This is a genomic window from Mesorhizobium kamtschaticum (genome assembly GCF_056174585.1).
This window is the reverse complement of the sequence record NZ_CM149691.1, coordinates 3,069,940-3,126,837: the sequence shown is the minus strand read 5'-3', so window position 1 is coordinate 3,126,837 and position 56,898 is coordinate 3,069,940. Positions and strand designations below refer to the sequence as shown.

Annotated in this window: 53 protein-coding genes and 3 pseudogenes (2 of these 56 cut by a window edge); 24 read left to right on the top strand and 32 right to left on the bottom strand. The window is 60.3% G+C overall.

Annotated elements, in window-relative coordinates:
* Together AC0V7N_RS15260 and AC0V7N_RS15255 are read right to left on the bottom strand one after the other, a co-directional pair.
* Positions 1–147 carry the 5' end (the start) of a histidine kinase gene (locus AC0V7N_RS15260; RefSeq protein ID WP_496627936.1) on the bottom strand. The gene continues 339 nt to the left of window position 1, outside the view, so the window shows 147 of its 486 coding nt (coding positions 1–147); it begins with the start codon at positions 145–147; its stop codon lies beyond the left edge, outside the window.
* Positions 148–764: 617 nt separating this feature from the next.
* Entirely contained in the window at positions 765–1,085 is a 321-nt protein-coding gene (locus AC0V7N_RS15255; RefSeq protein WP_475458837.1) for a YMGG-like glycine zipper-containing protein, read from the bottom strand.
* Between the two features lie 228 nt (positions 1,086–1,313).
* Here AC0V7N_RS15255 and AC0V7N_RS15250 point away from each other — a divergent pair, with 228 nt between their 5' ends.
* Both AC0V7N_RS15250 and AC0V7N_RS15245 read left to right on the top strand, forming a co-directional pair.
* Positions 1,314–2,882 carry a recombinase family protein gene (locus tag AC0V7N_RS15250; protein ID WP_475458835.1) on the top strand — a complete coding sequence of 523 codons (1,569 nt, stop codon included), beginning with the start codon at positions 1,314–1,316 and terminating at the stop codon, positions 2,880–2,882.
* Positions 2,879–3,712: a plasmid partitioning protein RepB C-terminal domain-containing protein gene (locus tag AC0V7N_RS15245; protein WP_475458832.1), complete on the top strand. Its 834-nt coding sequence runs from the start codon at positions 2,879–2,881 to the stop codon at positions 3,710–3,712. The genes AC0V7N_RS15250 and AC0V7N_RS15245 overlap by 4 nt, the downstream gene beginning before the upstream one ends.
* 26 nt (positions 3,713–3,738) lie before the next feature.
* Here AC0V7N_RS15245 and AC0V7N_RS15240 read toward each other — a convergent pair whose 3' ends face one another.
* Positions 3,739–4,203: a hypothetical protein gene (locus AC0V7N_RS15240; RefSeq protein WP_475458830.1), complete on the bottom strand. Its 465-nt coding sequence runs from the start codon at positions 4,201–4,203 to the stop codon at positions 3,739–3,741.
* Positions 4,204–4,544: 341 nt separating this feature from the next.
* On the opposite strand from AC0V7N_RS15240, the gene AC0V7N_RS15235 reads away from it, so the two are divergent.
* Genes AC0V7N_RS15235 through AC0V7N_RS15225 form a run of 3 tightly spaced genes read left to right on the top strand, consistent with a single transcriptional unit; the run spans position 4,545 to position 5,694 of the window.
* A complete protein-coding gene (locus AC0V7N_RS15235; RefSeq protein ID WP_475458828.1) occupies positions 4,545–5,237 on the top strand; it encodes an SOS response-associated peptidase in 693 nt (230 codons plus the stop codon).
* Complete coding sequence (locus tag AC0V7N_RS15230) at positions 5,234–5,422, top strand: hypothetical protein (protein WP_475458826.1); 189 nt, start codon at positions 5,234–5,236, stop codon at positions 5,420–5,422. The genes AC0V7N_RS15235 and AC0V7N_RS15230 overlap by 4 nt, the downstream gene beginning before the upstream one ends.
* Before the next feature lie 8 nt (positions 5,423–5,430).
* Positions 5,431–5,694: a hypothetical protein gene (locus AC0V7N_RS15225; protein ID WP_475458824.1), complete on the top strand. Its 264-nt coding sequence runs from the start codon at positions 5,431–5,433 to the stop codon at positions 5,692–5,694.
* Here the strand turns inward: AC0V7N_RS15225 and AC0V7N_RS15220 are convergent, their stop codons facing one another.
* The 4 genes from AC0V7N_RS15220 to AC0V7N_RS15205 all read right to left on the bottom strand — a co-directional run bounded on the left by AC0V7N_RS15220 (position 5,695) and on the right by AC0V7N_RS15205 (position 9,463).
* Complete coding sequence (locus AC0V7N_RS15220; protein ID WP_475458822.1) at positions 5,695–5,916, bottom strand: DUF768 domain-containing protein; 222 nt, start codon at positions 5,914–5,916, stop codon at positions 5,695–5,697.
* Between the two features lie 142 nt (positions 5,917–6,058).
* A complete protein-coding gene (locus AC0V7N_RS15215; RefSeq protein WP_475458820.1) occupies positions 6,059–8,119 on the bottom strand; it encodes an acyltransferase family protein in 2,061 nt (686 codons plus the stop codon).
* Between the two features lie 269 nt (positions 8,120–8,388).
* Entirely contained in the window at positions 8,389–8,598 is a 210-nt protein-coding gene (locus AC0V7N_RS15210) for a hypothetical protein (RefSeq protein ID WP_475458818.1), read from the bottom strand.
* Positions 8,573–9,463, bottom strand: coding sequence for an ATP-dependent DNA ligase (locus AC0V7N_RS15205; protein ID WP_475458815.1), 891 nt, complete (start codon positions 9,461–9,463; stop codon positions 8,573–8,575). Before AC0V7N_RS15205 ends, AC0V7N_RS15210 begins: the two co-directional genes overlap by 26 nt.
* An 84-nt stretch (positions 9,464–9,547) precedes the next feature.
* Between AC0V7N_RS15205 and AC0V7N_RS15200 the strand changes: the two genes are divergently transcribed.
* The 5 genes from AC0V7N_RS15200 (at position 9,548) to AC0V7N_RS15180 (ending at position 12,323) form a co-directional block, all read left to right on the top strand.
* The gene (locus tag AC0V7N_RS15200; RefSeq protein ID WP_496627935.1) at positions 9,548–9,763 is read left to right on the top strand and encodes a hypothetical protein; all 216 of its coding nucleotides are present in this window, start codon (positions 9,548–9,550) and stop codon (positions 9,761–9,763) included.
* A gap of 126 nt (positions 9,764–9,889) precedes the next feature.
* Positions 9,890–10,360 carry a YajG family lipoprotein gene (locus AC0V7N_RS15195; protein ID WP_475458812.1) on the top strand — a complete coding sequence of 157 codons (471 nt, stop codon included), beginning with the start codon at positions 9,890–9,892 and terminating at the stop codon, positions 10,358–10,360.
* Between the two features lie 8 nt (positions 10,361–10,368).
* Positions 10,369–11,202, top strand: a complete 834-nt coding sequence (locus AC0V7N_RS15190; RefSeq protein ID WP_475458810.1) for a thermonuclease family protein — start codon at positions 10,369–10,371, stop codon at positions 11,200–11,202.
* 19 nt (positions 11,203–11,221) lie between these two features.
* Positions 11,222–11,440, top strand: a complete 219-nt coding sequence (locus tag AC0V7N_RS15185) for a hypothetical protein (protein WP_475458808.1) — start codon at positions 11,222–11,224, stop codon at positions 11,438–11,440.
* Between the two features lie 49 nt (positions 11,441–11,489).
* Entirely contained in the window at positions 11,490–12,323 is an 834-nt protein-coding gene (locus AC0V7N_RS15180; protein WP_475458806.1) for a DUF8758 domain-containing protein, read from the top strand.
* Here the strand turns inward: AC0V7N_RS15180 and AC0V7N_RS15175 are convergent.
* From AC0V7N_RS15175 to AC0V7N_RS15100, 16 genes are all read right to left on the bottom strand, one after another.
* Entirely contained in the window at positions 12,274–12,753 is a 480-nt protein-coding gene (locus AC0V7N_RS15175) for a DUF488 domain-containing protein (protein ID WP_475458804.1), read from the bottom strand. The two genes, AC0V7N_RS15180 and AC0V7N_RS15175, sit on opposite strands and share 50 nt — an antisense overlap.
* 274 nt (positions 12,754–13,027) lie before the next feature.
* The gene (locus AC0V7N_RS15170) at positions 13,028–13,759 is read right to left on the bottom strand and encodes a hypothetical protein (RefSeq protein WP_475458802.1); all 732 of its coding nucleotides are present in this window, start codon (positions 13,757–13,759) and stop codon (positions 13,028–13,030) included.
* Positions 13,760–14,297: 538 nt separating this feature from the next.
* A complete protein-coding gene (locus AC0V7N_RS15165) occupies positions 14,298–15,503 on the bottom strand; it encodes a hypothetical protein (protein WP_475458800.1) in 1,206 nt (401 codons plus the stop codon).
* A 344-nt stretch (positions 15,504–15,847) separates the two neighbouring features.
* Entirely contained in the window at positions 15,848–16,186 is a 339-nt protein-coding gene (locus AC0V7N_RS15160) for a hypothetical protein (protein WP_496627934.1), read from the bottom strand.
* Positions 16,187–16,334: 148 nt separating this feature from the next.
* Positions 16,335–16,613, bottom strand: coding sequence for a hypothetical protein (locus AC0V7N_RS15155; RefSeq protein ID WP_475458797.1), 279 nt, complete (start codon positions 16,611–16,613; stop codon positions 16,335–16,337).
* A gap of 266 nt (positions 16,614–16,879) precedes the next feature.
* Positions 16,880–17,098: a hypothetical protein gene (locus AC0V7N_RS15150; RefSeq protein WP_475458795.1), complete on the bottom strand. Its 219-nt coding sequence runs from the start codon at positions 17,096–17,098 to the stop codon at positions 16,880–16,882.
* Between the two features lie 100 nt (positions 17,099–17,198).
* Positions 17,199–17,690: a hypothetical protein gene (locus AC0V7N_RS15145; RefSeq protein WP_475458793.1), complete on the bottom strand. Its 492-nt coding sequence runs from the start codon at positions 17,688–17,690 to the stop codon at positions 17,199–17,201.
* 1,445 nt (positions 17,691–19,135) lie between these two features.
* Positions 19,136–20,269 (bottom strand): substrate-binding protein, encoded by a 1,134-nt coding sequence (locus AC0V7N_RS15140; RefSeq protein WP_475458791.1) that lies wholly within the window; start codon positions 20,267–20,269, stop codon positions 19,136–19,138.
* Positions 20,270–20,334: 65 nt separating this feature from the next.
* Complete coding sequence (locus tag AC0V7N_RS15135; RefSeq protein WP_475458789.1) at positions 20,335–20,607, bottom strand: hypothetical protein; 273 nt, start codon at positions 20,605–20,607, stop codon at positions 20,335–20,337.
* 90 nt (positions 20,608–20,697) lie between these two features.
* A complete protein-coding gene (locus tag AC0V7N_RS15130) occupies positions 20,698–22,275 on the bottom strand; it encodes an HD domain-containing phosphohydrolase (RefSeq protein ID WP_475458786.1) in 1,578 nt (525 codons plus the stop codon).
* 351 nt (positions 22,276–22,626) lie between these two features.
* Positions 22,627–23,058: an XRE family transcriptional regulator gene (locus AC0V7N_RS15125; protein WP_475458784.1), complete on the bottom strand. Its 432-nt coding sequence runs from the start codon at positions 23,056–23,058 to the stop codon at positions 22,627–22,629.
* Between the two features lie 515 nt (positions 23,059–23,573).
* Complete coding sequence (locus AC0V7N_RS15120; RefSeq protein WP_379105863.1) at positions 23,574–24,596, bottom strand: IS110 family RNA-guided transposase; 1,023 nt, start codon at positions 24,594–24,596, stop codon at positions 23,574–23,576.
* A 150-nt stretch (positions 24,597–24,746) separates the two neighbouring features.
* A complete protein-coding gene (locus tag AC0V7N_RS15115; RefSeq protein WP_496627933.1) occupies positions 24,747–26,723 on the bottom strand; it encodes a UvrD-helicase domain-containing protein in 1,977 nt (658 codons plus the stop codon).
* 4 nt (positions 26,724–26,727) lie between these two features.
* Positions 26,728–28,686: an ATP-dependent nuclease gene (locus AC0V7N_RS15110; protein ID WP_475458780.1), complete on the bottom strand. Its 1,959-nt coding sequence runs from the start codon at positions 28,684–28,686 to the stop codon at positions 26,728–26,730.
* 96 nt (positions 28,687–28,782) lie between these two features.
* Entirely contained in the window at positions 28,783–29,940 is a 1,158-nt protein-coding gene (locus AC0V7N_RS15105; protein ID WP_475458777.1) for a reverse transcriptase family protein, read from the bottom strand.
* Between the two features lie 191 nt (positions 29,941–30,131).
* Positions 30,132–30,935 carry a phosphoribosyltransferase-like protein gene (locus tag AC0V7N_RS15100; RefSeq protein WP_475458775.1) on the bottom strand — a complete coding sequence of 268 codons (804 nt, stop codon included), beginning with the start codon at positions 30,933–30,935 and terminating at the stop codon, positions 30,132–30,134.
* 1,016 nt (positions 30,936–31,951) lie between these two features.
* On the opposite strand from AC0V7N_RS15100, the gene AC0V7N_RS15095 reads away from it, so the two are divergent.
* From AC0V7N_RS15095 to AC0V7N_RS15080, 4 genes are all read left to right on the top strand, one after another.
* The gene (locus AC0V7N_RS15095) at positions 31,952–34,585 is read left to right on the top strand and encodes a PD-(D/E)XK nuclease family protein (RefSeq protein ID WP_475458773.1); all 2,634 of its coding nucleotides are present in this window, start codon (positions 31,952–31,954) and stop codon (positions 34,583–34,585) included.
* Complete coding sequence (locus AC0V7N_RS15090) at positions 34,585–37,887, top strand: UvrD-helicase domain-containing protein (protein ID WP_496627932.1); 3,303 nt, start codon at positions 34,585–34,587, stop codon at positions 37,885–37,887. Before AC0V7N_RS15095 ends, AC0V7N_RS15090 begins: the two co-directional genes overlap by 1 nt.
* A gap of 465 nt (positions 37,888–38,352) precedes the next feature.
* A complete protein-coding gene (locus AC0V7N_RS15085; protein WP_475458768.1) occupies positions 38,353–39,768 on the top strand; it encodes an ATP-binding protein in 1,416 nt (471 codons plus the stop codon).
* A gap of 247 nt (positions 39,769–40,015) precedes the next feature.
* Positions 40,016–41,038 carry a glycosyltransferase family 4 protein gene (locus tag AC0V7N_RS15080; RefSeq protein ID WP_475458766.1) on the top strand — a complete coding sequence of 341 codons (1,023 nt, stop codon included), beginning with the start codon at positions 40,016–40,018 and terminating at the stop codon, positions 41,036–41,038.
* A gap of 217 nt (positions 41,039–41,255) precedes the next feature.
* Here AC0V7N_RS15080 and AC0V7N_RS15075 read toward each other — a convergent pair whose 3' ends face one another.
* The 5 genes from AC0V7N_RS15075 to AC0V7N_RS15055 form a co-directional block, all read right to left on the bottom strand.
* Positions 41,256–41,615, bottom strand: coding sequence for a tRNA-binding protein (locus AC0V7N_RS15075; RefSeq protein ID WP_475458764.1), 360 nt, complete (start codon positions 41,613–41,615; stop codon positions 41,256–41,258).
* 11 nt (positions 41,616–41,626) lie between these two features.
* A complete protein-coding gene (locus AC0V7N_RS15070) occupies positions 41,627–41,953 on the bottom strand; it encodes a hypothetical protein (protein ID WP_475451542.1) in 327 nt (108 codons plus the stop codon).
* The gene (locus AC0V7N_RS15065) at positions 41,950–43,056 is read right to left on the bottom strand and encodes an IS5 family transposase (RefSeq protein WP_475450046.1); all 1,107 of its coding nucleotides are present in this window, start codon (positions 43,054–43,056) and stop codon (positions 41,950–41,952) included. The genes AC0V7N_RS15070 and AC0V7N_RS15065 overlap by 4 nt, the downstream gene beginning before the upstream one ends.
* A 190-nt stretch (positions 43,057–43,246) precedes the next feature.
* The gene (locus AC0V7N_RS15060; RefSeq protein WP_027030631.1) at positions 43,247–43,747 is read right to left on the bottom strand and encodes a type III secretion system chaperone family protein; all 501 of its coding nucleotides are present in this window, start codon (positions 43,745–43,747) and stop codon (positions 43,247–43,249) included.
* Positions 43,748–44,085: 338 nt separating this feature from the next.
* Complete coding sequence (locus AC0V7N_RS15055; RefSeq protein WP_475458761.1) at positions 44,086–44,388, bottom strand: accessory factor UbiK family protein; 303 nt, start codon at positions 44,386–44,388, stop codon at positions 44,086–44,088.
* A 157-nt stretch (positions 44,389–44,545) separates the two neighbouring features.
* On the opposite strand from AC0V7N_RS15055, the gene AC0V7N_RS15050 reads away from it, so the two are divergent.
* The 9 genes from AC0V7N_RS15050 to AC0V7N_RS15010 all read left to right on the top strand — a co-directional run bounded on the left by AC0V7N_RS15050 (position 44,546) and on the right by AC0V7N_RS15010 (position 51,431).
* Positions 44,546–44,806, top strand: a complete 261-nt coding sequence (locus AC0V7N_RS15050) for a type II toxin-antitoxin system ParD family antitoxin (protein ID WP_475458759.1) — start codon at positions 44,546–44,548, stop codon at positions 44,804–44,806.
* Positions 44,803–45,105: a type II toxin-antitoxin system RelE/ParE family toxin gene (locus AC0V7N_RS15045; RefSeq protein WP_475458757.1), complete on the top strand. Its 303-nt coding sequence runs from the start codon at positions 44,803–44,805 to the stop codon at positions 45,103–45,105. The genes AC0V7N_RS15050 and AC0V7N_RS15045 overlap by 4 nt, the downstream gene beginning before the upstream one ends.
* Before the next feature lie 190 nt (positions 45,106–45,295).
* Positions 45,296–45,529 carry a BrnA antitoxin family protein gene (locus tag AC0V7N_RS15040; protein ID WP_475458754.1) on the top strand — a complete coding sequence of 78 codons (234 nt, stop codon included), beginning with the start codon at positions 45,296–45,298 and terminating at the stop codon, positions 45,527–45,529.
* A 136-nt stretch (positions 45,530–45,665) separates the two neighbouring features.
* A complete protein-coding gene (lgt, locus tag AC0V7N_RS15035) occupies positions 45,666–46,526 on the top strand; it encodes a prolipoprotein diacylglyceryl transferase (protein ID WP_475458752.1) in 861 nt (286 codons plus the stop codon).
* Positions 46,523–47,611, top strand: a complete 1,089-nt coding sequence (locus AC0V7N_RS15030; RefSeq protein ID WP_475458750.1) for a class I SAM-dependent methyltransferase — start codon at positions 46,523–46,525, stop codon at positions 47,609–47,611. Before lgt ends, AC0V7N_RS15030 begins: the two co-directional genes overlap by 4 nt.
* Before the next feature lie 116 nt (positions 47,612–47,727).
* Positions 47,728–48,522 (top strand): peptidoglycan editing factor PgeF, encoded by a 795-nt coding sequence (gene pgeF, locus AC0V7N_RS15025; protein ID WP_475458748.1) that lies wholly within the window; start codon positions 47,728–47,730, stop codon positions 48,520–48,522.
* Positions 48,522–49,673 carry a M24 family metallopeptidase gene (locus tag AC0V7N_RS15020; RefSeq protein ID WP_475458746.1) on the top strand — a complete coding sequence of 384 codons (1,152 nt, stop codon included), beginning with the start codon at positions 48,522–48,524 and terminating at the stop codon, positions 49,671–49,673. The genes pgeF and AC0V7N_RS15020 overlap by 1 nt, the downstream gene beginning before the upstream one ends.
* 43 nt (positions 49,674–49,716) lie before the next feature.
* Entirely contained in the window at positions 49,717–50,340 is a 624-nt protein-coding gene (locus AC0V7N_RS15015) for a hypothetical protein (protein ID WP_475458744.1), read from the top strand.
* A gap of 155 nt (positions 50,341–50,495) precedes the next feature.
* Positions 50,496–51,431, top strand: coding sequence for a ribose-phosphate pyrophosphokinase (locus AC0V7N_RS15010; protein ID WP_019860650.1), 936 nt, complete (start codon positions 50,496–50,498; stop codon positions 51,429–51,431).
* Positions 51,432–51,529: 98 nt separating this feature from the next.
* Here AC0V7N_RS15010 and AC0V7N_RS15005 read toward each other — a convergent pair whose 3' ends face one another.
* From AC0V7N_RS15005 to AC0V7N_RS14990, 4 genes and pseudogenes are all read right to left on the bottom strand, one after another.
* Positions 51,530–54,487 carry an autotransporter outer membrane beta-barrel domain-containing protein gene (locus AC0V7N_RS15005; RefSeq protein ID WP_475458742.1) on the bottom strand — a complete coding sequence of 986 codons (2,958 nt, stop codon included), beginning with the start codon at positions 54,485–54,487 and terminating at the stop codon, positions 51,530–51,532.
* Between the two features lie 152 nt (positions 54,488–54,639).
* Positions 54,640–54,762: pseudogene (locus tag AC0V7N_RS15000) on the bottom strand (IS5/IS1182 family transposase); the annotation flags it as partial.
* Positions 54,763–54,832: 70 nt separating this feature from the next.
* Positions 54,833–54,984 (bottom strand): annotated as a pseudogene (locus tag AC0V7N_RS14995) (MucR family transcriptional regulator); the annotation flags it as partial.
* Between the two features lie 133 nt (positions 54,985–55,117).
* Positions 55,118–56,003: pseudogene (locus tag AC0V7N_RS14990) on the bottom strand (AraC family transcriptional regulator).
* Between the two features lie 144 nt (positions 56,004–56,147).
* Here AC0V7N_RS14990 and AC0V7N_RS14985 point away from each other — a divergent pair.
* Positions 56,148–56,898 carry the 5' portion of an MFS transporter gene (locus tag AC0V7N_RS14985; RefSeq protein WP_475458738.1) on the top strand. Its footprint extends 473 nt past the window's final position, so only the first 751 of its 1,224 coding nucleotides appear in the window; the start codon lies at positions 56,148–56,150; the stop codon falls past the right edge of the window.

Here is a 56,898-nt window from a genome sequence, read left to right as displayed (position 1 = left end):
ATCCCCACCCGCTGCCCCCGCAGCAGTGACTGTGATGCACTGATCTATCCACCAAGCGAGCGTTAGCATCACGATCGAAACGATAGCGACAAGCAGGAAAACATGCCGAGCCAGGCGAATCTTTTGTCCAATAATATTCTCAGGCATGTCTTTCCTCACACGGACCATCCAACCGAGCGCAACTCTTCTACGTATGCTCCCAAGTAGCAACGCTGATGGTTTAGATCACCGCCGAACCGACGGAGGTCCTTATGACAAAGGCCAACTCAATCGATTGGGCAAATAAAAAAGTTCTAGCCGGCCCAGCGATGCGGCGTGCACGGGGTAGTCCAGCTAGTCGCTTCCTAAAACCAATTCATGGATCGGGTAGGCGTCGCTGACCATTAGCGTTTGGTCGTCAATTCGCCGGCTATCTTCTTTTTTGGAAGTCAGGTGCTAGCGCTACCATGATATTCGATTAGAGTTATGTCCGCCTTCGGTATCGCAGATTGCGTTCTGAACGGGCTAGATGAGGCGCTTAGCCGCCATTCGGTCGTGAACTCGTCTGCGTCGGGTCAGGTCACGACGATGCCCAGCCGGCCTAAATGTCGCCGAGCCAGCAAGCCGTCCCACGATGGGAACGGTTTGCGCTTTTACTGACATGCTAGAAGCGGCAAAAGGTGTGCTTCGTGTTCTGAGGCGTCGCATGCCGGAACACGCAGGATGAGCGCCAAAGAATATCCGCTGGCGGTGTGGGCGTTCGCGAGAAGGCGTGAACGAAAGGCTCAATAGTTGCCGTTGTAGTAGCGGTCGTCGCAGGGCGCGGTGTAGATGCGGCCGTAGCGGTCCTGGTAGCGGCACAGTTGTTCGCCGCGAGGCTGCTGCGGAGTGGTGGCGGAGCCGACGACTGCGCCGAGCAGGGCGCCGCTGGCCGCGCCGATGACCGTGCTCTTGGTGTTGCCGCCGATCGCCTGGCCGACAAGGGCGCCGCCGGCGCCGCCGATCAGGGCACCGGTGGTGGCCCGCTGCTGGCCTTCGGTCTGCGACTGGCAGCCGGCAAGTGCCGCGGTGATCAGCACGGCGGATATGGCTTTGTGAAAGGTCATGGAGGTCTCCCTTAGAAGTCTGAAATCCCTATCGATCGTGCCGTGCGGCCGCATTGCGGCGGAACGGGGGCACGCGCTCTCACGAAGTGAGTCAGCTTTTACCGACAGTTGAAAAGGCTATGGTTTCCAGCCAGAAGAGCCGGGCATTCGACATAAACTGGAGAGGTATTTTGAACCAAACCTCAGGCCGATGATCGTTAGCATGTCCGATTGGCAGGAGCGCAAGCGATGGACGAGGTTGTAACGACCCCAAAAGCTCCTTCAGGCAGGCGCGTAGTGCGTGCGGCCCAGTATCTGCGCATGTCGACCGAGCACCAGACTTACTCGATCGACAACCAGAGGGATGCCATCCGCGACTATGCCGATATCATGGGATACGACGTTGTCGCCACTTACGAGGACGCTGGTCGCAGTGGCCTTAAGTTGGGTGGGCGCCGTGGCCTTCAACGTTTGCTCGCCGATGTGGAGAGCGGGCGTGCCGATTTCGAAACCATCGTTGTCTATGATGTTAGCCGCTGGGGGCGCTTTCAGAACATAGATGAAAGCGCCTCCTACGAATACCGTTGCCATATGGCCGGCGTGCGGATCGAATTCTGCGCCGAGCAGTTCGCGAACGACGGCAGCGTCGGCTCCGATATTCTTAAGGCGATCAAACGCAGCATGGCGGCTGAGCACAGTCGCATGCTCTCGCAAAAGACATTCGTCGGCCAGGCAAGGCTGGTCCGGCTGGGGTTTCGCCAGGGTGGTAAGCCTGGGCTCGGCTTAAGACGCCAGTTGCTGGACCATTCGGGACGTCCCAAATCTATCCTCTCCGAGCGCGAACAAAAGAGCTTGCACACAGACAGAATGATCTTGGTACCCGGGCCGCCAGAAGAGATTGCAACGGTGCGGTGGATCTTCAAGCACTTCGTCAAAACGCACAAGACCGATCTTGAGATGGCAAGGCAGTTGAACAAGCTCGGCGTGTTGACGGACCTTGGGCGACCATGGAAGCAGGAAACAGTGCGCGGAGTCCTGACCAATGAAAAATACATTGGCACCAATGTCTGGAACAGGCGCTCCCGCAAGCTCAAAGAAAAGGCAGTGCATAATCCTCCTGAACAGTGGGTGCGAGCGGAAGGCGCGTTTGAGCCCATCGTTGACCGCAAGCTGTTCGAACGGGCGCAAGTCATCCACAGTGCGCTCTATTTGCATATAAGCGTGAGCAACGAAGAGATGCTGGATGCATTGAAAAAGGTGTTGGCGCGCCGAGGCGCCCTGTCTACCTCGATCATCGACACCGAGCCCGATTGCCCCGCAGCTAGCCTGTATCACCATCGCTTCGGCAGCCTTCTGAAGTCCTACGAATTGATTGGATATCAGCCGCCCAAGAACTGGCAGTTTGTTACCTCGAAAAAGCAACTGACGTCAGTGCGTACACAGGCGATAGAGGATCTACTGGCCGCGATCGCGAGGGCAGGCGGAAAGGCGACTTACGACAGAGAGAATGGCCTCTTCCAGATCAATGAGGAGTTCACGGTTGCGATAGAAATCGCACGTTGCTGCGCTTCCGACCACGGATATCCCTTCTGGTCTCTGGACACACAGCGCCAGTCGCTGGCCGATATTTTCACGTTGATCAGGATGAGCCCGGGTGACCTTGTCATTCGAGATTATCTGATTGCCCCAGCGTCCAAAATCGTCGGAAAATCGGCGTTGCGCGCTAACAATGGAGCGCAGCTGGACGCCTACCTTTTTTCCACTCTCAATCCGCTTATCGGGCTGGCAGGGCGAACAAGTGTGGAGAACATATTGTGAGTTCGAAGTATCGTATTACCCGTGAAGCCGCTCACAAAGTTTTGCGCCAGAGCGACCAGAGGCACTCCCGGAGCATTGTTGCTGATCAACCAGGGTCAAAAGAAAAGCTCTACGCGCCCAAGCTCTTTGCGACCTACGAGGTGGAGTGCAGGCGCAAGCGCGATTCCATAAGGGAAGCAGCGGAACTAGAACAACGCTTGGGGCGTCTGGTCGAAGCGCTTCGCCTGATATTGAGTGACAAAAGGTTTCAGTCATTGCTGGTGTCCGAGGGGTTTGCGACCATGCCAAAATCCTTAGCCCAAAGGTTGCAAGGCACAACGTTCGGACCAGGAGGAGCAACGCATGTCAGCGAGCCTCCTAGCAGGGACGCAGGCCGTCAACCTGTCAGCGGGATTTGCCCGGATGTCCTCGATTTCCTGCAAGACTGCCCCGTGAGGGTGAAAATCTTCGGCTTGCTGCGGCATGTGCTCCCCGCCAGGCAATTGGAAATTGCCCGACTGATGGTTGCTATGGAGCGGGTCACGTTCACGTACGCAAAGATCCTTGTCGCTTTTACGCCGCGTCCGCTGCTGGCCGAGGGTTTCGATCCGTCGATGATTGCTAACGTGTCTGTAGATCAACTGGGCACGATGACGCCTGAACTTTGCGGGCTAAGCCGTGAGTTTTTGAGCGCTGTCGAGCGTCGTGGCTCCGTGAGCCTGGAAATGTTGGCGGCCGGTCGCTATTTTGCCCGGTTGATGGATAATTCCAGGGTGGTGCGATATCTGGCGCACAATTTTCCTCGCCATTTTGAAGAGTTTCACAGTTTGTCGGTGCCCTTCTTCAAATAGTTGGGATCGATACAATAGCCAGCCACTCAATTTCTCGGCAGGCTGTGGACCTCAAGCCGAACCGGCCCGCAGCGATCGCAGCTCCTGCAGACAAGCGCCCGCTCGACCGAGCTGAACAAGCCATACTTCCCGTAGCGTTTGATAAGCCCTTCAGGCTTCACCTCGGCATGATGCGAGCATTTTGTGCACCAGGCCCGAAGGGTGTGCCAGCTGCGCAGGTCGCCCAGCGCGACGTCAAGGCCTGCGTGAACACTGCCGTCGATGATGGTCTGCGGCGGAATCTTTGCCTCGCCTGGCGTGATGATCTTTTCCATGACGTGGCAGCTATTGTAGTGGATCAACAGCATTCCGGGCCGACGGCGTATTGAAGCCTGCCAGGCAGCCATGCTGACGGCGAAATCCGAAGACTTGCTGATGATCTCAAGAAGCGTCTTTTCCTCCTCGCTGTCCCAAACCTCGATCCGGTAGTTGTCATCACGGTTGGCGCTCATATTGGCCGCGCCCTGTGCCAGCCCCGAGAAAAGCCATTCGAGACCGCAGCGCGCGACAGGGCAAGCTCGCGTTCGAGCGCGGAATTCCTTGCGAGCACGTTGAGCAAGGCTACCACTGCGTCGCCACCGGCGGCAGCAATGGCTTGCTGCGCCGCCAACTCCAATTCCGACATAGCTGCGCCGGCCGGCGCGTTTTGGCGCTTTCCCATAGCCCATACCTACTCAGATGCCCATTGGAATAAGGAACATAGTCCTGTCAGGTCAAGAGGTATTGACTCTCATGTTCCTATTTTGTTCACTGTCGGCATGATAGCCACAGGAGGCGCAACCAGGAGCAACACATGTGCGGCCGCTACACCCGGTATCTGACATGGTCAGAAATCCACAGGCTCTATCGCCTGACCGCGCCGGCGGAGACCGGCCGCAACGACGCACCGCGCTACAACATCGCTCCGACGCAGGACGTGCCTTTCGTTACCGCCGGCGATGACGGCAATCACCGTTTGCGCGAGGGTCGCTGGTGGCTCGTACCGTTCTGGGCAAAAGAGATGCCCAAAGCGGCCATGTTCAACGCCAGGATAGAAGGCGTCGACACAGCGCCCGCCTTTCGGGACGCCTTCAAGTCGAAGCGTTGCCTGATCCCGGCTGACGGCTTCTTCGAATGGACGATCTCGCCGGCCGACGGCAACAAGGATCCCTGGCACATCTACCTGCCCGGTCACGCGCCATTCTCATTCGCCGGGCTCTGGGCGCACAACTCCAATCTCGACATCACCAGCTGTACCATCATCACGGAGCCCGCCGGCGACCCGATGAAGAATTTGCACGACCGGCAGCCGGTCATTCTCGACCAGGCCTACTATGACGCATGGCTCGACCCGGCCACGCCAAAGGACTACCTGAAGGACATTCTCGCCCAAGACATTGACGGGCAGCTTCAGTTCAACCGTGTTGGACGCGAGGTCAATTCGACGGTCATCAACAAGCAACCGAACGACCACCCTGCCCTGGTCGGCCCGATCAATCCGCTATGAGCGACGAACCGATGAAGCTGGCCGAAGGCATGACCGCAGAGCCGCGCGACCGCGCCAAGGTTCTCGGCCACAGTTGCGAGCACAGGGATTGCGGCAAGATCGCCGGTTGGGGTTTTGCCCGACCGCGGGCTGTATCGCATTGGTTTTGCTTCGAGCATCGCACCGAGGGCGATCGGTATCTTTAGGAGCGCAAATGTCAGACCATATCTTGCCAGGTCAAAAGAAACCGAAACTGATTGTGGTCGTAGCGTTCGACCGCGGTGAAGACGGGGAGTTGTTCACGGCATATGGGCCGACTGACCAGCAGAGCGAAGAGCGCGCCACCCGCACCGCCAAGGGACTGTCAGGGCAACATGTCGGCGTCCTTGCCTGGAGCCGGGACGCCGATCGCCTCCTAGGCGATTACGGACCGCCAACAGTACTATTTGCCAGCGGCGAAGTGCCGGATATGGAGTAGCTACTCCGGCAATCCCGGATCATAGTGCACGATGGCGTCGAGGATCGTGCGGTAGAGACTATCAACCTCTTCATCGATCTCGCCGCGCTTGATGCCAAGCGCGTTCGCGTCGGCGATCAATTTGTGCGTGAGTTCATCAACAGAGATGATATCCGCCTTCGCCGTCTCGGGGACGTTGTTGGCCAGCCATCGGTCCAGGAAGTTGATTCCGCGGGTGCTCATAAGGCGATAAGCTCGACCACAAACTTAGGTTCCGGGCTCGCCTCACGCCTTGATAAGGTGCTCCTACCGGCAGAAAGGTCTTCGGGTTTCAGTTCGCGGACCGTATGCGCAGACGCAAGTCGGCCGGCGGGCAGGTTATATCCTACAAGCGAGCCGCTTGGTCTTTAGAAATTGTGGCCTCGATCTCTGACACGAAGTCCTCCACCAGAAGCGAATTGGCATAGGCCGTCACATGATCGCCGTCGAAGAACAACGGGTGTCCATTCCTGAATGCAGAACATGTAACTTGCGGGCAGAGGGTAGGCAAAGGGTCCCAGACGTGAATGTTCGGCAGAGCCGCTGATATCTCGGCGTAGCCATGCAAAATTGGTGATCGAAGTTTTTCTATCAACTTTCGATCGATGTCGAATCCGTTGGCACAGGACGGGTTCATTGAATTGAACCAATCACTGCATCGAAAGGCCGCGGCCCTGAAGATTGGCTTTGGGCCTTCGAAAACAATCGACAGTCCCGCCTTGGAGAGGTGGGTAAGTTGTTCGATAGCGTTCTTGACGGTCTTTTCCCTCTGCTGCTCGCTGCTCTCAGCGCTGCTGTCGGGGCCTGCAGCCTCCTGAAAACTAAGTCGGGCCAGCCGGAGCGAGGGCAGGAACAGCAGGTCGCGAGGCTTGGCAATCTTAGCTACGTAGGCCGCGCTGGCAGTCGTGGCATGAGCGCACGTTGGCTCAGTGTCTTGGGCGAGATTGAAGCTGATAAACGGGCAACCGGCGGTCCACACCACCACGGTTCGGATCCCGGTTTCGAGCGTGAAGCGCTCCAGCATAGGAATGTAGGCTCCCGCGTGAGAATCGCCCAGCACGAACAAGGTCTCGCTGCGCCCTTCGCCCGGGCAGCCACGTTTGGTGAAGAACCGCGCTTCTTCCACAGTCTCCGTGATGACGGCGCAACCAGGAGATTGGGGAGAGGTGTCTGGTGAAGTCGCATACCATTCGCCTCGATTCCTCATGACTGTGCTCAAGGCGATGTCATATCGATGGTCGCGCATCAGTTTGAAACCGCAAAACACAACAGCGATGGCAGCCAAAGAGAAGGCAACAACGGCTATGTCGGGGACGGTTCTGAGAAGCCGCAATCGACGCGTCGGTGTTTCGATCCAGAAATACGAGCCGAGGCTGAACGCCACCGCGATCAGCAACGCTGCCAATTTTGTGGCGGTGGATTCGATGCCTATCGTCCATCTTGCGATCACGAAGACAGGCCAATGCCACAGGTAGAGCGAATATGAGATCCACCCGACGAACCTGACCGGCCTTGTTTCCAACACCGCAAAGTGTGGCGCACGGTCGCTTCCCAGGTGGTAGAGGCATCCGATCAAGATAGTTGTGCAGGCAACTGCAGCGATATTCTCAAGCCCATGGGAACCCTTGCCAAAGTCGAGCGCGAATGTTGCCACGAGGCCTATCAGGGCGATCGTGGCAGCAAGATTGCAATGCCTCTCGAGGCCCGTCCGTTCTCCTATTCGGCTGACAAGTTGAAAGCACAATATGCCGCATGCCAACTGCCAAAAGCGGGCATAGGGCATGTAGAAGGCGTGGAGCGGATTTGCAGCCAGAAGATGAAGCCATATCCCCACCGACACGACGGCGAGCGCACCATAAACAAACACCGAGAATCGCTTCCCGCCCGGGCCTATAACCCAAGGGAAAAACAGCAGCGGGAAAACAACGTAGAATTGTTCCTCAACCCCGAGAGACCACGTGTGAGCGAATGGGTTAAACTCGGTCACGGGTGAAAAATAGTCGGTTCCCTTGGCCAGGGAGATGTTGCTCAGGCCGACGAAGGCGGAAGAGGCGGTTTTGCTGATTGATGTGCTGAGCCAGGCGTCCGGAACGAACAGAAAGGTGGCGAGCGCACTGAACAGCAAGCACAGTAATAGGGCCGGCATGATTCTTGTGAATCGACGCGCATAGAATTCCAATACAAAATGAAAAGCGGACTGGCCGCGATAGCGGCCCGACACGGTATAGCTGACGACGAATCCAGAAATGACGAAGAAGACATCGACCCCCAAAAAACCATTGGGGAGGCGGTCGCCGTACAGATGGTAGAATACTACTGAAAGGATCGCGATCGCCCGGAGCCCGTCAAGGGAAGCTAGGTAGTCCTTCGGCGAACGTTCCGAAGTCGAACCAAAATCATCGGCCATTGGACAAAACACGCGTTCTTGTAGCTAAAAAATTCAATCAGACAACGTTCTGGTTCAGGCCAGTCCAGCCTCCAGTTAACGCCCATCAGCCTTTAACCTGCGGGCAATTACAGTATGTACCGATCATCGGAAAGGCCGGACACAGGATTTGTTTCGGTCGAGGGCGCTGTGAGGCCGAACCACGGCTCTCGGCTGCAACCGAATGTCGCAAGCGAGGACATTCGACTTGCTCGTAAGCCTCCGAAGTGCGCCGCAACCGCTCAGCCGCTTTACCTGCCCAACGGCTGCTTGGACAACAAAACCAGTTCAGCCTCGTCTTTGATGCCGGCCATGTAGTTGGCGATGATCCTGGAGGCGATGGCGTCTCGCGCCTCTGACGACTGGTCATGAAGCTTCAAGTGCTCATAGACCCTGCCGAGCAAAGCCAATTCTGATGGATCGAAAATGCCGGCCTCATTCGCCTTGGTGCGTATTGGCATCGATATCCTCCCGGAAGTCTTGCAACGAAGCGTGCCGCAAATCCTCTTCGCCGCGCAAGTGCTTCACACGGCCGATTAGACCAGGCTTCACCCATTGCGTCGCCGGTCGCTTCATGCCCTTCGGCGCCGTCCCTGCGTGGTCCTGGACCCGCTTCCAGAGCCGTTCTCGCATTTCCCGGTTCAAGGTAATGAACGCCGACCCGACATAGCGCCCTGTGCCGCGGTCAGCCATCAGGGCAAAGGCTGGCTTGCCGGCTTCGCGCTGCACGCCGATAATGTCCATTTCCTTTTCGGCATAGCACTTGATCTTGCGCCAGTTCATCGTCGGCCCGCTAAGATAGGTGCTGTCCTTGCGCTTCGAGACCATGCCCTCCAGCCCCGCTTTGTCGACCAGGCGATAGGCGGCGTCGCCGGTGCCAGGCATCGCCTTGCTAAACTGGATGCGGCCGACGAACGGGATCATCTCCTGTAGGATCTTGCGACGGTCGCCCACCGGCACGTTGCGCAAATCATGCCCGTTCAGGTGCAGGATATCGAATGCTACCAGATACAGGTCGCGCGACGGCTTACGCATGGTTATGGCTGATTGCAGGGCGTGGAAGTCGGACAGGCCTGCCTCGTTGATGGTGATAGCCTCGCCATCGATGATGAAGCTTTGAGCCTCGATCGCCTCCGCTTCTTCGGCAAGATGGATATATCGGCCCGTCCAATCATAGCCGTTCTTGGTGATCAGCCGAATGCCATCTTCATCCTTGATAAGCTGGGTGCGGTAGCCATCGAACTTGATCTCATGCAGCCATTCATCGCCCTGTGGCGGCGTGTCGATCAGCTCGGGTTCCATGGGCTTGATGAACTTCAGACGCATGCACTGACATGCATAACTGCGAGTCAATTAGCTCGCGCTAAAATGTTCCGGAACATTTTAGACGAATTGAAAGTTCGATAGCCCATGACAAAACTATCCGACCTTGGGCCGCCTATCCTTGGCAAGCTCCACGGTGGCGATCTGATCCGCGAAGAGGGGCATTTCTACAATTGCCCGAACTGCGGCCAGAAGGTCGACCAGCGCGATTTGCGCCAGGTCTTTTGGCATGAAGAGCCGGGGCATGAGCCTCTAGAGCCCGAAACCGTTGCCAGGGTTCTCGAGTTTCCCCGAAAAAGGTAGCGGCGGCGGGGTTGGTTGCGAAGTGTGCGCCGCTCTCGCCCATTGCCCTGACGATGCAGCAAAGAAATTTAATCCCCCTAGACTTTAGGGGCGAAGTTGCCCCATTATTTGCGTGGGGGAAATTAAATGAAAAAACTGCAAGTTCTTGCGAGTGCCGCGCTGTTTCTGGCCGGTTGCTCAACGAGTCCTGTTGTATCCGACGGCGATCTGACGGCAATGAATACCGTGGCGTTGTGCCATGTTTTGGCTTCCAGCAGCGACGAGCAATATCGAAGCAGAGTGGCAGCCCTCCTGGTCCGTCGCGGCGCGACGGCGGACAAGTGCATGCGGCTTGTACAAGCCGACAACGCTGTAGCGACTGGAATAGCGGTGGCTGCTGTAGGTGGCGCGGCCGTTGCAGTTGCCGCCAACAATGGCGGTGGTGGATATTACCGGCCGCCTCCCACGGCCTTCGGCGTGGCCTGGGATCAATTCTACGGGCAGAACTATGCGCTAATGTGGCGGTGCCGAGACAAGGCCACCGGGCGGTTCGTCGACGACTACTATTGCAACGGCGAGCCAATGATCGACAGCACGTGGCCAGGCTGGTCGGCTTAGGGTCTGCTATGGATCGATCTCGCTACGACAACCAGTCTGATCAATGGCGCAAGCGGCAAGGCGCGCAGCGGCGACGTGCACGTCTGCTGGCGGGCATTCCGAAGCGGCTTGTCTTCGTGACAGTGGCGGCGACGGCCGCCTATGTGACGCAGTTCGTCGTGCAGCACAGTGAAGGCGCCCCCGACCTGAAGGTGTCGCACTGGATTGGGCGATCGCCGGAGCCGATCGCCGGCGTCGCCTCAGTCATCGACGGCGACACAATCGAAATCCACGGGCAGCGCATCCGCTTCAACGGCATCGACGCGCCGGAGTCCGCGCAGCAGTGCGACGACGCCAAAGGCTTTCGATATCAGTGCGGCGCAAGGGCCGCGGCGGCACTCGACCGGTTCCTGGCCGCCTCGAGGCCGGTCAAATGCGAGTTCGTCAGTTGGGACCGCTACGGCCGCTTTGTCGGCGACTGCCGGCGCGCCGACGGCACCAGCGTTGGCGCGTGGATGGTCGAGCACGGCCAGGCGCTCGATTGGCAGCGCTACAGCCACGGCGCTTACGCGGGGCAGCAGGCTAAGGCCGAGGCGGCGAAGGTCGGACTGTGGGCCGGAACGTTTCAGACACCCTGGGAATGGCGCGCGGGGCATGCGGACGGCGCGAAGCCGGCTGCCAGCAGACCGTTAGGCATTATCAGCCGGCGGCTAGTCGCGCAGAGCGGCTATTCATGCGAGCCCCAGCGGACGTGCAAACAGATCGGCTCATGCGAGGAAGCCAACTGGTATCTGCAGAACTGCCCGTGGGGCGGGAAGCTCGATCGCGACAAGGACGGCATTCCCTGCGAGTCGCTTTGCTGAACGGAGTTGGGGAAGCGATATGCGAGTTCTATTGATCGTGTGCCTCAGCGGGGCGCTGTTCTACGCCTGCCAACGTCTCGTCGAAGTCGAAAACCAACGCTATGCATTGCTTCTCGGCATGTGCCAACGGCAGGATTTGATCGTGCTCCACGATATGGGTTGCCTCGCCAAGGTCGAGACCCGCACGTCATGGGCATGGAACCTCTATTACGGGTTGTTCGGGAATCTTCCAGCTTAGCTCTATCGCCCACTTGAGGGCTCTGCGGCGCTTTGGAGAGGTTACGTGGATGGTGACGAGAACCGCCAAAATACTGGTGCTGTGCAAAACCTATCCGTCGCCCAGCAGCAAATATTCTGAGACATCATGCGTAGCTGGAATAGAGGAAACTGGTTCCCTGATCAGGCTGTTTCCGGTGCCGTTCCGGCTGATCAAGGATGACCAACAATTCAAGAAATGGCAGATGATCAAAGCCACGATCGAACGGGCGAGAGATGATAACCGCCCCGAAAGCCATCACATAAAGGTCGACACGATTAAGAAGGTTGGCGCTCCGCTCTCAACCAAAAATGGGTGGGCCGATCGGTGGGCGTATATAAGCAAGGCGTCTATCTTCGACGATTACGCCGCAGTCGAGGTATCTCGGAAAACCGTCGGTAGCACACTGGCATTTCTGCGCCCGTCGGAAATCATTGGGCTCGACATCACAGCCGCAGCGAACTCGGACTGGACGCCCGAGGAGCGAAAGAAATTATTGCAGCATCAGCAACAGGCTGGGCTATTCGACGATGCAGACGCTCCCGCAATCAGAACCCTTCGCAAGCTGCCACACGACTTCCACTACCGCTATCGGTGCAATGCAGAGGGTGTTGACGCAGAATATCGGCACAAAATCGTCGATTGGGAAATTGGCGCTCTGTATTGGAATTGCCGGCGGGGATACGGCAAAGATTGGGAAGCCCCCTTTCGAGCCAAGCTAGAACGCGATCTGCCTGCTGCCGACCTCATTTTCTTGATGGGAACGATTCACAGGTTTCCAGATCAATGGCTGATTGTCAGCCTGGTTTACCCACCTAGGCGGCAACCGCCTCAAACGGCTCAACGATCTCTGTTTGATCTCTGAGATGGGCGATTGAGGATCCTGTCTTGCGGGCAGCCGCTCTCGCCACGTATGTCCGATGGCAAAAGTTGTGGTCGGCTTCGAAGCACACTAGGCATGAACTCTGCGATCGAATGAGGCTGGCTAGTTCGTCAACGGCCGCGTCCTGCCCCCCCAGGTACTGCAAGAAGCTCGTTGTATATATCGACCAACTCCCATCTCGCTTGTACCGGTCTCGAACGGCCTTTGGGCACCCCATTGTTTTGGCGTGAACATAGGAAATTCCGGCGCCGGATAGCGCTTGCTCAAAAGCCACTTTCGAGAAGCCGCGTTTCCGAGACAGGGGCGTCGCTCGCACATCAATGACCAGACCGACACGTGCCGATTGTAGCCTCTCGATGAAACGTTCAATGGTCAGCCCCTCATACCCGAACGTATAAATGCGTGTGGCCATGCAATGCCTCCTGTCTGCTGACTTATAGCGAGATCGACAAAATCTGGAAGACAGGTCGATTGATTGTGTGGGGCCACTGTGTGGGACGCAGGCCACCAATAGAAAAAAACATCGCTTAAGTGCTTGATTTCTTTGGCGCACCCGACAGGATTAGAATCTGTGACCTCTGCCTTCGGAGGGCAGGCACGACGATTGGCCGCTGATTACGAGCCGCAGCACGGCTCCCAGACCTCGGCGATCGGCTGGCCTCAGTTTTGATGATGGGCTCGCGAACTCAACTCGGATTGAGCTTCTCGACACGTTCAAGGAGGTTTCTTGCCGAATTGTGATTCCAGAGGCCTGAACGCGGCGAGAGGACACCGGCCTCGTTAAGTGCGTGGGCCAAGGCTGATGGTGAAACTTTCGCACCGGGCATTAGTTTCGCCATTTGCGATCGAACGAAGTCCGCGAGTTCGCGTGCAAATGCGTCAGCCTTGGTCTGGTTTGCCAAGTTGCCTCTCTTCCAGTTATCGGTCGAAGGTTTCTTTCGGGTGGCTGCTGAGTTCAGTCCGCCCCTTATAGACTTTGCACGGCTTACCCGAACTACCACGGCTCGGTTCATTAAGTTGTTTCGCATCTCCGTCGACAGTGATCGCCAATGGTCGTCGCGACGCACGTCCCAAATATCAACGAGGATGGAATCGAGGGCTTTCACACACCCAACGATTTTCTCCGCCGGAGTTCGAGATAGCGACTCCGAAACATCAGCCATGACTAGTGAACATGTGAGGTCTCCCGCGAGGTGGAGCGCCGTTCGGAATTCTAGGCCTTCGGTAAAAGCTGTTCCGGTGTGAGTCGTGGTCTGAAAAAGTGTGTGGGCGAGGTGATAATCATTAGCTGCGGCCCAATGTTGGATCATCCTGCGCTGTTGGTTCAGCCAAGTGAATTTGCGTAATTCTGAATCCGTGCGGGGTTGTCTCCTCACGTGGCTAAAGTAGAATGCCACAAATTGCTTCTGATCTGTCATTGCAATGACTGCACTATGTTCAGTGTTTTCAATTAAGTCTGCTGCCTCCGATATTTCACCCACCAGGTAGGGAGAATGCGCGACTTGAGCCGTTGTCGGGGAAGCGTCACCAGAGCACACATCGCGAATTCATGCACAAAGAATGCTCGACGACGCTCGGAGCGCGCCCTTAGCTTCCCCTGAGCGAACCTGATGTGCTCGTACACAGTATCGAACTTGTTGCGATACAGAATACGAAGTCGCCCCCGGGCGCAGGCGAATAAACGGAACGAGCTAGCATTTTCCGAAACAGCCAGACGGGCGGTATCGAACGCATCTGTCGTTTTCTGAGCCTTCATGATCCAGTCAACCTTGTCGGACGAGAACTTTTGTCCACGCTGTGAAGCGCGTTGCGAGCGTTCCGGGCGCTCTCGACTCGTTGTCAGCGTTGTGTTTGCGGAAAAGGCAGGCTTTGGCATCTAATAACTTGTCTTAGTCCAACAGCGCGTAACACCCAACATGGACCAAATCCCAGTCCCTCTGTGTATCTCACCTGTCTCTACGAAATCGCAGCCGCGCCGACACCATTACCCAGGTGACGCAGTGCCATCAGCACACGAGCCGTCAACGCCTTGTAGGCGACCATAGGCACGTCTTGAGGTGTCGACCTTGCAGCCGGAGCGTTTCCTATCTCTCTTGCCTCTGTGCGCATGGTCATCTGACGCGCTCCGGTTCGCCTAGCTCTTGCATCGTCCATGGCCTTTAGCCCTACAACGCCGCTATTCAGGAATTTGGTTCGGCGTTCATTCTCTCTGAGATGGCTTAGAGTAGCGTGGTTACCCTTTGGCAGCGCACCCGCATCTGCAAACGTCGGCAGCCTGAACTGGAAATACCGGCCTTGAAATGTCTGGAAGCGGAATGCCATCAGGCTTGCCATCGTGTCGATGCCTATGCTTCGCAGTTCGGCATTCGAAAGCGTCACCTCAATTCTCACTCGCCGCTCATTCTCCGCGAGAATTAGGCGCTTCCCGGTGGCCTTGTTCTGCTGGTCCATGATCTTTGTCATGGTGCGCCACGACGGTGAGGCTGTCTTTGCGCCCACGTAATAAGATGAATCGGCCACTGCCGGCCGATCCTTGTCGATGGCTAGAAGCAGTTCGTCGTTTCGGTCGGGTCTGCTTTTTTGGGCAGCGAGCACGTGCGCAGTTTTTTCTTTACCTTTCCCCCAGGTGAAACGCGGTCGATCAGACAATTCCGAAATAACATCCCGGCCCGGAAGGTGACTTCTGACGAGAACGCCAAAGATCCTCGCCAGACTGACGTCCGAGGGCACCTTCGGACGAAAGTCCACGCTGATCTCCAGGTTCTCGACCGTGGTTGTTTGAGCCAATCCCCACCTGCTGTCGATTGCGAGCTCAGCGGCCTGTAGGTCCTTTATTTCCGGTTCCTGAAAGCGGACGCGAAATTCCCGGTACTGGACTTCGTCCTCGTTCCGGTCCTGCCAAACGAACGACCTGCTGCCGATGGCCTTCTCGAGTTCAACGAAAATCCACCTCCATTGGGTCGGCCTTACCGTCTGGAAAACAAGATCGACCCAGTCGATGACCGCGCTCGTGGTGTAGGCATTGAAATCGATCTGCGGCTCGAGCGTCAATCTGCCCCGCAGACGACGTTGGACGTTGGCCAGCCTTCTGCACAGATAGCCGAGCTCTGCGGCTGCAGAGCCATCTTTGTTGGTCAGAGTGACGTTCGCGCGTAGAGGCATCTGCTTACTTTCATTCTTTCATTCATGGCCGGTATCACAAGTGTGGCCTGGCTCACGCTGTTGAGGCCGACGTAGCTCACTCGACGCCACGGGGGAGCGCAAGATCAGTAGCCACGCTGTCAGGGAAGCTTACCTGGGGGTTTCGTCGCCGATCCAGCACATTGCGCTTTCTCAAGCACGCCGACCGGTGGCAAGCTTCTCTGACAGCGTGGCCTGCATGGATGGAATGTGCCCGCGACTTTCATTTGTCGCGGCGTCCGATCTGATAGTCTGGCTTGACCATTATCGCGCGGCCAGTGTTTGTGTGAGCGGACGCCGGTTGGCCCGGCGTCGATCAAATCAAGCTACTGCCAGAGCTCGATATTGGGATCGTTCGCCATCGGCTGCGCAACGAGCCTGCCTACCTCTTCAAGCACCGTATCGATCCTGGAGTATTCAACCCACTTCTTTGATGGATAGGGTTCGATAGCCCAGAGTGCATCACGAATAAGTTCCGCTCTTTCACCGACAATACGAAACCTCCGCAGCGTCACTAAAATTCGAGAGTGGTAGGGATCGCAGCGTCCGTGCCATGTCCAAGTATCATACCTATCGGCCGGCAATGATATTTCGACAAGTTCGCGTATCACGGCATCGATAATAGGTCCCGGCAGGTAGTTCCTGCCGGGAAATATCTCAGGCATGCCTATGGTGCCATAGCAGTCCTTGATCGCCTTGGCATTGCGGAACTTCGCAAAGTCATGGGTGTCGTGACTGGCGCACTTGAACCGCTTGGCCGTAGTCCACGACCACGGCTTCGGCTTCTTTTCCTTTTGCTACGAACGGTCGCCATCACGCTGCACTCCCGTTCTTCGTTGCGGAGCAGGAACGGTCATCTTTGCCCTTTCTGTAGTCGTCTTTGACGTCATTGACTCTGGCGTTGTCTATTCCGCCAAGTATGCCGCCACCTGCTGGGGACTCCAAAGCCAGCTCCGTCAGCACGGCTTGTAGTCGTGGATGAATGTGAATTTCACCGTTCTGGAGTACCTCCACCATAACAAATACTCGACCGCTTTGTTCATCTACTTCGAAACGGCATGCCTCAATAGCTGCGTCGATCGCTTTTTTCATGTTCGTATTCTCCTGATTGAAGTTGGAATTTGATCTGGATTCGCGATATAGTGAAACGCCCACCGAGCCGGCGGAGGTCAGCAAAGATTCCCAATTTTTGTTGCTTAAGACGTGCGGAAATGATCCGTTGCCTTGCACTCACTGCAAGGCGACGTGCTTCCACACTGACCGGAGATATTGCTGGTTGTGGATGTCGGCCGTCAGGGCAGAAATGCACCGGCGATCGGTATCGCCGGCGCTTGTCCACCCAAATTTTGGTCCCCGTATTAGGCTGGTGAGGTAGGCGGCCGGTGTCCTGTGGCGCCTTCGAACAAACCTTCCAGGAAGACCACGCGGATCTGCAAGTCGAGCCGGGTCATCATCTCGATACGGTTTTTCAATCGAAGCGTTTCGGTCGCCTGGATTTCGCCTGCGGGATGTGGACTGGCTCGCTGGATATTGGGCGCAGTTGCCAGTGCGGCTGGCACCATGGTAGCATGTGTCATTGAGACTTCTCCTGTTGATGACGTCATTGGGAATTGTCAGTTTCCGGCATGACCATGGTTGCACCCTTGGTCGTGCCGTTCGTTTTATGCCTGCCTGGTTCTACAGCTCCCCTTTGATCTGATATTCCGACAATGACCACCGAATGGTCTTGTTGAGCCGATCGCGGATTTTGCTGAGTCGCACGATATCTGCGAGAGCTTTTTGCTTCACAAAATGATCCGTGAGGTCTGCATTTTCGAGGTCGGTTATAGCCCGCTCGATCTCGCGCTTTTTGTAACGGTTGATGATGTCGGCGAGCGTGCTGGCTGCATCCAGTAGGGAACCCACCATTCGCTCTGCGCGACCAAGTGATCCGCGATAAGGTTCATCCCATTCCTCGCGCCACTGTGGATCGTCACTGCCAAAGGTCGGTGGCTCGATACCCACGGCATCGAGAACTTCCTCCGCCACGCTCCACACATGTTCGTAGTCCGCGAAGGCCACGTCGAAAGGTACGCTGAGATAGTCCTCGGTAAGATCTGGCGCGCCTTCCTGCGCTCGGCGTTTCCGCTCACGATAATCGCGCTGATATTCTGCCGGTGTTTTGATCATATTCCCGCTCCTAACTTGACGTTATTTAACACTAACGCGTTAAATGTCAAGAGACAATAATGAAGGAGGTTCTGGCGCAGTGAGGTGCTCCGTCGCTAAACGCCGAGGAGCTTCTTGTCGCCGCGAGCGACGTGTGTCAGGCAAGCTCCCAGGAGAGCTCCAGAACTGGACTGCTGCACTGGGCCACTCGACACTACGGCGCTCTCTGACGGTCACCCCTGACAGCGTGGCGTGTGAATTCGGCGCCCTGCGACTGATGCAGTGATGCGAGACCTCGCGGCACTCCAGGCATCGGTTAGTTCACGGACTTCTGCCGATCCTAAAAGACGATGCGCCTTGGATGAACGGTCATCGAGAATAATATCGACTGAGAAAGCCACCGGTCCGAGATCGCAGCACATCGGGGCTGCTTTACCGGGCAAACGAGAACTCAAGTCCTTTCGCCCAAGTCTCGCATCTCTCCCGAGCACCGGCAATCGGCCCACGTAAATGCATCTATTTATGCGTGGCCTGTCAGAGCTTTAGCTCATCAGCGGGTTCCGAATTCGGAGAGACGTGAAATAGATTCCTTGGGGTATCGAGGCTTGTAGCGCCCGATGCGCCCAGCCGCCAGCCGCCACCGCGGTAGCCTCCTCAGCACGGCGCAGCTCCGGGATTCCAGCCGAAGTTGACAGATACTCAAAAGCTGGTTTTGGGCCTCGGTTTGTCAACTTGATGTAAACTTAGGGTAAAGCGCGCTCTTAAACCGTAAGAGAACGCACGGCTATCTGGTTGACAGAATTGGTTCCGGATAGCGGGCGATCGTGAGGGTAAGTTGACGTTTGTCAACTTGGGCCTTGATCAAACCTGTTCCCTTTTAGACGTCCAGCCCGCGCCCCACACAAAGCGGTGCATTGATGATATTTTTGCTCCGGCAACAAAAGGCATACCCTAGATCTCACCATGAAAAACCTAGGACTTCCATCTGTGGGGCTCATCCAGTCTCGCGAATAAAGTCGATTGGTTCCGGAAACCGGGCGGAGCCTCGTCAGCTGCCTCTCATGGCATGCCTAATCGACACCCGATTGGGGAAGTGGTGCGCTTGACAATGTGCGCCGACGCCGCTGCTGGCGGGACTGACCGAAAATGCGCTCCATGCTCGCGGTCCGCGCTTGGGCTTAAAGGTAGTAGGGTTGAAATCAGTTGGCCGCCAATGGTCCAGACAGATAGGAAGCTTCCGTTCGGCCATCTAGCAGAACGAGCATACTGCGCCAGAAGCGGACATTGAACAGGCTCGAGATATTTGCCCGTCAGCGACCTTGAGTCCGGCGTCGCAGATAGCACACTACTGACCTTGCCAGTCGCTTTTGTCTGCGTGACTGGAACAGCCGCTACCTGCTCGGTTGAGTGGCGAGGGCAACCATCTACCCCCGCCACCTGGAAGAACAGTGATCGACGCCACTGGCTCAGTTCGCGTCTCTGAGTTGGAGTTCCGCAGTAAGCACCCGTTCGTTCGGATCGATTAAACCCAAGTTCTTCACGACCCGGAAGCGACCGCGCCGTGCCTGCGCGATATACATGGTCATGCGAACATGATGCTGGCCAGGGACCATTTCAGCCGGGCCACCCGGCCCCTCACTGATGCGGGCGTGATCGAGCGCCCGAATGACCGCGTCTCGCTCCACCGTGCCCGCTTCGTTCACCGCCGCTTCCCACATCTTGATCGCCCGGTAGTGGCCGGTGCAGCCGCTGCCTGCGGTCAACATGGCGCTGCCGGGGAATCGATGCTGGTAGCGACGCAAGAGCGCGCGGCCAAACGGATCCTCCAGTTCCTGATAGTAGTCGAGGCAGCTGTAGAGGCCCTCGATCTGCTCGGACGGCACGAGATTGAAGAAGTTCTCGTCGAAGTAGGTGCAGATGATCTTGCCGCCCCGCTTGCCGAAACCGGCCTTGTGCAGCTCGTCGAGGAACGGCGTGAGGCCCGGCGGAACGAGGGTGTTGAACACCACTTCGGCGCCACTCGTCATGATCTGCTCAACCGTGCGCCGGAAATCGGTGGTATCGAGGGGGAAATATTCCTCACCGACGATCTCGCCACCGTTGGCGCGAACAACCCGGCTCGCTGCCTTGTTCAGCAAATGGGGCCAGATGTAGTCGGCCGATGGCAGGTAGAACTTCTTCGCCCCGGTGCTCTTCATGAACCATGGGATCAGCGGCTCGACCTGCTGCGCGGGCACGGGACCCGTGCAGAAGATCAGGGGATCGTTTTCCTGTCCCTCATACTGCTCGGTGTAGATGTAGAGCGTCCTGCCCCGCGTAACTGCCTCGCTCTTGATGGCCTGTCGGGTCGAGCTGTAGATGCCGCCGACGACCACATCGACCTTGTCGACGTCGATCAGTTTCGCGGTCCTTGCCTTGGCGACGCTGTCGGTGGTCTCACCGTCCTCGACGACGAGCTCCAGCGGCCGACCGAGCAAGCCGCCCCTAGCGTTGATGTCGTCGACGAGCATGGTGGTGAGGTTGGCATTTGCGATGCCCATGAAAGACAACGGGCCGGTGAGTTCGGCGATAAGGCCGATCTTGATGGGTTTCGGATCCATTTGATTTCTCCAAATCTGGGGTTCGTCGGGCGCGTCGCCGCCGGGCGGCGCGCGGCGCGGGGAGCTCAGGCCTCGTAGTGGCCGAGCAGCAGTGCCGCCTGAGGCTTGCCGACATGGCCGGCTTCCTGCAAGATCGCCGGCACCTCCGGATCCGACACGAAATTCTTCCAACCCTCGGCGTCCCAGTCGAAGATCGCCCAGACGCGGTCGGGCTCGCTGGGGTCTCGGAAGACGGTTGCGCCGTTCGAGCCGTGCAGCCGGCGCTTGTCGGCGCCCTTGGTCGAAAAGATGCGGATGAAGTGGTCGACGTCCAGCACTTTGGTCGTTGCGAGAAGCATCTGATTTCCTCCTGTCGGTCGCGGCCACCATTGGTCCGTCGACAGGATCACGATGCGCGCCCGCAAGCGGGTGCACATGGGGTGGATTCCCTATGCCTGCGTTTCGCCCGGTCGGATAAGACCGTGCTCGACCGCATAGAGCGCGGCCGCGGCGCGGGTAGTCACGCCGATCTTGGAATAGACGCTCTGGATATGGTGGTCCGCGGTCTTGGGCGAGATATCGAGCTTGCTTGCCGCTTCCTTCACCGTAAGGCCGGCGGCGATCAGCCGCAGCACCTCGATCTCGCGTGGCGTCATGCCAGCAAGCGCCCTCGGCAGCGCTCGGCGCGACGGCAGCCCCGAGAAGGACAACACGGCCTCTGCGGCGTCAGGGCAGATACAACCGTCACGCACAGCGGCGCGCAGCTGTGCCGCCGCCGCCTCGCTGGACAGCGCCTTGCGGTGCGGACGTTCCTCTCGCGATGTCTGGAAGGCTTCGGCAGCGGCCAGGATCCTTGCCGCCGGGGACAGGTCTGAGCCGCCGACCTTGCGGTGATAGCCCGAGCCATCCAGGCGCTCGTGATGGCGAAGCACGAGGGCAGCCATCGCATCGCCCTCGCGGCCGAACGAGGCCAACGCCCGTTCGCCGTAATAGGCGTGAAGCTGCGCCGCGTCGCGCTCGCGCACCGAAAGCGGGCCGTTCCGCATCCAGGTCGCCACCGGGACCACCAGTTCGCCGATATCATGGATGCAGCCCGACCAGCGCAGCGCCCGAACGTCAGGGTCGGGCAACCCGATCCGTTTCCCCGCACCGGTGGCAAGTTCCGACACCATCCTCGAATGGCCCTGCGTAAACGGCATGCGCATGTCGATCATGTCAGCGATGGCCAGGAACGCCTCATCGCAGGCTGCCTCATCCAGTGTTACCGGCGGATCGGGCTCAAGCGCCAAAATGGTCTCGCGGTCGACCGTCGCGCCGATGCCATCCATCAAGGCCGCCGCGTTAGCCGAGACGAGCCGGGCTAGATCCGCTTCGTATGGGCCATCGCCGCGCCTGGCGATGGTTTCGGCCATCCCCTCGATGCCGACGGCTTCGCTGAGCGCAATGGCATCCTGCGCTAGCGTGATCAGGCGGACGGCCGGCAAGACATCCTCGCCGCTCAGCCCACGCGGCAGGCCCTTGCCGTCCCAGCGTTCGTAGATCTGCCCGAGATTTCGCCGGATCTCCTCGGACAGGCCAAGCCGTTGGCCGATCCGCTGCGCGACCTCGCAATGCGCGGTGAGCACCGGGCGGGCCACCGCGAGCGCCTGCGACATCGCGGCCTCGATCGCCTTGCCCTGCGCGTCAGGCTCGAGATCGTAGTAGAACCGTTTGAAGGCCTGCACGAAGACCCTGCCCAGTTCCGCACGATTGCCCATGTCGAGACCGACAAGATCTTGGCGAAGAGCGATTTCGTCGCCGAAGGTGGCCGACAGAAGGTCCGTGTCGGCGTTGCAGCCGACATAGCGCAGCATCGACTGGTGGTAGGCATTGCGCCGAACCTCTTCGGAAACACCCGCAAGATCGGCGATCCGCATTGCAAGCACGCAGGATTTCAGCGCGAAGTCGCGAGAATGGCCAGTGGCGAGGTCCGAAGCATAGGCCAGGACCATCATGAAGTCCGCCCGGCGCATCGAGACGTCTGTCATCGCACACCCCCAGTAAGCCCTATGCTAGCCCTGTGGGCCGCCAATACCTAGGGGAAAAATCCCAAGCCTGATGTCGATCCTGCGAGAAACAGAACGTCCGTGTTGGTCAGATCGCGTCATGCAACGCTCGCAACTGAATGACCGCAACGGGGTGGAACCCGGTCACTTACGGTGATCGGGTTTCTACCCTGGCACCTGTGGTCGTTGGCGCCACGCTTCTCAATCGCGCTTCACATGCGAGCGGCACCGACATCCACCTCCTCTCGCCCGACACATCATCAACAGCATGGGAGCGAATGCCGACAGGCGAGGTTTCGACCCAGCGTCGTTGGATTGCTCACACGGCGGCTGTCATTGACCCGGGTAGGGTCCGATCTTCCCAAAAATCGCACGCAAGATCTTTGCGCGCTTGGCAGTTACGGGTGGATTAGTATTGTCGGAGGCTTTGCGAAGCGCCTCAATCCATAAAACCTCGTTCTCGCTCACGACAGTTCCGAAAATCTGCTTGATCGCCACCAACGCGCTGCTCTCATAGTATTGTTCGAGCGCAAGGAGGAAAAGTCTCGCAGGGTCGCACTCCAGCGCTTTCGCCAAACCGGGCACGCGGTCAAACGGAACTTTCGCGGCGCCCGACTTTATCATCGAGAGAAAATTAACGTTGGTGAACCCAGCTTCAGCCGCAATGTCTTTCTGGCTCTTTCTCCTCTTCAGCAGATCGATGCGACCTTTTATGAATTTTGCGATTTCCGTATTGGCGTTAGGATGGCTTGAAGGCATACTCATTTTGTTTATCACTTTCTTTATTTCATACGTTTACTTTCTATCTATAGCAACATTACTATGGGTACGTGTATTGCGCGCAATCATGACAAGGAAATATGACTCCGCTCGTGTCACCAGGACAGATCGGAGACATGGCCTAGGGCATTTACGTGCGGAGATCTCAATCTTAGTTCAGGCGTCGCGGCATTCTCGAAGCCCGCCTGGTGGACGGATCACAGCGGCCATACATTGAGCGACCGAAATGGGGCCGTGTATGGACGGCTCTCCGTTGGCAAGGGATTTGTGAGCTTTTGCAGTTGCTGGTTGGTGCGGCCATGTATCCGACCTGTAGGTGCGGCCTTTCATGTGCCGCTGGCCATAATGCCATTCGCGCGTTTCAGGTCCCGATCGAAAGCTCGCACTTATGGTGCACGGCCCCAGTGGGTTTTCCTGATCCGGCGGTTTCAACCGGCTTTGTGCATTAGCTCCTGTCCGCCCTTTCCAACCTCGTTGGCGATCCCGCGCCTTGTTTCGTTCTATGCGATGACCGGCTCCCTGTAGCGCTCGCCGCCGGTCATCAATGCCCAGACCATGCGGGCTGTCTTGTTAGCCAGCGCAACCGCCGCGACCTTGGTTGTTCGCCGCGCCATCAGTTGCACCAGCCATGGCCGCCTGGTCCCGTTCCGTTCGGCATAGCGGATGACCGCCATGGCGCCGACCACGAGCAACTGTCGCAGGTAGCGATTGCCGGCCTTGGAGATGCTGCCGAGCTTCTCCTTGCCCCCGCTAGAGTTCTGCTTCGGCACGAGCCCGATCCAAGCCGAGAGGCATCGCCCCGACTTGAACGCGTGCGGATCGGCGACGGTCGCAACGAACGCACTCGCCAGCAGCGGGCCAACGCCCGGAATCTCCATCAACCTGCGACCCAGTTCGGTCTCTCGCGCACTCGCACGGACCCGGCGATCGTTTTCGAGGATCTGTTCCTTCACGACACGAAGCTGTGCTTCCAGCATCCTCAGGCAAAGCCGTGCGTCGGCCGGTATCCTGGCATCGTTCTCGTCGTTGATGACCACGAGAAGTTGCTCAATTCCATTACGCCCGATCGGCGCCACGACCCCGAACTCGGATAGGTGCGCCCGCAACGCGTTCGATATCTGTGTCCGCTGGCGGTTGAGCATCAATCGAACCCGGTGCAGCATCATCACACTCTGCTGCTCGGGCGACTTCACCGGCACGAAGCGCATCGTCGGTCTTGTCACGGCCTCGCAGATCGCCTCTGCATCTGCAGCATCATTCTTCTGCCGCTTCAGATAAGGCTTCACATACTGTGCCGGCAGCAGCCGCACATCATGGCCACGTGCAGTCAGTTCTCTCGCCCAATAATGCGACGAACTGCAGGCCTCGATTCCGACCAGGCAACGCGGCAGGCTCTCAAAGAACGGCAGCACACGCCCACGCGTCAACTTCCTGCGAACTGCAACCTCACCAGCCGCATCCACGCCGTGGACTTGAAACACGGACTTCGCAATATCCAGACCGATTGTCGTAACGTTGCTCATCATAGCGCTCCTCCAGCTCTAATCCCGCGATCATACCGCAGGAAGGGAGGAGAGCCGTCCACCGCATCAGGAGCAGACCTTCCGAATTTGGCCCGAGGGACCGCTAAGCGGACGTCAGGTGACTAGACTAGTTTCTGACGTCAATGTTTTCTAAAAACTCGCGGTCAGATCGATGACCGTCCATCCCTGCGCCTGAGCGGCCTCTCCTACGGCCGCCGAATGCGATTTGCGCAGCGCGAGGCCTAGCAACTCGCGCGGCCTAGTGATACCCACGAAGACATTTGTCGCGGCAGTGAGCGCTACCCCTGTAAAGGCCTCGTTGCTAATGCCGAACGCACGTGGAAGTACTGTAGTCAGGTCAATGCACTGCTCGTCTGCGCTACTGCCTTTCCAAACCTCGCTCTCAACGACGAGAATGCCGTCTACGCTCTTGCCCTTGACCGAGTGGATCGACCCCAGCCGCAACGTGAGATCGTCGAACTGCACCTGTTTTGTGGAACGGCGGTAGGGGTCGGCGAGATCGGCCTTTTGCTCAGCGACAAAGGCGCAAAAATCCGCGATATCGCCCTCCGAGCCCTGCGGAGGCGGACTGAAGAGCGGTAGCAATGCTACCATGAACGCCAGCCATGCCTCCTCTTCCCAAACGGCAGCGCCGGCAAGCACATGGTCCCGGAGCAGTCGACGTATGGTGCGCGGCAACGCGAGGTCCCGGTGCGCAAGCGCCGCCCAGACATTATGCGCGGTGACCGGACGATCACTCGCCGCTTTCCAAGCATGAGCACGCGCCAGTTCAGCCACTCCAACGCAGAGCATCTCACTGACTTCTGAGGGAGGTCGCGCCGCAGCGTGGTGTACCGCAGCCTTCTGAAGCAACCGGCAAAGGAGGTTCGCTTTCGATCGAGACCCGCCCTCACTGCGATATGCGGGATGATAGTCGACGAGACTTTTCGGCTGCCACGCTCCTTTCTTGCCGGCCGGATTGTGACGTGACGCGACCGCCCAGACGTCGCGTGTGCAGCAATCACTGCCCCACAGCGCCCGTGCCTGTTCAGCGAAGGCTCCGAGAACCTGTCCGATCGTAGCTTCATCGAACAGGAATATCACCCGCGACGCCGGCCGTGCGCCCAACCCTACAATAGTCTGAGCCTGGCGCATGGTCAGCCGGCTTGCAAAACTGGCGATCTCTCCGCCGAACCTGCGGCTCGTATCGAGAGGGATGCAACCGGGACCTGGCGTCCAATTGGCCGGCGCCGCTCCATCGTACTCATATAAAGTTTGATTGATGTCCCCGAGACGCTGGAAGGCCGCCCCGTCTTGCTTGAACACGTGCTCCAGCAACCGAAGTTGGTCGCCATTTGTGTCTTGGGCCTCATCAAGAATGACGAGCGGAAAGCGGTCGCGAAGCCGCTCGGCGAGACTCGGTTTTTCGCGGAGCGCACGCCACGCGAGCACGGTCATGTCGGCATAGCGATAGAGCCCACTCTTGACCATCGAGGCTTTGAGCTGAGCCAACGCGATACCGCAGGGCTTATCGGCGCCGTGCTGCCCCTTACGCCTGCGCACCTCCAAAGATGATGGGGATATCGCGTCATCCGAAAAAGCAGGATCAAGATCCAGATGGGCTATCCAATCCTCAAGCCGTCGCCTGAGCTTAAGTTTCGGATTCTTGGCCATTCTGTCGAGTACCCCCCAACCGGGATAACGCCGTAGCGCCTCGGCCGCAAACGCATCATCGTCGATCTGACGCAGGTGCCAACCCAGGCCTCGAAGATAGGGCAAGGCGAGGTACTGGTTGATGAACACAGTGACCGTGCCGGTGAAATGGGGATAGGCCATCAGCCGCGCCGCAGTCGGGTGACGGGCTATCAAGTCTTCGACTTCCGTCCGCGCGGCATTGGTATGCGAGATGACGCAGACACCCCGCCGGCGGGTCGACCAGCTACGCGAAAGCAGAGCGAGCTTTGCCGCCAGCAGCGTTGTCTTGCCATTGCCGGGCGCGGCCTGGACGTCACAAGCGGTGGCCTTCGCCAGGAAATCGGTCTGGCTTGGGTCGCTGAAATCGCAGCCGCCCAATTCGTCGCCAAGTTCGGCGAGCAGGTCAGGTGTGAGCGGCAGGATCTCGAACATGGCGCTATGCCCGCACCGCCGCCGCGCCGTCCATCCCTGCGACCCCGATCTCTTCGTCTTCAGCTTCCGGTTCGGGAGCGATCGCCGGCGCGCCTGGGACATAGCCACCCGTCACGTAATCAATCGCGCGCACCAGATAGGCCGGAACCCGATCACGCATCTGCTTCGGCGTATCGGTGCGCTTGCGAAGTATGGCGGCGAGTTGTTCGGCGACCTCGGCCTTGGAAGCCTCGTTGTCATGGACGGGCCGGTAAATCTTGACTGCAATCTCCGTCGAAGTGAGCCCAGCCTCTTTCCAGCCTTTGTAGGTTTCGCTGGCCTTCTCCGCGACCTTCGCAAGTCGCTGGGGCTTGCGACTGCTGGTCTTTGCAAGCTGGACCGCCTGGTGAACGCTCTCAGCAAGCTCGGGCTGCAACGCGAGATCGAACTCGAGCGTCCAACTGTCGGCAATGAAAGCGTCGACGGGGTCCCCGACGTCGCGCCGCAGCGTCTTCAACCGCGCGGCCACCTCCTCCCGGGTGAGCTCGTTCTCGGTCTTCCGATCACCGACAAGATCCTTGGCCTCAGCGGGCGGAATGTCCCTGTCAGGGATTAGCGCCACCGGCACCGCGATCGAGCTCCCGAACTTACGCTGCAAAATCCGGCTGTAGCGGAACAGACCGCGGTGACCGACATTGACCATCGACACTCCGTGGCGGCTAAGGGGACGACCGAGCTTTTCGGCGATTGCGGGCAGCAACAGGTGCTCGCCATCGCCCTCAACAACAATCAGCGCGCGGGCGAAGAATAGGTTAGCCTTGGTCGCATCAAGAAACCGACGGAGGAACTCATAATCGTCGGCGTCGAGCCGGGTATGGGCCATGTCTAGCGGATAGGCACGATGACCGACGATCATCGTCATGTACTCAAGCTTGGCGCCGGCCGCGAGCTGCGGGCTATGGGTGGTAAGCAGGACCTGGACCTGCTGATGCGTCTCACCATTTTCGGGGTTCGGTTTGGCGGCACGGGCCGCAAGCACCTGCATGAAGAGCGTCTGATGCTGGGGATGCAGATGAGCTTCCGGCTCCTCGATCAGCAGAAACGGCACCTGATCGGGATGCGACTGGAGCAACAACAGCTCGGCCGCCATGAACAGCAGGTTGTTGTAGCCCAGCCCCCGCTGCACGCGCTCAGTGCCAGCCTTAGCATTCAGATAGAGCTCGAACCGTTCGAGGATCTGATCGAACGACCCGCCCGCGCCCAAATCCAGCGTCGCAACGAGGCGATCATCCACGAACGACAGCTTGTCGAGAAAATCGGTATTCACGCTGCTGGCGACGCCCCCCACGGCAGCATTGCCCCTGACCGCCGCGTCAACCCCAGCAAGCGTATCGTGAAGTGTAGCGTTGGCACCCGGCGCGGCGGGCTTGCTCTCGGGCCCCATCGTGGGCATCGCGCCGAGAATGCGCGACAGACGCGACCGGCGTCCTGCTCGCATCTCGCGCTCGGCATCCCGCAGAGGCTTGAGATAGGTGGCCTTCAGATACTCGCGCAGTTCCCCGTCGAGCGGCAGGCCTTCGCCTTCGGCGCCAGCGCGGTACTGGCTGGAGATGATATTGCCGCCGCCACGAGAGATCCGACGGGCGCCCCGCATGAAAACGTACAGACGGAGCTTTCCCCTTTCGTTAGTGCACCATTCGAGAAAGCGGGCTTCCTCATCAGCGCTGAGGTCGTCGAAGGTGCATCGCACGACGAAGTCGCAGCCCCGTGTGCCGTCGGCGCCGACGTGGAAGTCGTGTTCGTCCGGGCGGATGTAATCGTCCCCACGTGTCCAAAGAACGTACCGGGCAGCGTCGACAATCGCGCTCTTGCCAGCGTCGTTTGGCCCCACGAGAATATTGAGTCCGGGTGAGAGTTTCAGTTGCAGAGGAGTGCTTGGATTGAAGCAGCGAAAGCCTGCCGCATAGATTTCGGAAACATACACCAATCGCCTCCACGAATCTCTACAAACTGGTCCAAAAATAGCATGCTATTCGTGGGAAAGCGTTATCTTCTACTTCCACTTCAGTTCTGTTCAGATTCACCTATTCCAATCCACCTTGTTGGCTTCGGCATAGAGTTTCGACGCATAGGCTTCGTCAACTTGATGGGCGAATGCGATCAGGCCGAAGATGTGCCGACGCATGCCAATGATGGAGGCAAAGCCGCGTTTCGCACGGTGACGTTCGGGGCCGATGTCTTCGTGATTCAGTGCGTACAGATGGGTTTCAATGTTGTTCCTGAACGACTTTGTGAGACGGGGTTGGCCGGTGTCGATGGTGACCCCCAGCAAGATTTTTCTTCCGCCAGGTGGCACAATCGCTGTCTTTTGACGGTGCACGACCAGACCTGAAGCCTCCAGCGCCGTCTCTACCCGCTTAGCCAAGTGCATTGCTTCGGCACGGGTAGAATCGCCAGCGCGCGAGAACGCCAGATCGTCGGCGTACCGGGTGTAAGTCCAGTTCTCCGAAGAGGCGAGGTGGGCCAGTCGAGAGTCAAGAGTTTCACAAGCAAAGTTGGCGAGCATCGGACTGGTCGGCGCACCTTGCGGCAAGTGTCCCATAGGTTGCGTGCGGTATGGTCGGGCTTCTTCGCCCCGTCCCAAGCGATTCCTCGGGTCGCTCCGCAAGTGGGTCGGAAGCCGAGTACAAATGCGGGCCATCTGAAACGAAATCAGAGCTCCGTAGCCAAAGCTGCGGAACACCTTGTATGCAGAGTCCTCGGGGATCGACTCGAAGAAATGCCGGACATCCATCTTAACCAGCCACTTCGCGCCCACATGCCGCTCGGCAGCGTCTACCAAGTCGCGGTCCTTGATGAAAGCGAAACTCGCGTGATGTGATGGCATCACCTTTAGGATGTTCTGAGAGATCCACCGCTGGACCCGCATGAGGCGTGGCTCTGGCACGCAAATGGTGCGGTATCGACGTGGCGGTGCAGGTACTTTGTTCGGGACGCCTCGCTTCTTGACGCGAAATACACGATACGGATCGATCTTGCGGTGCGCGATTTCCTGCAGGAAATCGGAGGATACATCGGACAGATGGGCGAGATGATTAAGCGTTAGCACCACGGGCAGGTCGGGATGGCGCCGCTTTATCGCTAACGCTGCCGCGATTGATGCCGCCACCGTTTCGGCTGAACGTCCTTTGTCTTTGGCCCCCGATGCAAATGTCTGAGAATCCCAAGGGTGCTTCATCTACTTTAGATCGGCCCTGGCGGCGTCGCGTCGTCCATCGAAACGAGCCTCCGAGGAGGTTGCCCAGCGGGCAACGATGGATGACGCGACGTGGACCTGCATTCGAGAGCTCTTTCACCGGCGACAGGAAACCCCGTCCCCCTAGACGGCAGGTTCGTACCCACAGTCTTGGCCGTCCGAAGACGGCATGTCTAGATGAGCTGAGCCTTTGGGATTCTCAGGACTTCTGGATAGTATGGAACCGGGGAAGTTGCAATAATCGGAGTCTTCCGCTCACCTGCCCGACCCGATTCCATAAACTTGTATCCCTTGTCGGTTATCCGGCCCGAGCGCGTGATTAATTCGGACCTTAACGCGCGCAAAAGAATGTCCAGGACAGCGGGTGCAGGTAAGGACGTCCTCGACGCCAACGCGACTTCAGCTCCCCGATACCATCTCCCTTTCAGCATGCTCAGCACGAATATCGTCTGTCGGTCTTCTTCCGTCAGCTCGCGGCCGAACACCACCCCGTTTGCTTGTGCAGCGGAAATGATCGCCTCGTCGAGTGACCTCACCCCAAACACTTCGCGCAGTTCCGGCGGCGCGGATCCTGCGTAGAGCGGTTGCCAGTCGCCATCGCCATGATGAATCAATGCCGGGGTGTTATTGGGAAGCCGGTAGTTGAATGCGATCAGCGCACCCTCACCGCCGAAGCCGTAGCGTCCAGTGCCACGCCCTTCCTCCGGCCCGTTGTTATCGATCAGTCGCATCCATGAAAGGACAGTCCGAAAGTCGGCGGAGGATCTAACAGTAGGAGCGATCCATTCGGCTTCCACCTTCGGCCTTAGCCGATGACGGCGCACCTTGCTCTGCGCGGATAGCGTTGCTGCGGCAGCCACCACCCGGAACCTCACCATGTCACGCGATTTCCACGAGCGCACAGTGGGAACGGCCCAGAACTTGTCGAGCATAGTCAATATGCGCGTGCCTGACCCCAGGAAGTCGCTGACGATCACTATTTCGCCTGCGGGAGCGGTCTTCCCCCTCAGCCTGTCCGGACCAGGATGGTTCATGAAGACTTCTCGGCCAGCGTTCCGTCGCCTGCGATATGAGATGTGCTACGAAGCCCTCGCTCCCAACGCGAGCACGGCCGCGCACCGGCCTGACAGCGGGTGGACCATTGTAGCCGACCGCACGTCGACGCAACCGGCCCTGCGCATCCGGGAGCATCTGAACCTCGAAAATCATCGAGGAGTCGAACTCACGTTCGGCGTAAAGAGCGACACGCCGCTTGCGGTGACGTTGCCCCTCTGCGATGCGATCCAAGGCTAATCGGATCGACGTGCCGACCTGCTCCTCATTCAGAAGTAGCATTGCGTCCAGCAAGCTGGCTGCATTTGCGCGGTCGCCGGCGGCAAATTGATCTAGCCAAGCTGCGCCAACTGCCGTCTGGCTTAACGTTCGTGGTCCAGCCATGGACTACTCCACACTACAGGTTCAAACGGTGAATTTTGGCCACCTTCTCGAGATAACGTCCACTCCTATCACTCTGTAGGAGGGACCGCCGTTCAAGCGGTTTGACCCACCGTCTGCCTCGGGAAATGGAAACTGGGCTTCTTAGTCTTGGCGCCGCGCGTTTTGACCAGAGGAACCTACCAGCCTGAACGTCCGCGTTCCAGCGAAAGGATGGCTTATCTCCACGACCAATATGACGCGCATTGCTGGCAGGCGGCTGTGGGGCCGGAAGCTGTCAGTCCGCCATTCTATCGCAATTGCCGTAAGCCGCCGCTGCAGAACAAATCATCTGAATCCTCTGTCGCACAAGCGGGCCGAAGGTGGATATAACTGGCCGTACTGGAGATGACTCCCGCATCACTGCCAGGAATGGCGCAACGGCGGCTAACGGGCAATCTGGAGGTGGTTAGGGTTTAGTACAGGGCGGCCTTGCAGTTCAGGGCCCCTGATCTACGATACGTCAGAATCTACCGTCGGACGACCGGCTGATAGCGCCGCAACAAGTGTCCTCTTCAGCATGAAACGTCACACCGTCGTCGTTGAAGGCAACTTGGCCTTTCGCATGCAGCGTGTCGCAGCCGCGCGAACGGGTGACCACGGTCTCGATGTCGCTACGGTTGCACTGCTCGCGGCGCGCCTTGCGGGTGGTTTCAGCCGACCGGCCGATCACGCAACGCTTGTGCCGATCGTTGCTCAAGCACTTGCAGAGATTACTTTTGACGAGCTCGAAAAGGTCAAGACGAGGCCTGGCATGGCGCGCGCTGTTCTCTCAAGCCTGGAGCGTGTGTGGGCCGCTGACCTTCGCCTCGACGATCCGCTCAATGGGAGGGCCAGGCTGAGCGACCTCGGGCGCATCGAAGCGTTTCTGCGCGAGCATCTCCCAATCGGCGCATTGTTGCCCGGGGATCTGCGCGATCGGGCGCTTGCGCGCATCGCTCACGCACCCGCCGTCGTCGGCCCTCTCCATCTCCACCGGCTCGTTTCCGTCGACCCGCTCTGGCGGCCTCTCATCGAGGCCCTCGCCTCGGTCGTCGAAATCACGTGGGACGCGGCAGGCACGCGCGACCGGAGCTGGTTTCCCGGTGCGATCCTGGGAAGCGCCCTGCAGCCCCCCCAACATCTGATCTGTGAGGTTTGCGCCGACCCGCGCGCGGAGGTGGTTGAAGCGCTTCGTTGGGCGCGCGCGTTGTTGAGCGATGGTGTGACACAAGCCTGCGACATCGCGATCGCCAGTGCTGATTTGAGCATGTGGGATGATCACATGCTGGTCCTGGCGGCGGACGCTGGTCTCCCGATCCATTTCGCCGGCGGCGTCTCAGCCTTGAGCACGCGCGCCGGCCAGACCTGCGCGGCGCTCGCCGATGCGATGGTCAACGGCCTGTCGCAGGATCGCATTCGGCGTCTGTCCCTGCTGTCTCCTTACCTGTCGGAGGCGCTTCCGGCTGACTGGATGAAAGGAATTTCCACCGAGGCGGGCCTTTTCGAGCCGGTGCATTGGGCGCGAAGTCTGGAGACACTCTCCCGGACCGACGGTTCCCCGATCGCAACGGTCGTCATGCCGGTGCTTAATGACCTTGTGGACGGCCCCAAAGCAGCGGTCAAACTTGGAAAGTTGCTTCTGCGCGGCAGCAGCCTTGGGCTCTGGCAGGAGGCCCTTCGTTTGGCGCCGGCGGCGGCAATGGAGATGACCTTGACCTCGTTGCGCATCGCCGACGGTAGAGACCCTGCCAACAATGTGGTCTGGGCACGGGCGTCGGATCTGGTTGGCGCGCCACGCAAGCACATGCGTCTGCTTGGCCTTTCGAGCAGAAGCTGGCCCCGTGGCGACAACGCGGATCCGCTCCTGCCTGACCATGTGCTCAACGCACGCGAGTTGGTCGACCTGCCCCGCCTCGAGCGGGATCGGTTGGCCTTCGAGATTCTGACCGGCCATCCTGATTCGAAGGTGACGCTATCGCGCAGCAGGCGATCGGCCGAAGGCGCGTTCCTCGCCAAAAGTGGGTTGCTGCAGCATCAGGTTGCCGAGCGTCCCCTTTCCCGCACGAGGACGCCGGACCATGCCTTCAGCGAGGGTGATCGCCTGCTGGCTCGCGCCGAGGATGCGCTCGCCTTGCCGCGCATACAGAGCGTCATTTCCTGCTGGACCAACTGGACGCGCAGGCTTGAGACAACGCCACATGACGGCGGGTTCCGAAAGGACCATCCGGCTGTTTTGCGAGCTCTGGGCTTGCCGCAATCCGCGACGTCGCTGCGGCGGCTGTTGCGTGATCCCATGGGCTATGTGTGGCTAAGAGTATTGGGGATGACCGCGCCTGAGCTGGCGGTTCAGCCGCTGCAACTCGATGCGAAGACCTTCGGTGAGCTCGTGCATGAATTGCTGCGCCTCGCCGTCGAGCGCATGCCCAGCCTTGTCAGCGCAACGCCAGCAGAAATCGAGAGCGCGCTTGAGGCAGCCGCCAACAGCATCGCGGAACAATGGCCGCTGACCCGGGCCGTGCCGCCGCGGTTGCTCTGGCTGGATACGATCGAAGAGGCACGGCGACGGGCCCACCGCGGACTAACGGTCGATGACCGCTTCGGTCCTGGTACCCGCAGCTTCAGCGAGGTGCCGTTCGGCACGCCAGAATCGCACGCAAAGCGTTCCGATCCCTGGCGCGAAGACCAAGAGGTCCTGATCGGCCGTTTCGGCATCCTCTTGAAGGGCCGCATTGACCGCGTCGACGTGAAGCCCGACCGCCGTGGCGTCCGGATGTCCGACTACAAGACCGGCAAGACACCGCGCGATCTGCGCGACGTCATCCTGGGCGGCGGAGCGGAGGTTCAGCGCACCCTCTATGCCGCCACGATCAAACAGCTTATCCCCGAGGCAAGCACGATCATCTCCCGTCTCGTCTACCTCGACACTATGGAACCTCCGGCGCGTCTTGAAGGCGACGTGCTCGAGCAAGCGCAAGAGACGCTGCTGCGCTTCATCGATATCGCGGTCGAAGGGCTCAGAGCTGGGATCGCCTATCCCGGACCAGATGCGTTCGCTGGCTACAACCAACTCAGGATCGCGCTACCTGCGGCGCTCGACCGCTACCAGGGGCGCAAGGACGAAGGTTTCCACGCCGCGCAGCATAAGCTCGCGCCCCTCTGGAGGGAGCGGTGATGCTGAGCGATGCCCTCGAGCGCAGTCGTGTTCTCATGGAACTCGACAAGACGTTGCTGGTCGAAGCGGCCGCCGGCACGGGCAAGACATCGCTGATTGCCGGCCGTGTCGTAATGCTGATGTTGTACGGTGCGACGCCCCGCAGCATCGCCGCCATTACGTTCACTGAACTCGCCGCCAGCGAGCTGTCGCTGCGCATTCGGGAATACGCAACCCAACTGCTGGCAGGAGAAATCCCGAAGGTCCTGCGCGGCGCTGTAACCCTTGAGCTGCTCAATGAAAGGAAGGCTGTCCTCAGGTCGGCAATTGATGCCTTCGACGAGATAACCGCGTGCACGATTCACGCGTTCTGCCAGCAGATTATCATGGCCTATGCCGTCGAAACGGGACTCGACCCCGGATCGCGAATGATGGATGGGTCTGCGGCCGACGCGATGTTCGAGAGCGTCATCTCCAAATGGCTGTTTGACCGCCTATCTATGCAAGCGAGGGAAGGCGCGGATCCGGTCGCGACCCTTTCCAAGTTCGAACCCTTGAAGGTCGTCAAGGACAGCGTCGACCTTGCCAAGCTCAAGCTTGAACACCCAGGGGCCGGCACAGTTTCGGTCGACTTCTCGCTGCGCAAGGATATCGATTTTGTCGAGAGCGTCCGTGCCTTCCGACGCTGGCAAGCGGACTATCCCAAGGAACGACGCACCGGGACCCTGGTTGGTGAGTTCGAAACCCTCGCCACGTTCTACCAGAACTGCTTCGAGACGCAGCCAACCTTTGCTCGCTTATGGGAACTTGCCGACCCGCCGCGTACTGCCTCGATGAAATGGAACGAGTTCGCGTTTAAGAAGCAGCGCAATCTCGGCTATTGGAAATCGGCCTATGGCAAGGAACAAGGCCCGGAGCTCGACCAGCAGGCCGAGACGCATTCCCTTAACTGTGAGACGCAATTTGCAGAGCTCGTCGGCCAGATCGGCGACGCCATGGTCGATCAGATGTCACGTGCCCTCGACCCCGTCACCGACCTCTACATTGAGCGCAAGGGTGACGCAGCTGTCCTCGATTTCGACGACCTTCTGCTGCGCGCCCACGCCCTGGTGACTACCAACGATGTCGTGCGCGAGGCTGTCGGTCGACGCTTTGCGCATATTCTGGTTGATGAATTCCAGGACACCGATCCCATCCAGGCCAGCATCCTGTTTTCGATCGCGGCGCGCGCAATGCCCGATCGCTGGCAGGATGCCGACATTCGCGACGGGGCGCTGTTTGTGGTCGGCGATCCCAAACAATCCATCTATGCCTTTCGTGGTGCCGACATCGACAGCTACAATCAGGCGAAGCGGACGATTGCGCGCCTGGGGGACGACCGTATCGTCCACATCGGGGCCAACTTTCGCTGCCAGCCAGGCATCATTGACTATGTGAACGCCGTGTTCCAACCGGTTCTTGATGCCAGCGGTCAGCCAAGCTATGGCGCGCTCACCGCCACACGCGAGGGCGCTTTGCATGGACTGCCCTCCGCGTCCCATGTGACCATTGGCGACGGCCGAAAGGCGAGGATGCCCGAGCAGCGCGATGAGGAAGCGGCCATCGTTGCGCAGATATGTTCCAAACTCGTTGGCGCAATCGAAATCGAAGATGAACACGATGGCACGCGGCGCCTCCTTGAAGCGGGCGACATTGCCCTGCTCGCCCCAACCGGCACTGACCTTTGGCGCTACGAACGGGCACTCGAGACGCTCGGGCTTGCCGTAGCGTCGCAGGCCGGGAAGACGCTCCTGCTCCAGCAGGAGACCCAGGACGTTCTGGCGCTGCTGCGTATGCTGGCGGATTCGCGCGACCGGCTTGCCTTCGGCGCCTTCATGCGCGGACCCATGGTCGGTCTCAGCGACGAAGAGTTGCTCGACATCGCAGAAGAGGTTCACCGAGCCGGACCAGACGCTTCGCCGACTGGCCTCTTTGACATCACGACACCGCCGGCTCTGGTGTCCCATCGCATCGCCCGTCCCATCCTCGAGGCGCTGCAAAAGCTCCGCGCGCGGGTGAACATCACGACGCCGCGCATTTTGTTGGCCGAGGCCATAGAGCAGCTTCAGCTGCGTGTCGCTCTGTCAGCGCGAAGCGGGAACAACCGGGCCGCGCGCTCACTTGCCAATCTCGATCGCATCGTTGAACTGGCGCGGCCATTTGACGTCCGGGGGCTTCGGTCTTTTGTCCGTCATCTCCAGCTCGATTGGGACCGTCGCGCGTCGCGGCAGGAGGGCCGGATCGACGCGACGAAGGACGCGGTCGAGATCGTGACCATTCACAGCGCCAAAGGCCTTGAGTGGCCGGTGGTGATCCCCATCAACATGGGCACGCGTGCAAGACCCTCCGAGCGTTTCGTCCATCGTCAATCCGACAACACGCTGCACTGGGTCATCGGCGGTGTCTGCTCCTCTGCACTTAGGCGTGCTCGCGAGGAGCAATCCCAGCGTCAGGCGCTGGAACATCAACGCATGTGGTATGTCGCCTCCACCCGCGCCCGCGACCTGTTGGTCGTTCCCAATCTTTCGTCGGCCGAACCAGGCGCGTGGTCGAAACTGCTCAATCTGAGATTCGACCTGCTTGAAGAATTGCGGTTCAACCAACTCGTGCCACGAACGACCGCCAATTTCGACGCAGCCGCGTTACCTCAGGACGAAGACACTTTCGGACGACAAGCCGCCATCGTTCAGGCAGCCTCACCAGTGCTGCGCTGGGTCAATCCCAGCGCCCACGATGCGGATCGCGCCGAGATCCTGGCACCGGCCATGGCACCCGAACCGAGCGGCGCGTTCGAATACGTAGAGCCCACTGGCGCCGGCAGGACACGCGGGCTGGTTCTTCATAAGCTCATGGAGGAACTTCTGACGGGCGAACTCTCATCGCAGGATGACGTTGCCGCACGCGCTGAACGTCTTCTCAACGAGCTTCTTGCCATCGACCCTGCAGAGGGACCCCTCCCGGCCCTCGGTGAACTCGCGGCGACCACGTTGCAGACCTACCGGATGCCGTATGTGCAACGTCTCTTGCCCATGCTTGTGCCAGAACTGTCTATCTGGGGCGAGATAGAGGCCGGCAGTCTTCTCGCCGGCCGTGTCGATGCAATCGCAATCAAGGACGGCAAAGTCCTGGAGGTTCTGGACTGGAAGAGCGATCGCGACACAGGCCTGCACCGCGCCGCGTATGTTCAGCAGTTGCAGGGCTACCTTCAAGCAACCTCGGCGCCACGCGGCGCGATCGTTTATATGACCACCGGCGAAATTGTATCTGTCCTACCCCCGCATTGAAACTCAAGGGCCGCGGACGTGAGCTGGCTCTCGCCATCGCCATCGCATGATCTTCTCGTCTGAGATCCGAGCCTTTCGCACACACGGGACATGGAACCATCCAACGGTGTGACCAGCCCTTTTGAGATCGACGCAATATCCTATATGAGCTGCAACATCTCTTCGGCGATTGGGCCTCAGAGTGTCCACCACGTGAGCCTATCAGATTTGACAATTTGGGAAAAAAACCTTTGTTATCAATGACAAAGAATCTAGGGTTTGACAGCCTAACTACTTGAACTGCCACGGCTGTTCCAGAACGGCTCAGCGTGGAATAGAATACCGGCCGCGGCGCTAGAGCATGATCCCGAAAAGTGGGAACCGGTTTTCGGAAAAGATCATGCTCCAGCAAAGAGTTAGATCGGGAAGACGATCCAACCGAATCGTCTTCCCGATCTAATGCCGCGGACGAAATGAAAAGAGCCAATGGCGACGACGGAACTGGAAGGGCCGGGATCTGACGGCTTGAGCGCACGCGCCACGCGAACGCTCAAGGCGGTGCCGCGCATCTGGAACCGGTTCTGGCGCCTTGTTTCGCTTTACATGCCCAAGCGCCTTTATGCGCGCTCGCTGATCATCGTCATCGCGCCGATGATCCTGCTGCAATCGGTCGTCGCCTTCGTCTTCATGGAGCGCCATTGGGCAACCGTGACGCAACGCCTGTCGCAGGCAACCGTGCGCGACATCGCCGCCATCATCGACCTGATCGAGACCTACCCGCACGATGCCGACTACGCCACCATCATCCGCATCGCGCAGGATCGCATGCAGTTGAAGGTCGACCTCTTGCCACCGGATCCTTTGCCGCCGCCCGGTCCAAAACCGTTCTTCTCGATCCTCGACGACGTTCTCTCGTCCGAGATTACCCGCCAGATCAACCGGCCGTTCTGGATCGACACAGTCGGCAATTCCAACATCGTCGAGGTGCGCGTCCAGCTCGAGAACAAGGTGCTGCGCGTCTTCGTGCGCCGCAGCCAGGCCTATGCCTCCAACACCCACATCTTCCTGATCTGGATGGTCGGTACCTCGCTGGTGCTGCTGATGATCGCCATCCCCTTCCTGCGCAACCAGATCCGGCCGATCCTGACGCTCGCCGAAGCCGCCGAGAGTTTTGGCAAGGGCCGGCCGATGCCGCGCGATTTTCGCCCGCGCGGCGCCGAGGAGGTTCGCCGCGCCGGCTTTGCCTTCATCCAGATGCGCGAGCGCATCGAGCGCCAGATCGAACAGCGCACCGCCATGCTGACCGGCGTCAGCCATGATCTCAGAACCATCCTCACCCGCTTCAAGCTGCAGCTGGCGCTGGCCGGCGGCAAGGCCGAGACCAAGGCGGCGCTCAACCAGGACATCGACGACATGCAGTCGATGTTGGAGGGTTATCTCTCCTTTGCCCGTGGCGAGGCCTCGGAGGACCCGGGGCGTTTCGATCTCGAAGCCTATTTCCAGAAGCTCGGCGACGAAGCCGCCTTGCGCAAATGCAAGCTGTCGACGACGCTTTCCGGCGATCCGACCGTGCATGTCAGGCCGAATGCCTTCGCCCGGCTGTTGTCCAACGTCATCGGCAACGCCTTTCGTTATGCCAAGACGGTGGAGGTCAGCGCCAATCACGGCCGTGGCTCGCTCGTCGTCACCGTCGACGACAACGGTCCCGGCATCCCTGCCGACAGGCGCGAGGACGTGTTCAAGCCCTTCGTGCGGCTCGACGAGGCCCGCAACCTCGACGCCAGCGGCACCGGGCTCGGCCTGTCGATCGCCCGCGACATCGCCCGCAGCCATGGCGGCGACATCACCCTCGACAACAGCCCGCTCGGCGGCCTGCGCGCGGTGATCAAGGTGCCGGCCTAGGCAAGCCCAAGTATCACGCCCAAATACCAAGCCCAAATACCAGGTCAAGTATCAGGCTTCATCCGCTCGTCATGAAATCATGGTGAAGAGCGCGCATGAAACGCGCGACTACAGTTGATTCGATCTTGCCGCCTCACTTCGACGCCGTGCCCACCCGGGTGCGCTGGAGCGAAGCGAGGGCAGCCGGCTGGTCGCCGTTCCGGCATCGTCTCAAGGCAACCGTCGACCTTTCCAGCAAAGGGCCGCCATGCGCATATTGATGGTCACCGACGCCTGGCGCCCGCAAGTCAACGGCGTCGTCCACACGCTGGAGCGGCTCACCGAAACGCTGAAATCCTTCGACGTGGCGGTGGATTTCCTGACGCCCAACATCTTTCGCACACTGCCCCTGCCGACCTATCCCGACATCCGCCTGGCGCTGACCACGCCGGGCCATGTCGCGCGCCTGATCGATGCCTACAAGACGGACCACGTCCACATCGTCACCGAAGGCCCGCTCGGCATCATGGCGCGGCGCTATTGCCGCAATGCCGGCCGGCCGTTCACCACCAGCTATCACACGCGCTTTCCCGAATATCTCAGCGCCCGGCTGCCGGTGCCGGAGAGCTGGGCCTATCGCTGGCTGCGTGATTTCCACAATTCCGGCCAGGGTACGCTGGTCGCCACCCAGTCGCTCGCCGATGACCTTTCGGCGCGCGGCTTCAACAAGCTGAGGCCATGGACGCGCGGCGTCGACACCGACCATTTCCGCCCGGACAAGCGCAAGGACCTCGGCTTCCCCGGCCCGGTCTTCCTCTGCGTCGGCCGCGTCGCCATTGAAAAGAACCTCTCTGCCTTCCTCGACCTCGACCTGCCCGGCAGCAAGGTGATCGTCGGCGAAGGACCGGAGCTTGCCAAATTGAAGGCGAAATATCCCAAGGCGCATTTCCTTGGCCATCGCCCCAATGACGAACTGGCCGAGATCTACGCCTCGGCCGACGTCTTCGTCTTCCCCAGCCGCACCGACACATTCGGCAACGTCATCATCGAGGCGCTGGCCAGCGGCACGCCGGTCGCAGCCTATCCGGTGACAGGCCCAATCGACATTGTCGGTGACGGCATCGGCGGCGCGGTCTCCAACGATCTGCGCGAGGCCTCGCTTGCGGCCCTCAAGGTCGACCGCGCCGAAGCCCGCGAACGCGCCATGCGCTACAGCTGGAAAGCCTGTGCGGAGATGTTTCTCGACTGTGTCGAGGAAGCGCTCGGCAGGACGCGCAAGCTGGCCGCCTAGGACCTCCATCGACCTGAAACGCAGCGGGACAGCACCCTCTCTGTCCTGCCGGACATCTCCCCCTCAAGGGGGGAGATTGGATGTGGTGACTGCTTTCGCCAATTTTCTACGCTGCAAAACAAGAGGCGGTGGAGACGAAGCTGCCGATCTCCCCCCTTGAGGGGGAGATGTCCGGCAGGACAGAGGGGGGCCCGTCAAGGAACGCGGCGGTGGTTCTCTAGAACAGCCGCCCGCCGTCTGGCACTTTTCGCTCGATCGCTCCGAGCACCACGGCGCCCTCCTCGTCGGGAAAGCCCAGCGTCAGCACTTCAGACATGAACGGCCCGATCTGGCGTGGCGGAAAATTGACCACCGCGAACACTTGCCGGCCGATCAGCATTTCCGGCGTATAGTATTTGGTGATCTGCGCCGACGATTTCTTCACCCCGATGTCGGGCCCGAAATCGATCTTCAGCTTGAAGGCAGGCTTGCGCGCCTCCGGAAACGGTTCGGCCTCGACGATCGTGCCGGCGCGGATGTCGACACGATCGAAATCGGCAAAACTGATCTCGGGCTTACGCTCTTTGCTTGCACTCATTCGCGTACCGCCTAGCAGGCTGTTGAAGAAGTCCACTTGCGGGCGACGAAGTCTGCTTCGTCACCGCCATGGAAGCAGATTTGTCCACTGATGGAGCCGTCTGGTTGGATTTCGGCCCAGCCATTGCCTTGGGCTTCGTCCATTTCGTCATTGCCTTGCCAGGAGAAGGCGGCATTGTTGCCGTCGCCCGCGCCGAAGATCTGCCCAGTGACGCAGCCGAAGGCGAATTCGCCGGAGCCGTCGGCCGCGAACTCAATGTAGGCGGCCTCCATCATGTCGCGATAGTTCTCGACATAGTCGGGCATCGCGACGATCCGCCAGCGGCCGGTGAGGCTCATATCGGCGCTGCCAGCAGCTTGGGCAAGCGGATCAGATTGTAGGCCGCCAGGTTCAAGGTGAAGGCCGCGCCCACACGGGCGCATCCTCGCAGCTTGACTTTGGCCATGCCGGCCGAGGCCTTGATCCAACCGAACACCTCCTCAATCCGCTTGCGGCGGCGCTGGCTGACCGCATAGCCGGCGTGGCGACGCGTGCGGCCATCGACCGCCGTCACGCGAGGCTTGCCGGTTTTGCTCAGATGGCCGTCGACGGCGATATGCGGCGTGACCTTGCGCTCGCGCAGATCCTTGATGAAAGCGCGCACGTCATACGCCTTGTCCGCACCCAGTGTGATGCGCCGCCGCGACGGTCTGCGATCCAACATGGCGAGCGCGGCATCACGTTCGCCCGTACCTGTCGCTTGGGTAATGCCGCCATCGACCGCCAGCCCATGACGGTTCTCCATCAGCGCATGCCCCATGTAGCAGAGCTTCGCCGGCTGCCCGTCGCCCTTCTTGTAGAGCCGTGCCTGCGGGTCGCTCGTGCTCTGATGTGTGTCGTTGGAGCGCTTCTCCTTGTGGAAGCCGCGCTCGGCGTTACGGCCCGCTCCATCCGGGTCGTTGTCGTCCCCGTCCTTGCGGCGGAAGCTCTTGATCGAAGCCCAGGCCTCGATCAGCGTCCCATCCACCGAGAAGTGGTCCGACGACAAAAGCCGCTTCACCTTTGGCTGAGCAAGCACCGCGCGCAGAAACTTTGCCGCGATCTCACCTTCCAGCAGCCGATCCCGGTTCTTGGTGAAGCTCGAATGATCCCAGGCCGGCTCGTCTACACCAAGCCCCACGAACCAGCGGAACAGAAGATCAAACTCCATCCGCTCCATCAACTGACGCTCCGAGCGAATGCCGTAGAAGGCCTGCAGCAGCATCGCACGCAGCAAACGTTCCGGCGCGATCGACGGGCGGCCGAGTCCGGGCGGATAAAGCACCGCAAAATCGCCGTCCATCTCCACAAGAGCGGCGTTCACGATCTCTCGTATCACCCGCAGCGGATGGTCGCGGCGAACCCGCGCCTCAAGGTCGACATACGAAAACAGCGAACCTGTCCGTTCGTCTGAGCCGCGCATCCACAAATCCCCAAATCATCCGGGGAGCAGTGAATCACGCTCCAAACAGCCGCGCCAGTACTTCTTCAACAACCTGCTAGAGCATGATACCGAAAAGTGTGAAGCGGTTTTCGGACGGCATCATGCTCTATCTCTTTGATTTAGAGACGGATTCAGATTTCAGGTCGAACAGACCTGAAATCATCCGGCTCTAGGCGTTGCCGTAGGTCTCGAACAGCACGCCGGCGAGCGCGTCCTTGGCCGAGGTTCCCGACCAGACGACGAACTGGAAAGCCTGGAAATAGCATTCGCAGGCTTCAAGCGCCGAGGACAAGAGCACCTCGACCTGCTGGCTCGACGGCTCGACCCCGCCGGCCAAAAGCAGCGACTGGCGGAACATGATCGCGCCTTCCTGCTCCCACAGGTCGAAATGGCCGAACAGCATCTGTTCGTTGATCAGCGACAACAGCCGCATCACCTCCAGCGCGCGGGTCTCCGGCACCTTGATGTCGAAGGCGCAGGCCAGATGCAGCGCCTCGAAATCCTCCATCCAGGAGAAGGAGACATGATAGTCGGTCCAGCTGCCGGCAACCGAAATCGAAATTTCATCGTCGCCGGCCCGTTCGAAGGACCAGTCATTGTTGTGGGCCACCTGCTCGATAACATCCACCGGATGGATTTCGCGGGAGTATTCGAGTTCGAGAAGTTCCATGGAATGCTTCCTGTGTTCAGGGGGAGCGCCGCACGCTCCGCGGGGCACACACGACGAACAATCTGATCTAGAACTCGGACGGCCAGGACTTTCTTCGCGCTAAAGACTACTTCTCGACGCAAAGACCCCAGACCGGACCCCACCGCCCGGCCGCATGACCCTGCTCCGAATCATGCAACAAATTCAGTCTATTGATCGGGAGTCGCGTGAACAGCCCAATTTTTCGCACTGCGGCATTCGCATGTGGAAAGGCGCTGTCACAAAGATTCATGCAATGCCGTTAAGCGATTCACGGCAAAGCGATTTTCAGGATCGGACTATGTGGAAAAGTTTAACGATTATTTTTTTGCGCGGGGCTTCGCCGCCGCCGCTGGTGCGGCATCACCGGCGAGTTCTGCGAGCTTCGCCTCGAGCGCTTCGATGCGGGCGGCAAGCCTGCCGTTCTCGTCCCGGGCCTTTGCAGCCATCTCGCGCGCGGCCTCGAATTCCTCGCGCTGCACCACATCCATCGAATTGAGGATGCGCTCCGCCTGCCCCTTGAAGGCGGTCTCCACCTCACGCCGGACGCCCTGGGCAGCACCCGCGGCATCGGTCATCAGCTTGGCGAATTCATCGAGAATGCGGTTCGGTCCGGTCGACATGGCAAATCCTCGCTTGCTCGAAATGACGTAGTGGCGCAGAGCGCGGAATGCAAGAACGTTGAGGGCCGGTGCGGCATCAAGTCGGATCCACCCAAATCACTGGCAAGCTCAATCAATAACTATTATTATATCACGGTGTTTTTGCAGGAGCCCCACCATGGCCATTAGTGCAGACTTGGGCAGTCGTCTCGAGGATATCGTCAACCAGCTCGTGAGCACCGGCCGCTACAATTCGAAGAGCGAAGTGCTGCGCGAGGGCGTTCGCCTCGTTGAAGAGCGGGAGAAGCGGCTGGCCGCCCTTGACGCAACCCTAGCAAAAGGCATTTCGGATGCCGATGGCGGCCGGGTTAAGCCCGGCGACGAAGTGCTGGACAGGCTTGAGGCCAAATACAAGGCAATGGCAGCGAAAACCAAGTGAAGCGGCTGGTCTTTACGGATCAGGCTGAGGCAGACCTCGAAGCCATTGGCGACTACATCGCGCTCGACAGCCCATTTCGGGCCGTCACGTTTATCCAGGAATTGCGCCGCGATTGTATGGAGTTGCGCACCATGCCGGAGCGATATCCGTTCTTTGAGCGGCATCGATCCTCAGGCATCCGCAGACGCGTCCATGGCAACTACCTGATTTTCTATCGCGCCAGTGCCGACACCTTGGAAATACTGCATATTCTGCATGGTGCAATGGACCTAGGGGCGATCTTGTTCCCCGACAATTGACGGCGCGACCTTGCGTGACCAGCCAAAGTCCTGCGGCATGGTCTGTGCTCGAAGTTGAGCGTAACCGAGAACCCGCCTGCGGGACTTTCGAGGAGTTGCCTTCTATACGGGATGGCGCCAAGTCGCCTATTGTGGCGTTTTCCTCGCGACTTGCCTCAAGCATGAGTCGTCTTCAATCAGGGTCAATCCAATGGCAACGCCCCCGCGCCGACCGACAAATCCATTCGAAGCCGCCGAAGCCGCCTTCAAGCCGGTCAAGAAGCCCGCAGCGCCCATTCGCGAAACCTCGGCCGCCCCGAATGTCCGGGAACTTGTCTCGATCCGGATCGACCGGGCCGTGCTCGACCATTTCCAGGAGGATGGCCCCGGCTGGCAGGACAGGATCAACGACGCGTTGCGGCAATTGGTGGCCGCCAAGGGTTGAGTTCAACACCCACGGCGCGGTGGCTCGCAATGGTGATCCGTAGCGACACTTGACGGCGACCAGCTTGCCTTGACCCTGCCAAAACCCTGCCGCATGGTTCCGCGCCCAAACGCGTTTCGCAACCGAGAGCTCCCCGTTGAACGAATATTTCCTGCTGCCGCTGGCTTCGCTGCCCTTTCCTCAGATCAACCCGATCCTCATCCAGATCGGGCCACTGGCGGTGCACTGGTATGGTATCGGCTACATCGTAGGCATCCTGTTTGCCTGGTGGTACGCCAAGCGGCTTGCCGCCAACCCGAAACTGTGGCCCGACGGCATCCTGCCGATGAAGCCGGAAGACCTCGACGATTTCATCGTCTGGGCGGCGATCGGCGTCGTGCTCGGCGGCCGCACCGGCTACGTGCTGTTCTACGATCTGGCGCGCTATATCGCGCATCCGCTCGACATCTTCGCCGTCTGGCAAGGCGGTATGTCCTTCCATGGCGGCTTGCTCGGCGTCATCCTCGCCATGACGCTGTTTTCCATCAAGCGCGGCATCCGCACCTGGTCGCTGTTCGATGTCGTGGCCGCTGGCGTGCCGGTTGGGCTCGGCCTGGTGCGCGTCGCCAACTTCATCAATTCCGAGCTTTGGGGCCGGCCGACCGATGTGCCGTGGGGCATGGAATTCCCCAATGGCGGACCGTTCACCCGCCATCCCAGCCAGCTTTACGAAGCCTTCCTCGAAGGCATCGTGCTGTTTATCGTGCTGCGCATCCTCACCCATTCTCGCCTCAAGCTGAAGACGCCGCGCTTCGTCGGCGGTGCCTTCATCTGCGGCTATGGCCTGTCGCGCATCTTCGTCGAGTTCTTCCGCGAGCCCGACCAGCAGCTCGGCTACCTCCTCGGCACCAACTGGCTGACCATGGGCATGATCCTGTCGACGCCGATGGTGCTGGCCGGCATCTGGGCGATGGCCACCGCCAAGCCGGTGACGCAAGCGCAGCCGCAGGCGACATGACGCGGCTGAAGACCCGCATCGTCGACCTGATCGAGGCGCTCGGCCCGCTTCCCGTCAACGAATACATGGCGCTGTGCCTGTTCGACCCCGCGGACGGCTACTACACGACGCGCGAGCCCTTTGGCGCCGCCGGCGATTTCGTCACCGCGCCGGAGATCAGCCAGATGTTCGGCGAACTCGTCGCCGTCTGGCTCTACCAGGCGTGGCTGGCGACGGGCAAACCGATGCCGGTCACCATTGCCGAGATCGGCCCCGGCCGCGGCACGCTGATGAAGGACATGCTGCGCACCCTGTCCCGGCTCGATCCTGATCTGACCAACGGCGCTGCCTTCGCCATGATCGAGACCAGCCCGCGCCTGGCGGAGGTCCAGAGAGAGACGCTTGGCGCGACACCTTTCGCGGTTGGCTGGCACGAGACCATCGAGACCCTGCCCGATCAGCCGCTGCTCATCGTCGGCAACGAAGTGTTCGACGCCGTACCGATCCACCAGTTCGTCCGCGCCGGTACGGGTTGGCGCGAACGCATGGTCAGCCTCGATGACAAGGACGAACTTTGCTTCTTCGCCGGCGCCGGCTCGGTCGACCCGACACTGCTGCCCGTTGACGCGGCTGAAGCGCCGCAAGGCGCGGTCGTCGAGATCGCTCCCGCCCGCACCGCGCTGATAGCGGCCATTGCCGAGCGCATGGCCCGCGATGGCGGCGCCGGCCTGTTCCTCGACTATGGCCATCTCCAGCCAGGTGTCGGCGACACGCTGCAGGCCTTGCGCCGGCACAATCACGAAGATGTGCTGGCCAATCCCGGCGAAGCCGACCTCACCTCGCATGTCGATTTCGCCGCCCTTGCCGCCACCGTGCGCGCGCACGGTCTCGACGCCCATCTGTCGACGCAGGGCAATTTCCTGCTCGGCATGGGCATTCTCGAGCGCGCCGGACGGCTTGGCGCCGATGCCGGCCAGGCGGCCCGCGACAAGATCACCGGCGATGTCGAACGCCTTGCCGGACCGCAGGCCATGGGCGAGCTGTTCAAGGTGCTCGCCGTCCTGCCGCGCGGCGTGCCGATCCGGCCCTTTGCCACGGCGGATTGACTTTTCACCGCCGCCCCTCCCAATCTCCCGTCCGGCAAAAGAGCGGTCGAACCGCCGGCCGCCTCGCTTCCGGACTTTTTCTTGACGAAACCGCCCACACGGACAACAACGCCCGCATGCTGAATCAGACCAAACCGGATCCCGTTCGGTCGCCGCTGCTGGACAAGGCGCAGGCACAAGGCATCCGCCACGGCTATTTCACCCGTACAGGCGGCGTCTCGACCGGCATCTACCAGGGCCTCAACATCGGCACCGGATCGGATGACGACAAGGCGCAGGTGGCCGAGAACCGCGCCCGCGTCGCTGCCTGGATGGGCGTGCCGGCGAACCATCTGTTGACCGCCTGGCAGATCCATTCCCCCGACGTCATTGTCGCCAGGGAACCCTTTGCCGGCGAACGCCCCAAGGCCGATGCCATCGTCACCGACCGGCCGGGCATCGCCATCGGCGCCTCGACCGCCGATTGCGGCCCGGTGCTGTTTGCCGATGCCGGGGCGCGCATCATCGGCGCGGCGCATGCCGGCTGGAAAGGCGCCTTTACGGGCGTGCTGGAAAACACCATTGCCGCCATGGAAGGCTTGGGTGCCCGGCGCGAAAACATCGTCGCCGTGCTCGGCCCCTCGATCGGCCCCGACAATTACGAGGTCGGGCCGGAATTCGTTGCCCGCTTCGTCGAGGCCGATGCTGAAAACATCGGCTACTTCGCGCCCTCCGCCACATCAGGCCATGCCATGTTCGATCTCAACCGTTACACGGTCGACCGGCTCATCAGGGCCGGTGTGACCGCCGAGGGCCTCGGCCGCTGCACCTATGCCGAAGAAGATTTGTTTTACTCCTACCGGCGCACCACGCACCGCAAGGAATCCGATTACGGCCGGCAGGTTTCGGCCATCGTTTTGGAGAAGGAATAATGGCGCTGCATTTTGAACGATCGGAATTTGACGCGCGGCGCGACCGGCTGATGATCGAGATGGCCGAGAAGAAACTCGACGCCATCCTGCTGTTCGCGCAGGAAAGCATGTACTGGCTGACCGGCTACGACACGTTCGGCTTCTGCTTCTTCCAGTGCCTGGTGGTGAAGGCCGACGGCTCGATGGTGCTTTTGACCCGCTCGGCCGATCTGCGCCAGGCGCGCCACACCTCGATCATCGACAACATCGTGCTGTGGACCGACCGCAATGGCGCCAACCCGGCGGTCGACCTGCGCAACCTGCTCAACGATCTCAACCTGCTTGGCGCCCGCATCGGCGTCGAATACGACACCCACGGCCTGACCGCCTACAATGGCCGCCGGCTGGACGAGCAGTTGCAGACCTTCGGCCAGATCGCCGATGCCTCCGGCATCGTCGGCCGGCTGCGCCTGTTCAAGAGCCCGGCCGAGATCGCCAAGGCCGAGAAGGCCGCCAACCTCTCCGACGACGCGCTGGACGCGGCGCTGCCGCTGATCAAGCAAGGCGGTGACGAAGCCCTGATCCTTGCCGCCATGCAGGGCGCGGTCTTTGCCGGCGGCGGCGACTATCCGGCCAATGAGTTCATCATCGGCTCCGGCGTCGATGCCCTGCTCTGCCGCTACAAGGCCGGCCGCCGCAAGCTCACCAAGAACGACCAGCTGACGCTCGAATGGGCCGGTGTCTTCCATCACTACCATGCGCCGATGATGCGCACCGTGCTGACCGGCAAGGTGTCGAAGCGCCATCAGGAACTGTTCGACGCCGCGCGTGCCGCCCTTCTCGCGGTGGAAAAGGCGATGGCGCCGGGCAATACATTTGGCGACGTGTTCGACGCCCACGCCCGCACCATGGAGGCGCACGGCCTGACCAAGCACCGGCTGAACGCCTGCGGCTACTCCGTCGGCGCCCGCTTCACGCCGTCCTGGATGGACATGCCGATGTTCTACCAGGGCAACCCCGAGCCGATCGCGCCGCACATGACGCTGTTCGCCCACATGATCATCATGGATTCCGAGACCGAGACGGCAATGACGCTTGGCCGCACCTACCTGACCACCGAATCCCAGCCGAAGCCGCTGTCCCGCCATGATCTCGACTTGATCGTACAGTGAATCCATAATGGGAGGCGTTCTTCGCCAAGGAGTTAGAAGGCAAATGAGACGATCGCATGTGACGACCGTGTCATTGCTTGTGGCATTGGCTCTTGCCTCCTGCACCAGCGCAAAGGACGTTCTCGAACCTTCCGCCATCACCCCTCCGGCGACCTCCGCGCCGGCAGCGCAGGGCGGCACGGCGGCCACGGTTCCCGCGACGTCACCAGCCGCGCCTGCCACCACCACGGGCGTTCCTGCAACCACCACCCCGCCGCTCACTTCGGCCCAGAGCGCTGCCATCCTGTCGAAGACCCGGCTGCAGATCGCGCCGATCGTCGGCGCTTCGGTGGAGGCCGCCACACCGCTGACGGCGGAACTGCAGACCCGCGCGAAACAGCGTGGCATCACGCTGGCCGGCAGCGCCGACCAGACCGCGACGCATGTGCTGAAGGGCTATTTCTCGGCGATTTCGGAAGGCAAGGACACCACCGTCATCTATGTCTGGGACGTCTACGATCCGGCCGGCAACCGCCTGCACCGCATCAACGGCCAGATGAAGGCACCTTCGGTTGGCAATGGCGGGGGCGCCGACAGTTGGAAGGATGTCTCGCCGGCCACCATGCAGGCGATCGCTGACCAGACCATCGACCAGTTCGCGGCATTTCTCGGCGGCAAGGCGGGTTGAGGTGTTGCCCGCCGGCGATGCCGAACAGCTTTCTTGAGTTTAGCCGGCGGATTCCCGATCTCGGCGCTTGCAATACCGGCGCGGGCCGCTAAAAGCCCGGTTAAAAGGTACGGGAGAGTCTGTCAGGCCTTCCCATCCTCCACCAGGAACGGTGCATGAAACTCTTCGCGGGCAATTCCAACAGGGTGCTGGCCGAAGCGGTCGCCCGCTATCTCAACATCCCGCTGGGCAAGGCCAGTGTCAGGCGCTTCGCCGACCAGGAAATCTTCGTCGAAATCCAGGAAAACGTGCGCGGCGAGGATGTCTTCATCCTGCAGTCGACCTCGTTCCCGACCAACGATCATTTGATGGAACTGCTCATCATGATCGACGCCTTCATGCGCTCCTCGGCCAAGCGCATCACGGCGGTGATTCCCTATTTCGGCTATGCCAGGCAGGATCGCCGCGCGTCAGGCCGCACGCCGATCTCGGCCAAGCTGGTCGCCAACATGATCACCCGCGCCGGCGTCGACCGGGTTCTGACGCTCGACCTCCATGCCGGCCAGATCCAGGGTTTCTTCGATATTCCGACCGACAATCTGTTCTCGGTGCCGGTGATGGCCCGCGACGTGAAGGCGAAATACAAGCAGCTCGGCAATGTCGTGGTGGTCTCGCCCGACATAGGTGGCGTAGTGCGGGCGCGTGCGCTGGCCAAGCGCTTCGATGCGCAACTCGCCATCGTCGACAAGCGCCGTGAGCGCCCGGGCGAATCGGAAGTCATGAACATCATCGGCGCTGTCGCAGGCAAGGATTGCCTGCTGATCGACGATATCGTCGATTCCGGCGGCACGCTGTGCAATGCCGCCGACGCGCTCTTGGCCAACGGCGCCACCAGCGTCACCGCCTATATCACCCACGGCGTGCTGTCGGGCGGCGCTGTCGCCCGCATCAGCGGCTCGAAGCTGCAGGAACTGGTGATCACCGATTCCATCCAGCCGACGCAGGGCGTGCTCGACGCCCCCAACATCCGCGTCATCTCGATCGCCGACCTGATGGGCGAAGCGATTTCGCGCACCGCGACCGAAGAATCTGTGTCGAGCCTTTTCGACTAGTGCATTTCGTCTGGCGCTGTTCGTATTATCCTCACGGCCCGCCCAATATTGGCGAGTGCCGCCGGAGCCGGGGAGGCCGTTGCTACGCCCGGGTTCGCTCAAAATCTGACGGTGAGATCGAGCTTGGCGCCGTTGTCGGTTGTACCTGAACTGAACTGGCCGCTGTAGGAGATGTCAAGCGTTGCGACGTCGGTGAGGGTGAAGTCTAGGCCGGCCTCCAGAACCGCGCTGTCCTTTGCGATAGGAGCTCCGGCGATGGTGAAGGCGTCGGAGCCGGCAAAGGTGAAGGATGACAACGGTGTGGTATCGCCGAAGGCATGCCGCCAGCCGATCATGCCGCGTGCGGTGGTGTCGATACCGGCCAGCGTGAATCCGCTGGAGGCCCTGAGGCCGAGCGTGGTGAAAGTGGCGTCGGTGGTTGAACCGGAGCTGGTCAGCGCAGCGTCGCCGCCTTGTTCGGTAAAGCCATCGGTGTGCAGTCTGACATAGGCAAGGTTGGCAAAGGGTTCGAAGGATGCCGTTGCCATATCCACGCGGTAACCGAGCTCGCCGAACACCTGCGCGGTGCCGGCGTCGTAGTCGCTCTTGAGGCTGTCGGCAAAGCCGGAGAAGGCAACCGAACGGCCGGTGTCGATCTGATGCCAGCTATAGGCCGCACCCGTCCTGAAGCCCAGTGCTGCCCATTGCGTGCCGCCATAGACACCAAGGTGATAGTTGTCGCTGCCGCCGCCGGAGGCGCGCTCGGTGGCGTCGAACGAAGAATGGCTGTAGCCGGCGATGATGCCGGCGCGCCAGTTCTCGGCCACGAAGCCATCGACACCCATCAGCAGGCCGCCTGTCGAGCGGTCGAAGGCGGCGGCATTGCCGTCGCTGTCGGTCGAGCCCCAGGAGCCGAAGGCCTGACCCCAGGCGGCAAGACGGTCGGTGTCGGCCGCGACGAATTCGGGACCGCCCTCGCCGTAGGCCATCACAGGCAGCGCCTTAACACTACGCTCTCCGAAGGCGGCGCGGAGGCGCTCGCTTGCCGCGTCGCGGATGAAGCGGCTGTCCTCGATCAACATGCCCTTGGCCGAGGCATGCACTTCGCCCGACAACGCATCGAAGGCGCCACGGATCGTCGGTGCGTCAGCGGCCAGAGTGACGATGGCCTGATAGAGAGCGCTGCCCGAACTGAGGCTTTGGACGCCGTTGGCGGTGGCCTTCTGGTTGCGGGTGCTGGAGTAGACACCGAAGTTAATATCGTTGCGGTTCAATGTCAGCAGGACGTCATTGTTGCCGTAGCTCAACTCAGGGGTAAGGAAGGCAAAATTCGAGGTTACGCCATCGAAATGGCCATCCACACCGCCAGTTGCGGTCAGGATAGTATAGGTCGAGGATGGCCGGTAAGTTCCGCCCGTGCCGATATGGGCGACCGAGCCGCCGACGATGGCGGCTATGCCGTTGACTGCGACCAAATCGCTATCGGCGCCCGCCGGATCGACCTCAACCGGGAAATACGAGCCGGCGTTGAATGTCAGATTGCCGTTCACCGTCAACGTGCCGATCGCGGCGACGCCAGGTGCCAGCGTGCCGCCAGCTTCAATCACCGTTGTTCCGACAGAGCCACGGCCGCCGAGCGTTGCGCCCGCCTTGACCGTCACCGCGCTGGCAATGCTGGCATTCGGCGTCGCATCGTCGCCAACAATCAACTGGCCTCCGCTGACACTTGTCGGACCCGTGTAGGTGTTGATCCCCGTCAAGACCAGCGTGCCCAAGCCAATCTTGGTCAGCCCGCCCGGCCCGCTGATCGGGCCCGACAGGGTGGCCTTGTTGCCGGCCGTGTCGAACGTGCCGCCCTGGCTCATCAACGTGACTGGCAGCGCGCTCGCGATCCCATCGCCGGCGAACTGCATGGTTCCGCCGGTGAACACTGGTCCTGGCGAGCCGGCCGCCCCTGATGCCAGCGTGCAGGCGAGCGCGCCTGACGTGTTGGCCTTGAAGGTCAGCCCGCTCGCGAGCAGCGCATTGCCGTTCGAGCAGATGCCGGGAAACTGCGGTTGGTTCCCGACCGCGATCGGCAGGCCTGGCGTGTTGGTGGCGGTATCGATTGGTGTGACGGTGTTGTCGTTCTGATTGGTCACATAGACGGTCTTGCCGTCCGGACTGATGGCCACGCCCAATGGACCCTTCCCGACCGGGATCGGCGCCGCCGGCGTATTGGTGGCGGTATCGATCGGCGTGACGGTGCCATCAGAGAGATTGGCTACATAGACGGTCTTGCCGTCCGGACTGATGGCCACGCCAAATGGGCCATTTCCGACCGGGATCGGCGCGCCCGGCGTATTGGTGGCGGTGTTGATCGGTGTGACCGTGTTGTCATAGAGATTGGTCACATAGACTGTCTTGCCGTCCGGACTGATGGCCACGCCTGCTGGACCGTTCCCGACCGGGATCGGCGTGCCCGGCGTATTGGTGGCGGTATCGATCGGCGTGACGGTGCCGTCAAAGAGGTTGGCCGCATAGACGGTCTTGCCGTCCGGGGTCACGGACAAGCCAATCGGGTTGCTCCCGACCGGGATGGGCGCGCCCGCGGTGTTGGTGGCGGTATTGATCGGCGTCACCGTGTTGTCGACCTGATTGGTCACGTAGACGGTTCTCCCGTCCGGACTTATGGCCACGCCCAATGGACCATTCCCGACCGGGATCGGCGCGCCCGGCGTATTGGTGGCGGTGTCGATCGGCGTGACGGTACCGCTGGCCAAATTAGCGACATAGACAAAGGACTCATCACCGGTGACAACGGCAGCAGCCGCAAAGATCCCTGTCGGTATGGCACTCCCCTTCACGGCATTGGTCGAGGTATCCACCACGGATGTGCTGTTATCGCTCGCACTGGGCACGTAGAGGAATGGACTGGATTGCGCCTGCGCCGCGCCGGCTGCAAGCAACGGTACCAAGACGGCCGAGCCGATCAGCGCGGGGCAGCCGCGACACAGCGCGGTCGCGTTGGCCCTGATGTCCCCCGCGCACGCTAGCAACGTCTTGATTGAGTTCAGCCGCCGCTTCGGCCGAGTCACAGCAGTCTCCCCCATTCCAACTCCATTGTCCCGCATAGGGTCTGTTGAGATTCATCTGGAATTGGTGACGGCTGCGGCAAGATAGATCATTGCTGCGAAGCTCTGATCGGTTTTGTCGCAGCGCATCGCGATGCGTTTGAATTCCTTGAGTTTCGCGCGATCCACAACACAGCCTCAACGGCCAGCCTGTTGTCGCTACCGCTACGACCAGGATCGCTTGCCCAATGAGGTTCCATCTTCGCCCATTGGGCGTCCGTCAAAACGAATCTATCCATCAAAAGCTTGAATCACACCAAGCCTCAAAAAGGAATCCTGATTCTCGATCAGGCGCTAGACCGATTGACTCGCAAGGGCGGATTGCTGAGCTGCGCAGTTCGCTGCAACCATCGGATAGTCCTTCGCAAGTCCCACTTGGCCCGATATTCGTCTGGGAGCAGACCGTAGTGAACGCCCAGATGCCTCTTTAGAGACTTGAATTTCTTCCCGTCTTCTAGAGCTTGTTCACCGTTTCACGGAAACGGCGAACCGCTCTGACTCTTTTTTGACGCAATTCCCAAGGGAAAGCGCTACGCGCTTTTCCCGGGAAAACCGCTTCACACTTTTCCTGGAATTGCTCATCGGCATCTGCCGTTACGGCGCCGGGCTCTCCAGCCGAGCCGGCCCGATCAGGCGACGAGCGACTTCGACGCTTTCGCGCGCACCGCGCATGTAGCCGCGCGGCGAGGCTCCGAGCATGCGCTTGAACATGGTGATGAAGGCCGGCACGCTGTCATAGCCGAGATCGAGCGCCACCCGGGTGATCGGCTCGCCATCGGCGAGCCTGGGCAAGGCCGCGAACAGGCAGGCCTGCTGGCGCCATGTCGACAGCGACAGGCCGGTCTGGCGCTGGAAGGCGCGCGTGAAGGAGCGCCGGCTCATACCGGCGGCATCAGCCCATTCGTCGATCGTCGCATGCGGCGAAGGTGCCGCGACAAAGCGGCGGCACAGTATCGCCAACCTCGGATCGGACGGAAACGGCAGCCCGAGCGGCCGTTCCGGCAAGGTCGGGATTTCATGCAGCAACAGGTTCATGATCAGCCCGCCGCGCCCTTGCAACTCGCCGCCTTGCGGCAGTTTCTCCGATTCCACGATCAGGCTGTGCATCAGTTCGGTGACGCCGACGACACGCAAGCCTTCTGGCAGCCCGGGAATCGCGCCCGGCATGACATAGACCGAGCGCATCGAGACATCGCCCAGCATCTCGACGGAATGCTCGGTGCCGGCCGGAATCCACATTGCGTGGTCTGGCGGCACCATCCAGCGCCCGTGCCGCGTCGTCACCAGCACGACGCCGACCAGCGCGTGCAGCAACTGGCTGCGGCTGTGGCGGTGCTGCGGCACATGGTAGCCATCGGGATATTCGGTCGGCAACGCCACCGCCGGCCCGGCGACCTCCTCCAACCATTGCCATCGACTTCTCATGCAATTGGCCAAGATCGGCATTGCCGGCGCGAAAGATTTCCCTGCCATGTGGCATCGGCTATGGCCCACTTGCGAAACTATTGGACCAAACCACGAAAGAAGTCGCGCGGCAAGCAGCCTATAAGGCATCCGTCCCTAAGGCGGCCGCACCGCCAGATTGCCTGCGGGCGTGCCCGCCAAAAAGACCACGGAGCCATCCTTGACCGATACGACAGCCGCCAGCGTCGCGCCACCAGCGCCCGCCAGTTCCGCCCAGGCGACGGCCTTCACCGTCATCCTGGCGGTGAGCTTCTGCCACTGCATCAACGACATCATGCAGTCGCTGCTATCGGCCATTTATCCCTTGCTGAAAGAGAATTACGGCCTCGATTTCTGGCAGATCGGCCTGTTGACCTTCACCTTCCAAGTGACGGCATCCCTGCTGCAGCCGATCATCGGCATGATCACCGACAAACGGCCGATGCCCTATTCCCTGCCCTACGGCATGGCCTCGTCGCTGATCGGCCTGGTCGTGCTGGCCTATGCCGGGCATTACTATTTGCTTTTGATCGGCGCCTCGCTGATCGGCATCGGCTCGGCGATCTTCCATCCGGAATCCTCGCGCATCGCCCGCTTCGCCTCGGGCGGCCGGTTTGGCCTGGCGCAATCGCTGTTCCAGGTCGGCGGCAATTTCGGCCAGTCGATGGGGCCGCTGCTGGCCGCCTTCATCGTCGTGCCCTTCGGCCAGACCAGCATCGCCTGGTTCGCCGTCGGCTCGCTGATCGGCATCGTCGTCTTGTGGCAGGTTGGCGGCTGGTACAGCCGCCTGCGCGCCGCGCAAGGCACCCGCAAGGCGGCAAGCTTCGTCTCGCCCTTCCCGCGCCGCAAGGTGATGAACGCGTTGATCGTGCTGACCCTGCTGGTGCTGAGCAAGAACGCCTATATCGCCAGCCTCGCCAGCTACTACACCT

Bases quoted from the DNA above. Each gene is read 5' to 3' on its own strand.
- AC0V7N_RS15255 (WP_475458837.1), bottom strand. From the start codon at position 1,085: ATGACCTTTCACAAAGCCATATCCGCCGTGCTGATCACCGCGGCACTT.
- AC0V7N_RS15250 (WP_475458835.1), top strand. From the start codon at position 1,314: ATGGACGAGGTTGTAACGACCCCAAAAGCTCCTTCAGGCAGGCGCGTA.
- AC0V7N_RS15240 (WP_475458830.1), bottom strand. From the start codon at position 4,203: ATGAGCGCCAACCGTGATGACAACTACCGGATCGAGGTTTGGGACAGC.
- AC0V7N_RS15235 (WP_475458828.1), top strand. From the start codon at position 4,545: ATGTGCGGCCGCTACACCCGGTATCTGACATGGTCAGAAATCCACAGG.
- AC0V7N_RS15230 (WP_475458826.1), top strand. From the start codon at position 5,234: ATGAGCGACGAACCGATGAAGCTGGCCGAAGGCATGACCGCAGAGCCG.
- AC0V7N_RS15225 (WP_475458824.1), top strand. From the start codon at position 5,431: ATGTCAGACCATATCTTGCCAGGTCAAAAGAAACCGAAACTGATTGTG.
- AC0V7N_RS15220 (WP_475458822.1), bottom strand. From the start codon at position 5,916: ATGAGCACCCGCGGAATCAACTTCCTGGACCGATGGCTGGCCAACAAC.
- AC0V7N_RS15215 (WP_475458820.1), bottom strand. From the start codon at position 8,119: ATGGCCGATGATTTTGGTTCGACTTCGGAACGTTCGCCGAAGGACTAC.
- AC0V7N_RS15210 (WP_475458818.1), bottom strand. From the start codon at position 8,598: ATGCCAATACGCACCAAGGCGAATGAGGCCGGCATTTTCGATCCATCA.
- AC0V7N_RS15205 (WP_475458815.1), bottom strand. From the start codon at position 9,463: ATGCGTCTGAAGTTCATCAAGCCCATGGAACCCGAGCTGATCGACACG.
- AC0V7N_RS15200 (WP_496627935.1), top strand. From the start codon at position 9,548: ATGACAAAACTATCCGACCTTGGGCCGCCTATCCTTGGCAAGCTCCAC.
- AC0V7N_RS15195 (WP_475458812.1), top strand. From the start codon at position 9,890: ATGAAAAAACTGCAAGTTCTTGCGAGTGCCGCGCTGTTTCTGGCCGGT.
- AC0V7N_RS15190 (WP_475458810.1), top strand. From the start codon at position 10,369: ATGGATCGATCTCGCTACGACAACCAGTCTGATCAATGGCGCAAGCGG.
- AC0V7N_RS15185 (WP_475458808.1), top strand. From the start codon at position 11,222: ATGCGAGTTCTATTGATCGTGTGCCTCAGCGGGGCGCTGTTCTACGCC.
- AC0V7N_RS15180 (WP_475458806.1), top strand. From the start codon at position 11,490: ATGGTGACGAGAACCGCCAAAATACTGGTGCTGTGCAAAACCTATCCG.
- AC0V7N_RS15175 (WP_475458804.1), bottom strand. From the start codon at position 12,753: ATGGCCACACGCATTTATACGTTCGGGTATGAGGGGCTGACCATTGAA.
- AC0V7N_RS15170 (WP_475458802.1), bottom strand. From the start codon at position 13,759: ATGACAGATCAGAAGCAATTTGTGGCATTCTACTTTAGCCACGTGAGG.
- AC0V7N_RS15165 (WP_475458800.1), bottom strand. From the start codon at position 15,503: ATGCCTCTACGCGCGAACGTCACTCTGACCAACAAAGATGGCTCTGCA.
- AC0V7N_RS15160 (WP_496627934.1), bottom strand. From the start codon at position 16,186: ATGCCTGAGATATTTCCCGGCAGGAACTACCTGCCGGGACCTATTATC.
- AC0V7N_RS15155 (WP_475458797.1), bottom strand. From the start codon at position 16,613: ATGAAAAAAGCGATCGACGCAGCTATTGAGGCATGCCGTTTCGAAGTA.
- AC0V7N_RS15150 (WP_475458795.1), bottom strand. From the start codon at position 17,098: ATGACACATGCTACCATGGTGCCAGCCGCACTGGCAACTGCGCCCAAT.
- AC0V7N_RS15145 (WP_475458793.1), bottom strand. From the start codon at position 17,690: ATGATCAAAACACCGGCAGAATATCAGCGCGATTATCGTGAGCGGAAA.
- AC0V7N_RS15140 (WP_475458791.1), bottom strand. From the start codon at position 20,269: ATGGATCCGAAACCCATCAAGATCGGCCTTATCGCCGAACTCACCGGC.
- AC0V7N_RS15135 (WP_475458789.1), bottom strand. From the start codon at position 20,607: ATGCTTCTCGCAACGACCAAAGTGCTGGACGTCGACCACTTCATCCGC.
- AC0V7N_RS15130 (WP_475458786.1), bottom strand. From the start codon at position 22,275: ATGACAGACGTCTCGATGCGCCGGGCGGACTTCATGATGGTCCTGGCC.
- AC0V7N_RS15125 (WP_475458784.1), bottom strand. From the start codon at position 23,058: ATGAGTATGCCTTCAAGCCATCCTAACGCCAATACGGAAATCGCAAAA.
- AC0V7N_RS15120 (WP_379105863.1), bottom strand. From the start codon at position 24,596: ATGAGCAACGTTACGACAATCGGTCTGGATATTGCGAAGTCCGTGTTT.
- AC0V7N_RS15115 (WP_496627933.1), bottom strand. From the start codon at position 26,723: ATGTTCGAGATCCTGCCGCTCACACCTGACCTGCTCGCCGAACTTGGC.
- AC0V7N_RS15105 (WP_475458777.1), bottom strand. From the start codon at position 29,940: ATGAAGCACCCTTGGGATTCTCAGACATTTGCATCGGGGGCCAAAGAC.
- AC0V7N_RS15095 (WP_475458773.1), top strand. From the start codon at position 31,952: ATGAAACGTCACACCGTCGTCGTTGAAGGCAACTTGGCCTTTCGCATG.
- AC0V7N_RS15090 (WP_496627932.1), top strand. From the start codon at position 34,585: ATGCTGAGCGATGCCCTCGAGCGCAGTCGTGTTCTCATGGAACTCGAC.
- AC0V7N_RS15085 (WP_475458768.1), top strand. From the start codon at position 38,353: ATGGCGACGACGGAACTGGAAGGGCCGGGATCTGACGGCTTGAGCGCA.
- AC0V7N_RS15080 (WP_475458766.1), top strand. From the start codon at position 40,016: ATGCGCATATTGATGGTCACCGACGCCTGGCGCCCGCAAGTCAACGGC.
- AC0V7N_RS15075 (WP_475458764.1), bottom strand. From the start codon at position 41,615: ATGAGTGCAAGCAAAGAGCGTAAGCCCGAGATCAGTTTTGCCGATTTC.
- AC0V7N_RS15070 (WP_475451542.1), bottom strand. From the start codon at position 41,953: ATGAGCCTCACCGGCCGCTGGCGGATCGTCGCGATGCCCGACTATGTC.
- AC0V7N_RS15065 (WP_475450046.1), bottom strand. From the start codon at position 43,056: ATGCGCGGCTCAGACGAACGGACAGGTTCGCTGTTTTCGTATGTCGAC.
- AC0V7N_RS15060 (WP_027030631.1), bottom strand. From the start codon at position 43,747: ATGGAACTTCTCGAACTCGAATACTCCCGCGAAATCCATCCGGTGGAT.
- AC0V7N_RS15055 (WP_475458761.1), bottom strand. From the start codon at position 44,388: ATGTCGACCGGACCGAACCGCATTCTCGATGAATTCGCCAAGCTGATG.
- AC0V7N_RS15050 (WP_475458759.1), top strand. From the start codon at position 44,546: ATGGCCATTAGTGCAGACTTGGGCAGTCGTCTCGAGGATATCGTCAAC.
- AC0V7N_RS15040 (WP_475458754.1), top strand. From the start codon at position 45,296: ATGGCAACGCCCCCGCGCCGACCGACAAATCCATTCGAAGCCGCCGAA.
- AC0V7N_RS15030 (WP_475458750.1), top strand. From the start codon at position 46,523: ATGACGCGGCTGAAGACCCGCATCGTCGACCTGATCGAGGCGCTCGGC.
- pgeF (WP_475458748.1), top strand. From the start codon at position 47,728: ATGCTGAATCAGACCAAACCGGATCCCGTTCGGTCGCCGCTGCTGGAC.
- AC0V7N_RS15020 (WP_475458746.1), top strand. From the start codon at position 48,522: ATGGCGCTGCATTTTGAACGATCGGAATTTGACGCGCGGCGCGACCGG.
- AC0V7N_RS15015 (WP_475458744.1), top strand. From the start codon at position 49,717: ATGAGACGATCGCATGTGACGACCGTGTCATTGCTTGTGGCATTGGCT.
- AC0V7N_RS15010 (WP_019860650.1), top strand. From the start codon at position 50,496: ATGAAACTCTTCGCGGGCAATTCCAACAGGGTGCTGGCCGAAGCGGTC.